The organism is Vreelandella gomseomensis, from assembly GCF_031451645.1.
In the GTDB taxonomy this organism is placed as follows: Bacteria; Pseudomonadota; Gammaproteobacteria; order Pseudomonadales; family Halomonadaceae; genus Vreelandella; species Vreelandella gomseomensis.
Genome location: NZ_JARWAI010000006.1, coordinates 223,049 through 276,853, shown reverse-complemented (window position 1 = coordinate 276,853; position 53,805 = coordinate 223,049). Strand labels below are relative to the sequence as shown.

General features: G+C 59.6%; 57 protein-coding genes and 1 rRNA gene (1 of these 58 running past the window's edge). 39 read left to right on the top strand and 19 right to left on the bottom strand.

The window, feature by feature from the left end; genetic code table 11:
* A 5S ribosomal RNA gene (gene rrf, locus QC815_RS17375) occupies window positions 1-82 on the top strand; the annotation flags it as partial.
* 215 nt (window positions 83-297) lie between these two features.
* Here the strand turns inward: rrf and QC815_RS10270 are convergent.
* From QC815_RS10270 to flgA, 4 genes are all read right to left on the bottom strand, one after another.
* Window positions 298-1,038: an SDR family NAD(P)-dependent oxidoreductase gene (locus tag QC815_RS10270; RefSeq protein WP_230447589.1), complete on the bottom strand. Its 741-nt coding sequence runs from the start codon at window positions 1,036-1,038 to the stop codon at window positions 298-300.
* Between the two features lie 78 nt (window positions 1,039-1,116).
* The gene (locus QC815_RS10265) at window positions 1,117-1,566 is read right to left on the bottom strand and encodes a flagella synthesis protein FlgN (protein WP_230447590.1); all 450 of its coding nucleotides are present in this window, start codon (window positions 1,564-1,566) and stop codon (window positions 1,117-1,119) included.
* Between the two features lie 3 nt (window positions 1,567-1,569).
* Window positions 1,570-1,845 carry a flagellar biosynthesis anti-sigma factor FlgM gene (flgM, locus tag QC815_RS10260; RefSeq protein WP_230447591.1) on the bottom strand — a complete coding sequence of 92 codons (276 nt, stop codon included), beginning with the start codon at window positions 1,843-1,845 and terminating at the stop codon, window positions 1,570-1,572.
* A gap of 87 nt (window positions 1,846-1,932) precedes the next feature.
* Complete coding sequence (gene flgA / locus QC815_RS10255; protein WP_309768336.1) at window positions 1,933-2,625, bottom strand: flagellar basal body P-ring formation chaperone FlgA; 693 nt, start codon at window positions 2,623-2,625, stop codon at window positions 1,933-1,935.
* Window positions 2,626-2,851: 226 nt separating this feature from the next.
* Here flgA and flgB point away from each other — a divergent pair, with 226 nt between their 5' ends.
* The 11 genes from flgB to flgL all read left to right on the top strand — a co-directional run bounded on the left by flgB (window position 2,852) and on the right by flgL (window position 13,542).
* Window positions 2,852-3,286, top strand: a complete 435-nt coding sequence (gene flgB / locus QC815_RS10250) for a flagellar basal body rod protein FlgB (protein ID WP_230447593.1) — start codon at window positions 2,852-2,854, stop codon at window positions 3,284-3,286.
* Between the two features lie 28 nt (window positions 3,287-3,314).
* Window positions 3,315-3,725, top strand: a complete 411-nt coding sequence (gene flgC / locus QC815_RS10245; protein ID WP_230447594.1) for a flagellar basal body rod protein FlgC — start codon at window positions 3,315-3,317, stop codon at window positions 3,723-3,725.
* Between the two features lie 3 nt (window positions 3,726-3,728).
* Window positions 3,729-4,418: a flagellar hook assembly protein FlgD gene (locus QC815_RS10240; protein WP_230447595.1), complete on the top strand. Its 690-nt coding sequence runs from the start codon at window positions 3,729-3,731 to the stop codon at window positions 4,416-4,418.
* Window positions 4,419-4,456: 38 nt separating this feature from the next.
* The gene (gene flgE / locus QC815_RS10235) at window positions 4,457-5,755 is read left to right on the top strand and encodes a flagellar hook protein FlgE (protein WP_230447596.1); all 1,299 of its coding nucleotides are present in this window, start codon (window positions 4,457-4,459) and stop codon (window positions 5,753-5,755) included.
* 30 nt (window positions 5,756-5,785) lie between these two features.
* Complete coding sequence (gene flgF, locus QC815_RS10230; protein ID WP_230447597.1) at window positions 5,786-6,547, top strand: flagellar basal-body rod protein FlgF; 762 nt, start codon at window positions 5,786-5,788, stop codon at window positions 6,545-6,547.
* Window positions 6,548-6,577: 30 nt separating this feature from the next.
* Window positions 6,578-7,360, top strand: a complete 783-nt coding sequence (gene flgG / locus QC815_RS10225) for a flagellar basal-body rod protein FlgG (RefSeq protein ID WP_230447598.1) — start codon at window positions 6,578-6,580, stop codon at window positions 7,358-7,360.
* 24 nt (window positions 7,361-7,384) lie between these two features.
* Entirely contained in the window at window positions 7,385-8,074 is a 690-nt protein-coding gene (locus QC815_RS10220) for a flagellar basal body L-ring protein FlgH (protein ID WP_230447599.1), read from the top strand.
* 35 nt (window positions 8,075-8,109) lie between these two features.
* Window positions 8,110-9,231 carry a flagellar basal body P-ring protein FlgI gene (locus tag QC815_RS10215; RefSeq protein ID WP_230447817.1) on the top strand — a complete coding sequence of 374 codons (1,122 nt, stop codon included), beginning with the start codon at window positions 8,110-8,112 and terminating at the stop codon, window positions 9,229-9,231.
* Window positions 9,231-10,262: a flagellar assembly peptidoglycan hydrolase FlgJ gene (gene flgJ / locus QC815_RS10210; protein ID WP_309768331.1), complete on the top strand. Its 1,032-nt coding sequence runs from the start codon at window positions 9,231-9,233 to the stop codon at window positions 10,260-10,262. The genes QC815_RS10215 and flgJ overlap by 1 nt, the downstream gene beginning before the upstream one ends.
* 63 nt (window positions 10,263-10,325) lie before the next feature.
* Complete coding sequence (gene flgK, locus QC815_RS10205; protein ID WP_309768329.1) at window positions 10,326-12,263, top strand: flagellar hook-associated protein FlgK; 1,938 nt, start codon at window positions 10,326-10,328, stop codon at window positions 12,261-12,263.
* A gap of 16 nt (window positions 12,264-12,279) precedes the next feature.
* Window positions 12,280-13,542 (top strand): flagellar hook-associated protein FlgL, encoded by a 1,263-nt coding sequence (gene flgL, locus QC815_RS10200; RefSeq protein WP_309768327.1) that lies wholly within the window; start codon window positions 12,280-12,282, stop codon window positions 13,540-13,542.
* Between the two features lie 63 nt (window positions 13,543-13,605).
* Here the strand turns inward: flgL and fliR are convergent, their stop codons facing one another.
* The 13 genes from fliR to fliF form a co-directional block, all read right to left on the bottom strand.
* Window positions 13,606-14,397 (bottom strand): flagellar biosynthetic protein FliR, encoded by a 792-nt coding sequence (fliR, locus tag QC815_RS10195; protein WP_230447603.1) that lies wholly within the window; start codon window positions 14,395-14,397, stop codon window positions 13,606-13,608.
* 4 nt (window positions 14,398-14,401) lie between these two features.
* Entirely contained in the window at window positions 14,402-14,671 is a 270-nt protein-coding gene (gene fliQ, locus QC815_RS10190) for a flagellar biosynthesis protein FliQ (RefSeq protein WP_230447604.1), read from the bottom strand.
* A 27-nt stretch (window positions 14,672-14,698) separates the two neighbouring features.
* Window positions 14,699-15,475, bottom strand: coding sequence for a flagellar type III secretion system pore protein FliP (gene fliP / locus QC815_RS10185; protein WP_230447605.1), 777 nt, complete (start codon window positions 15,473-15,475; stop codon window positions 14,699-14,701).
* Window positions 15,472-15,927 (bottom strand): flagellar biosynthetic protein FliO, encoded by a 456-nt coding sequence (gene fliO, locus QC815_RS10180; RefSeq protein ID WP_230447606.1) that lies wholly within the window; start codon window positions 15,925-15,927, stop codon window positions 15,472-15,474. The genes fliP and fliO overlap by 4 nt, the downstream gene beginning before the upstream one ends.
* Window positions 15,924-16,451 (bottom strand): flagellar motor switch protein FliN, encoded by a 528-nt coding sequence (gene fliN / locus QC815_RS10175; protein WP_230447607.1) that lies wholly within the window; start codon window positions 16,449-16,451, stop codon window positions 15,924-15,926. Before fliN ends, fliO begins: the two co-directional genes overlap by 4 nt.
* Window positions 16,448-17,503, bottom strand: coding sequence for a flagellar motor switch protein FliM (gene fliM / locus QC815_RS10170; protein WP_230447608.1), 1,056 nt, complete (start codon window positions 17,501-17,503; stop codon window positions 16,448-16,450). Before fliM ends, fliN begins: the two co-directional genes overlap by 4 nt.
* Before the next feature lie 21 nt (window positions 17,504-17,524).
* Complete coding sequence (gene fliL / locus QC815_RS10165; protein ID WP_230447609.1) at window positions 17,525-17,998, bottom strand: flagellar basal body-associated protein FliL; 474 nt, start codon at window positions 17,996-17,998, stop codon at window positions 17,525-17,527.
* 144 nt (window positions 17,999-18,142) lie between these two features.
* Entirely contained in the window at window positions 18,143-19,567 is a 1,425-nt protein-coding gene (locus QC815_RS10160) for a flagellar hook-length control protein FliK (protein ID WP_309768322.1), read from the bottom strand.
* Window positions 19,568-19,586: 19 nt separating this feature from the next.
* On the bottom strand, window positions 19,587-20,039 hold the full coding sequence (gene fliJ, locus QC815_RS10155; protein WP_230447611.1) for a flagellar export protein FliJ: 453 nt from the start codon (window positions 20,037-20,039) through the stop codon (window positions 19,587-19,589).
* Entirely contained in the window at window positions 20,036-21,427 is a 1,392-nt protein-coding gene (fliI, locus tag QC815_RS10150; RefSeq protein ID WP_309768320.1) for a flagellar protein export ATPase FliI, read from the bottom strand. Before fliI ends, fliJ begins: the two co-directional genes overlap by 4 nt.
* Window positions 21,428-21,435: 8 nt before the next feature.
* On the bottom strand, window positions 21,436-22,212 hold the full coding sequence (locus tag QC815_RS10145; RefSeq protein WP_230447613.1) for a flagellar assembly protein FliH: 777 nt from the start codon (window positions 22,210-22,212) through the stop codon (window positions 21,436-21,438).
* Window positions 22,205-23,212 (bottom strand): flagellar motor switch protein FliG, encoded by a 1,008-nt coding sequence (gene fliG / locus QC815_RS10140; protein WP_230447614.1) that lies wholly within the window; start codon window positions 23,210-23,212, stop codon window positions 22,205-22,207. The genes QC815_RS10145 and fliG overlap by 8 nt, the downstream gene beginning before the upstream one ends.
* The gene (gene fliF, locus QC815_RS10135) at window positions 23,205-24,956 is read right to left on the bottom strand and encodes a flagellar basal-body MS-ring/collar protein FliF (protein WP_309768317.1); all 1,752 of its coding nucleotides are present in this window, start codon (window positions 24,954-24,956) and stop codon (window positions 23,205-23,207) included. The genes fliG and fliF overlap by 8 nt, the downstream gene beginning before the upstream one ends.
* A 253-nt stretch (window positions 24,957-25,209) precedes the next feature.
* Between fliF and fliE the strand changes: the two genes are divergently transcribed.
* Window positions 25,210-25,539 carry a flagellar hook-basal body complex protein FliE gene (fliE, locus tag QC815_RS10130; RefSeq protein WP_230447616.1) on the top strand — a complete coding sequence of 110 codons (330 nt, stop codon included), beginning with the start codon at window positions 25,210-25,212 and terminating at the stop codon, window positions 25,537-25,539.
* Window positions 25,540-25,583: 44 nt separating this feature from the next.
* Here the strand turns inward: fliE and QC815_RS10125 are convergent, their stop codons facing one another.
* Complete coding sequence (locus QC815_RS10125) at window positions 25,584-25,946, bottom strand: flagellar protein FlaG (protein WP_230447617.1); 363 nt, start codon at window positions 25,944-25,946, stop codon at window positions 25,584-25,586.
* A 310-nt stretch (window positions 25,947-26,256) separates the two neighbouring features.
* On the opposite strand from QC815_RS10125, the gene QC815_RS10120 reads away from it, so the two are divergent.
* The 25 genes from QC815_RS10120 to QC815_RS10000 all read left to right on the top strand — a co-directional run bounded on the left by QC815_RS10120 (window position 26,257) and on the right by QC815_RS10000 (window position 51,561).
* Window positions 26,257-27,948 (top strand): HD domain-containing phosphohydrolase, encoded by a 1,692-nt coding sequence (locus QC815_RS10120; RefSeq protein ID WP_309768315.1) that lies wholly within the window; start codon window positions 26,257-26,259, stop codon window positions 27,946-27,948.
* 184 nt (window positions 27,949-28,132) lie between these two features.
* The gene (gene fliS, locus QC815_RS10115) at window positions 28,133-28,549 is read left to right on the top strand and encodes a flagellar export chaperone FliS (RefSeq protein WP_309768313.1); all 417 of its coding nucleotides are present in this window, start codon (window positions 28,133-28,135) and stop codon (window positions 28,547-28,549) included.
* 8 nt (window positions 28,550-28,557) lie between these two features.
* Window positions 28,558-28,965, top strand: coding sequence for a flagellar protein FliT (gene fliT, locus QC815_RS10110; protein ID WP_230447620.1), 408 nt, complete (start codon window positions 28,558-28,560; stop codon window positions 28,963-28,965).
* Window positions 28,962-30,302 carry a flagellar hook-length control protein FliK gene (gene fliK, locus QC815_RS10105; protein WP_309768310.1) on the top strand — a complete coding sequence of 447 codons (1,341 nt, stop codon included), beginning with the start codon at window positions 28,962-28,964 and terminating at the stop codon, window positions 30,300-30,302. The genes fliT and fliK overlap by 4 nt, the downstream gene beginning before the upstream one ends.
* A complete protein-coding gene (locus QC815_RS10100) occupies window positions 30,289-30,579 on the top strand; it encodes an EscU/YscU/HrcU family type III secretion system export apparatus switch protein (protein WP_230447622.1) in 291 nt (96 codons plus the stop codon). The genes fliK and QC815_RS10100 overlap by 14 nt, the downstream gene beginning before the upstream one ends.
* A gap of 105 nt (window positions 30,580-30,684) precedes the next feature.
* A complete protein-coding gene (gene flhD, locus QC815_RS10095; RefSeq protein ID WP_230447623.1) occupies window positions 30,685-31,017 on the top strand; it encodes a flagellar transcriptional regulator FlhD in 333 nt (110 codons plus the stop codon).
* The gene (gene flhC / locus QC815_RS10090) at window positions 31,014-31,556 is read left to right on the top strand and encodes a flagellar transcriptional regulator FlhC (protein ID WP_230447624.1); all 543 of its coding nucleotides are present in this window, start codon (window positions 31,014-31,016) and stop codon (window positions 31,554-31,556) included. The genes flhD and flhC overlap by 4 nt, the downstream gene beginning before the upstream one ends.
* A gap of 66 nt (window positions 31,557-31,622) precedes the next feature.
* Window positions 31,623-32,492: a flagellar motor stator protein MotA gene (gene motA / locus QC815_RS10085; RefSeq protein WP_230447625.1), complete on the top strand. Its 870-nt coding sequence runs from the start codon at window positions 31,623-31,625 to the stop codon at window positions 32,490-32,492.
* Window positions 32,489-33,451: a flagellar motor protein MotB gene (gene motB / locus QC815_RS10080; RefSeq protein ID WP_230447626.1), complete on the top strand. Its 963-nt coding sequence runs from the start codon at window positions 32,489-32,491 to the stop codon at window positions 33,449-33,451. The genes motA and motB overlap by 4 nt, the downstream gene beginning before the upstream one ends.
* A 46-nt stretch (window positions 33,452-33,497) precedes the next feature.
* On the top strand, window positions 33,498-35,615 hold the full coding sequence (gene cheA, locus QC815_RS10075) for a chemotaxis protein CheA (RefSeq protein ID WP_230447627.1): 2,118 nt from the start codon (window positions 33,498-33,500) through the stop codon (window positions 35,613-35,615).
* Complete coding sequence (gene cheW, locus QC815_RS10070) at window positions 35,612-36,109, top strand: chemotaxis protein CheW (RefSeq protein ID WP_230447628.1); 498 nt, start codon at window positions 35,612-35,614, stop codon at window positions 36,107-36,109. Before cheA ends, cheW begins: the two co-directional genes overlap by 4 nt.
* A 120-nt stretch (window positions 36,110-36,229) precedes the next feature.
* Window positions 36,230-37,510 (top strand): methyl-accepting chemotaxis protein, encoded by a 1,281-nt coding sequence (locus QC815_RS10065; protein ID WP_309768342.1) that lies wholly within the window; start codon window positions 36,230-36,232, stop codon window positions 37,508-37,510.
* A 210-nt stretch (window positions 37,511-37,720) separates the two neighbouring features.
* Window positions 37,721-38,590: a CheR family methyltransferase gene (locus tag QC815_RS10060; protein ID WP_230447629.1), complete on the top strand. Its 870-nt coding sequence runs from the start codon at window positions 37,721-37,723 to the stop codon at window positions 38,588-38,590.
* An 89-nt stretch (window positions 38,591-38,679) separates the two neighbouring features.
* Window positions 38,680-39,741 (top strand): protein-glutamate methylesterase/protein-glutamine glutaminase, encoded by a 1,062-nt coding sequence (locus QC815_RS10055; protein WP_230447630.1) that lies wholly within the window; start codon window positions 38,680-38,682, stop codon window positions 39,739-39,741.
* A gap of 63 nt (window positions 39,742-39,804) precedes the next feature.
* The gene (locus QC815_RS10050; RefSeq protein ID WP_230447631.1) at window positions 39,805-41,502 is read left to right on the top strand and encodes a methyl-accepting chemotaxis protein; all 1,698 of its coding nucleotides are present in this window, start codon (window positions 39,805-39,807) and stop codon (window positions 41,500-41,502) included.
* 29 nt (window positions 41,503-41,531) lie between these two features.
* On the top strand, window positions 41,532-41,921 hold the full coding sequence (gene cheY, locus QC815_RS10045; RefSeq protein WP_230447632.1) for a chemotaxis response regulator CheY: 390 nt from the start codon (window positions 41,532-41,534) through the stop codon (window positions 41,919-41,921).
* 42 nt (window positions 41,922-41,963) lie between these two features.
* Entirely contained in the window at window positions 41,964-42,659 is a 696-nt protein-coding gene (gene cheZ, locus QC815_RS10040; protein WP_230447633.1) for a protein phosphatase CheZ, read from the top strand.
* A 107-nt stretch (window positions 42,660-42,766) separates the two neighbouring features.
* Window positions 42,767-43,933 carry a flagellar biosynthesis protein FlhB gene (gene flhB, locus QC815_RS10035; protein WP_230447634.1) on the top strand — a complete coding sequence of 389 codons (1,167 nt, stop codon included), beginning with the start codon at window positions 42,767-42,769 and terminating at the stop codon, window positions 43,931-43,933.
* The gene (flhA, locus tag QC815_RS10030) at window positions 43,930-46,011 is read left to right on the top strand and encodes a flagellar biosynthesis protein FlhA (protein ID WP_230447635.1); all 2,082 of its coding nucleotides are present in this window, start codon (window positions 43,930-43,932) and stop codon (window positions 46,009-46,011) included. Before flhB ends, flhA begins: the two co-directional genes overlap by 4 nt.
* 39 nt (window positions 46,012-46,050) lie before the next feature.
* The gene (flhF, locus tag QC815_RS10025) at window positions 46,051-48,219 is read left to right on the top strand and encodes a flagellar biosynthesis GTPase FlhF (RefSeq protein WP_309768299.1); all 2,169 of its coding nucleotides are present in this window, start codon (window positions 46,051-46,053) and stop codon (window positions 48,217-48,219) included.
* Window positions 48,216-48,773: a hypothetical protein gene (locus tag QC815_RS10020; protein ID WP_230447637.1), complete on the top strand. Its 558-nt coding sequence runs from the start codon at window positions 48,216-48,218 to the stop codon at window positions 48,771-48,773. The genes flhF and QC815_RS10020 overlap by 4 nt, the downstream gene beginning before the upstream one ends.
* A gap of 89 nt (window positions 48,774-48,862) precedes the next feature.
* Entirely contained in the window at window positions 48,863-49,246 is a 384-nt protein-coding gene (locus QC815_RS10015; RefSeq protein ID WP_230447638.1) for a flagellar protein FlhE, read from the top strand.
* A gap of 31 nt (window positions 49,247-49,277) precedes the next feature.
* Window positions 49,278-49,979 (top strand): RNA polymerase sigma factor FliA, encoded by a 702-nt coding sequence (locus QC815_RS10010; protein WP_230447639.1) that lies wholly within the window; start codon window positions 49,278-49,280, stop codon window positions 49,977-49,979.
* 77 nt (window positions 49,980-50,056) lie between these two features.
* Window positions 50,057-50,875, top strand: a complete 819-nt coding sequence (locus QC815_RS10005) for a motility protein A (protein WP_230447640.1) — start codon at window positions 50,057-50,059, stop codon at window positions 50,873-50,875.
* A gap of 5 nt (window positions 50,876-50,880) precedes the next feature.
* Window positions 50,881-51,561, top strand: a complete 681-nt coding sequence (locus tag QC815_RS10000) for an OmpA/MotB family protein (protein ID WP_230447641.1) — start codon at window positions 50,881-50,883, stop codon at window positions 51,559-51,561.
* Window positions 51,562-51,589: 28 nt separating this feature from the next.
* On the opposite strand, the gene QC815_RS09995 is transcribed toward QC815_RS10000, so the two are convergent.
* Window positions 51,590-52,153, bottom strand: a complete 564-nt coding sequence (locus QC815_RS09995) for a hypothetical protein (protein WP_230447642.1) — start codon at window positions 52,151-52,153, stop codon at window positions 51,590-51,592.
* Between the two features lie 204 nt (window positions 52,154-52,357).
* Here QC815_RS09995 and QC815_RS09990 point away from each other — a divergent pair, with 204 nt between their 5' ends.
* On the top strand, window positions 52,358-53,805 hold the beginning of the coding sequence (locus tag QC815_RS09990; protein WP_309768295.1) for an LAGLIDADG family homing endonuclease. 1,795 nt of this gene lie beyond the right edge of the window; 1,448 of the gene's 3,243 nt are visible here — the first part of the coding sequence; its start codon is at window positions 52,358-52,360; its stop codon lies beyond the right edge, outside the window.

The window sequence follows — 53,805 nt, the reverse complement described above, 5'->3', positions numbered from 1 at the left end:
CCTTGCCGAACTCAGCAGTGAAACCGCTTCGCGCCGATGGTAGTGTGGGGTCTCCCCATGCGAGAGTAGGTCATCGTCAGGCACTTATACCGCAGAAACCCCCTAGCACATCGTGCTCGGGGGTTTTTGTTTAGGGGTCTCCCCATGAAGCGTAGCGGAAGGCCGCCCCCAGGATGGCCTGCCCGATCATCGTCAGGCACCTATACCGCAGAAAACCCAGCCAACCGGCTGGGTTTTTTTGTTTGGGCGGAAGGAAAGCCTCGGGCGTACTGCGCTCGGGGCTTTTTGCTGAGTGCCTTACCACTCGATAGGATCGCCTGCCCAATCCCAGAAGCTTCCCGTGTCGTCAGGCGTGCGTTTGGCCACGACATCCATTAGCTGTGAAGCGACGAATTCTGGTGTGAACAGCTTGCCGCTGGGAACTCGGGCCTGGAAAGGCTGGGAGAGCGGTGTATCCGTCGTGCCAGGGTGCAGGCATAGCACAATCGACTGTTTGTTGAGACGTGACAGCTCGATAGACGCGGTCTTCATGAGCATATTATGTGCCGCTTTGCTGGCACGGTAGCTGTACCAGCCGCCTAGGTGATTATCGCTGATCGAGCCAACGCGAGCCGACAGGCTGGCAATAATGCAAGGGTGTGAGCCTTGTAGGGAAGATTGTAGGGCAGAAATCAATAACGCCGGAGTAAACGCATTAGCCTGCATGACCTGGGTAAGACCCTCAAGGGTCAACCGATCCAGGCGCTTTTCTGGCTTGATGCCTTGTGTGCTGTCATGTAGCAGACCGATGGCGTTGAAGAAAAGATGAACGGGAACATCATCGAGATGCCTTGCAAGTTCAAGGCGATCCTCTTCCTGGGAAACATCAAGTGACAGGTGAGTAAGGCGGTCATCCTGCAGCAGAGGCGGCTGGCGGCTGGCGGCAATAATACGACCTGTTTGAGGTGAGGCAAGCAGATGTTTGACAAGCGCATTACCAATTCCACCTGATGCACCTGTCACGAGGGCGGTGAACTGGTTTGGTAAATGAGGCAGCATCGGTAATCCTGTGGCGTGAAGAAACAATTAGTTTCTAGATTTAAACACCACGTAAAATACTTGTATAGCTTTTAAGGATTACGCGGAAGCATTGATCTTGCCTGATTGGGCGGAATTACGCCCGGTGGGGGTGTAGAGCGTTTTTTCAGCAATCTGACGGATATAATCGAGCATTTGCTGATTATGCTGCATGCGTAAAGACAACATCTTGCCGGTAAGCGCGTTCATGCGCGCGGCGCGCTCGCTCTTTTCCAACAGCTGGTTCCATGCCTCTGTACAGCCTGCATCCTGAGCGGCCAACTTGGCGCCACGTGCGCCATTTTCATATCCAAGGCGTTTCTGCACGCTACGCCGCAGGGACTCGATGCGCTCGAGTTCCGCCAGCAATTGCTGCTTTTGGTGGGCCACTCCGGCCAGAGCGTCGCCGTCAATATCGCCTTGGGTCAGCAGGTTCTGCTCGCTGCCGAGCAGGTCGATCAACGTGTCGACACGTTGCTGCTGGTCAGTCAACAAGCTGGCGAGGCTCATAGCTTACTCCTGGGATTCGCGAAGGTTGGCAATCAGGCCATCCGCAATGCGGTCAGCACGAATTTCAAGCCGACCATCGCGAATGGCATCGCGAATTTCTTCGACTTTAGCGCTGTCGATATCATGAGTGGCGTCGGCACTCTGGGTGCTGAGCTGAGTCGAGCCCTTGGCTTCGGTGCCCGATGTGGCAGACGGCGAACTCCCCGCTTTTTGGGTATCGTCGCGCTGCTGGGCGGGACCCGAGCGGAGCAGAGGGTTATTGACGTTATCAATTTTCACGTTGTGTGCCTCATCGTCAACGTTGAGCGCCCGATGCGCGGATTACGTGAACTATCGGCGCCACCGAGTAAAACTTTAGCCATTCAATTAAAAATCGACCATCAGCGTGCCACGCTCAATGACGCGAGCGGTGAGCACTTCGCGTGAACCAAAGCGTACTCTGACGTCCTCACCCATAGCGCCATCTTCCAGCGCTTCACCTTCACGAGAAACTTGAAAGGCAGCACCTTGTGCTATGACCCTGACACGCTGTCCTCGTTCAACAAGATGAGGCGCTTCAACGAAATGGGACTGAAGCGTCGTGCCGCTGGCGATTGGGCGGCGTGCGATTTTTCCGACGATGTCGTCTGAATCCGTTATAGCCCGGGACGATAGATCGCCTAAATTACCGTCAGCTTCTTCCAGCATGTCGGGCGTTATTTGCGCGCCACGCTCAATATCCACGGCGGCCACCATGTAGCTACCGATAACATCAATGTCTGCCTGTAAATAACGCACTTGGCGGCTATCGGTGCCGCAGCGAACGCCCACGGATACGCGGCCAAGCGGGGCCTTGTTCTGATTGGTGAGAAACGGTTCCGGATTGGTGCAGGTGGGAAGGTGGGGCGAAGGCTCGCGAAGGTTGATCACCACCTCGTTGCCAAGCGCATGAGCTTCCTGGTAGAGAAATTGATGAACGCTCTCCATCAGTTCCGTATGCTTGGACGATGACGCGCCAGCCATTGGCATGAAGGCCCACGACAGCAAAATGGCCAGCGAAAAGTGACGCAAGAAGCGCAACGCTATTCCTGACCTCAAGACGAGCGGCGATGGACGCATGAAATAGAGTGCTCGATAAAGAAGAAGCGTAATAATACCTTCGCCAACTATAGCGAAAACGGATGAGGATTATCACAAGAAATAATGGCGGAAACGAGGGTTGTTCCATGCTTTAGGCTGACAGGCTCCGTCGTATTCTCCATCATCAATAAATTCTATTTTTGCCTCTCAGCGAGCGAGGGTTGGCATGCTTGACCAATTAGAATCTTCCTTGAATTACCACCAGCAAGCGCTGGGGTTACGACAGGCGCGGCATGAAGTGCTTTCCGCGAATATTGCCAATGCTGACACCCCGAACTACAAGGCACGGGATATCGATTTTGCCAGCGAACTGAAAAAAGCCGTGGATGCTGGCCAGCAAGGGCAGAGCGGTAACAGCGGCGGTTTAACCCTGTCCCGGACATCTGAACACCACCTGATGGGCCAGGGGCCAGCCACAAATACGGCCACCGATACCGATTTGCTGTACCGGATCCCAAGCCAGCCCAGCCTGGATGGCAACACCGTCGAAATGGATCGTGAGCGTGCACAGTTTGCCGATAACGCCGTGCGCTACCAGGCCGCGCTCACCATCATGAATAGCCGAATTCAAGGGCTCAAAACTGCCATGCAGCCGGAATAATCTGGCCTGCGTCGGTTAGGAGATATATATGTCGATGTTTTCTGCGTTTGATATTGCGGGGTCTGCCATGAGCGCCCAGTCGCAACGCATGAATGTAACCGCCAGCAACATGGCCAATGCCGATAGCGTGGCGGGCCCGGATGGTGAGACATACCGCGCCAAACAGGTCATGTTTGAAACACAGGCCAATAACTCACGCTATGGTGTGGGTGGGGTGAATGTCACCGAGGTGGTCGAGGACGACTCGCCACTCCGGCTCGAGTATATGCCCAACCATCCCGCTGCGGATGAAGACGGTTATGTCGCCAAGCCCAACGTCGAGCCCGTTCACGAGATGGTCAACATGATTTCGGCTTCTCGCTCCTATCAGGCCAACGTTGAAGTTTTCAACACCAGCAAACAGATGCTGATGCAGACACTCTCTCTGGGTGAAGGGTAAGCCATGAATATCGATACCAGCGTTCTAAGCAATGTCAACGGCGGTGGCGCAAGCGGCATGCCGGCCAGTCAGTCCGAAGAGCTGCGCGAAAGCTTCATGACCCTGCTGATCACCCAGCTGGAAAATCAAGACCCGATGAATCCGATGGAAAACGCGGAGATGACCTCCCAGCTGGCCCAGATCAATACGGTCAGCGGCATTGAGAGCTTGAACGATACGCTTAGCGGGATCACTCAGCAGATGAACGCGTCCCAGATGCTGCAGGCCTCCGGGTTGATCGGCAATGCGGTACTCGTGCCGGGTAACCAGGTCAAGGTGGGGACTAGCGAGGACGGCAGCAGCTATGCAACGCCTTTTGGTATCGAGCTGGACAAGCCGGCAGATAACGTCGAGATCAAAGTGACAAACCAGACTGGCGAAGTGGTTTATACCAATAACATTGAAGGAGTCGATGCCGGTGTCGAGTCGTTCAGTTGGAACGGCCAGAACAACGATGGCGCCGCCGTGCCGGAAGGTTCGTATAATGTTAGCTACAAAGCCACTGACGCTGAAGGCGAAGAGCTCGAAGCAGAGACATTGAACTATGCCCAAGTTCAGGGCGTGACGCCTTCTGAATCAGGTGACGACGTACGTCTCGATCTGGGGGCCGTTTATGGCCAGGTATCACTCGATCAAATCAAGCAGATTCTTTAAGCCGTAACGTATTGATCTATTTAGCAGGGGACTGAACGATGAGTTTTTCACAAGCATTAAGTGGTTTGAATGCCCAGCAAGATAAGCTGGGGGCGGTAGGTAACAATATTGCCAACTCGCAAACGGTCGGCTTCAAGAGTTCCAACGTCCAGTTTGCCGACGTATACGCTGAATCGCGCATCGGTCTAGGTACGCGCACGTCAGCGGTGCTCCAGAACTTCAGCCAGGGCAATATCGAGTCATCGAACCGCAACATGGATCTGGCGATTGCCGGCGAAGGCTTCTTCCGCTTTCAGCAGCCCAATGGCGAAGTCGGCTATTCGCGAAATGGCCAGCTAACCATGACCGCAGAGGGTGATCTGGTGAATGCCCAGGGTGCGCAGATTATGGGATACCCGGCTGACGACGACGGCAATATCCAGGGTGGCGGCGATGTGGAGGCACTAAGCGTCGATGCAGGTGACCTCGCCGCAAGCGCCACCACTGAGCTGGATGTTTCACTCAATCTGGATGCTGAAGAAGAGGTAATTGACCCGACTCCTGCAGGAGCCGACATTAATGCAGAGGCAATAGCCAATGGTCTGGATTCTAGCCAGTACTCCTACTCCACTAATGGCACTATTTACGATTCTCAGGGTAATGCGCGAAACCTGACAATGTATTTTACTAAGATTGGGGCCAATGATTGGCGGGTAGACGCGCGTATGTCGGGCGGCCCAGCGGGCGCACCTAATTATGCTTTTGAAGATGTTGCTGGAGCGGACTTCGGTTTTACAACTGATGGCCGTTTGAATGATGCCTTTACTGCTTTTGATCTTGATCTAGATAATCCAACCGATATTCGCGATGCTGATGGTAATGCTGTTGCAAATAGCGAGTTTGGACCTACATTAACTTCACAACAAATCCAGGTCGACTTTCCCGATACCACCCAATTTGCCAATAGTTCGACAGTCAACGACTTGTCTCAAGACGGCTATACCTCGGGCTCGCTAGTAGGCGTGACCATCGAAGACGATGGGTCAATCATGCGTAATTACTCCAACGAAGAGTCACGCGCAGCGGGCCAGATTGCCTTGGTGAGCTTCCGCAACCCAGAGGGCCTCAGTCCTGACGGTGACAACCTGTGGACCGCGACCGGCTCCTCAGGCCAGGAACTGGTGGGTGCACCGGGCACTGGCCAGCGTGGTTTGATCGAACCTGGTGCTGTTGAAACCTCCAACGTGGACATGGCCGGCGAACTGGTTGACATGATCGTGGCGCAGCGCGCCTATCAGGCCAACTCGCAGACCATCAGTACCCAGGATGAGCTGCTGCAGACCATCATCAACCTCTAACGGCTGACGGGATATTAAGGGAGTAAGGGCGTGGATAGAATGCTGTATACCGCCATGAGCGGCGCCAAGCACACGATGGATCAGCAGTCGGTCGTCAGCAACAACCTGGCGAACGTGACCACCTCAGGCTTTCGTGCTCAGCTTCAGGCTGCGCGTTCGGTGCCTGTGGAGGGTGATGCCTTACTCCCTACCCGCACCTCGGCGGTGACGACCACACCGGGAACCGACTATTCCCAGGGGCCAATCGAGCGCACCGGCCGCTCGCTTGACGTGGCAATGCAGGACGACGCCTGGATGGCGGTGCAGGATGTGGACGGCGGTGAAGCCTACACCCGTCGCGGCGACCTGCAGATTGACAGCGACGGCGTTCTGATGACCGGAAACGGTCGACCCGTGGTGGGCGATGGCGGCCCCGTTGTGGTGCCTCAGGGGGCGCAGGTTTCTATTGGCGCTGATGGTACGATCAGCGCCATCCCCCAGGGTGAAGGCCCTGAAGCGCTGGTCAATGTCGGACGTATCAAGCTGGTGACGCCCGAGGAGGGTGAGCTCACGCGTGGCGAGGATGGCCTGTTCCGTGCGCCGCCCAATGATGAGGGCGAGCCTGGAGCGCTCGCGGCCGACGAGGACGCCACGCTGGTCAGCGGCGCACTCGAAGGCAGCAATGTCAGTGCCGTCGACACCATGGTGACCATGATAGATGCGGCACGCCGCTACGATATGCAAATGAAGATGTTGAGCTCGGCGGACGAAAACGCACAGCGAGCGAACAGCATGTTATCGATCCAGGGCTGATAACGCCTTGTCAGCCAAGAGGGCACTTTTATGATCTCGTCTTTATGGACGGCCAAGACCGGCCTGGAATCCCAGCAAACCAAGCTGGATGTGATTTCCAACAACCTGGCCAACGTCAGCACCAACGGCTTCAAGCGTTCGCGCCCGGTGTTTGAAGACCTGCTGTACCAGAACATGCGTCAGCCAGGTGCGCAGAACAACGTTCAGGATCGACTTCCGTCCGGCATGCAGGTGGGCACCGGGGTGCGTGCGGTGGCGACAGAGCGGCTGCATACTCAGGGCGGCCTCGAGCAGACCGAGAACTCCCGCGATCTGGCGATCAACGGCGAAGGCTTCTTCGAGGTACTGATGCCCGACGGCACGACCGCCTACACCCGTGACGGTAGCTTCCAGCTGAATGAAAACGGCCAGATGGTCACGGCCAACGGCTATCCGCTGGAGCCAGCCATTTTCATCCCCGAAAATGCTCTGTCGGTCAGTGTTGGTGAAGACGGCACCGTGAGCGTTCGTCAGCCGGGCGACAATCAGTCCAACCAGGTTGGTCAGATCAATGTCAGCACCTTTATCAATCCCGCCGGTCTGCAGAGCATGGGGGGCAACCTTTATCAGGAAACCGGTTCTTCCGGGGTGCCCAACCAGAACATGCCGGGCATGAACGGCGCCGGTCGCTTGTTCCAGGGCTACGTTGAAACGTCGAACGTCAACGTGGTGGAAGAAATGGTCAACATGATTCAGACCCAGCGGGCGTATGAAATCAATAGTCAGGCCGTCTCGACCAGCGATGAAATGCTGGCACGCCTGGGCCAGCTGTAACACCGCTCACTGACAGGTTGGTTCATGCTGCAACGACATAGTATTGCGCGACGGCTAGCGCTGGCTGGGCTGATGTTTTTTCTGCTTGTAGTCGCCGGCTGCGCCCAGATCCCAAGGGCGTCGGTGGTCGGAGAGCAGGAGCAGATCAATATCGTCGATCGTCCGCCACCGGTGCCCAACGGTTCGATCTATCAGGCTCGCCGTGGCTATCAGCCGCTTTTCGAAGACCGTCGCCCCAGAGCGGTTGGCGATATTCTGACGATCGTGCTGGATGAAGAGGTGAGCGCCAGCAAGAACTCTGCCTCAAATGCTAATCGCGATGGCAGTGGGAGCCTCGAGTTTGGCGCCTTGCCGGATGCTCTGGAAACATTGGCCGAGTATGGGTTCGATATCGAGGGCCAGAGCGATTTTTCTGGCGGAGGCGGCTCACAGGCCACCAACTCCTTTACCGGCACCATTACCGTCTCGGTGCTGGAGGTCATGAACAACGGCAACCTACGGGTTCGCGGCGAGAAGCAGATTGCCATCAATCAGGGCACCGAGTTCATTCGCTTTTCCGGCGTGGTCAATCCACGCACGATTACCGCACAGAATAGCGTGCCTTCCACTCAGGTGGCGGATGCGCGAATCGAATATGTTGGGGATGGCTACATTAACGAAGCGCAGCACATGGGCTGGCTGCAGCGTTTCTTCCTTAACGTGTCGCCTTTCTAGCTGCACCGCCGACAAGGGTCAATGACATGCAACGTATGAAGACACCAGCGCTGGCGAAACGATGCTGGCAGCTTTGTATCTTGGGCCTTGCTTGCCTGCTGGCCCTGCCGGTTCAGGCTGAGCGAATACGCGAACTCGCCAGTTTCTCCGGTGTTCGCGACAACCAGCTGGTCGGCTACGGGCTGGTGGTGGGGCTGGACAACACCGGTGACCAGACCACGCAGGCCCCGTTTACCAGCCAAAGCTTAACCAACATGCTGTCACAGTTGGGTGTGACGGTGCCGGCCGGGACGAACCTGCAGCTGCGCAACGTTGCCGCGGTCATGGTGACGGCGGATCTGCCACCCTTTTCGCGCCCCGGTCAGCGGCTCGATGTCGTCGTTTCCTCCATCGCCAATGCGCGTAGCCTACGCGGTGGCACACTGTTGATGACCCCGATGAAAGGGGCCGATGGCGATACCTACGCCATTGCCCAGGGCAATATGCTGGTGGGTGGCGCCGGTGCTGAAGCGGGTGGCAGCAGCGTACAGATCAACCAGCAGGCGACGGGTCGTATTCCCAACGGTGGTCTGGTGGAAAAGGAAGTGGCGCTCAACCTAGGCGGCAACGGTGGCATGCTGGAGCTACAGCTGGATGATGCCGATTTCGGTACCGTGCAGCGAATGGTCACGGCGATCAACAACGAGTTTGGACGGTCAGTTGCGTACGGGCGCAACGGCCGTGTGATTGCTCTGGATGGCCCGGTAGATGACAACGACCGGGTCAACTTCATGGCCCGGGTCGAGAACGTGAACGTTACGCCGACGGAGGCGCCCGCCCGGGTGGTGCTCAATGCGCGTACCGGCTCCGTGGTCATGAACAGCGCCGTGACGTTGCGCGAGGCGGCGGTGGCTCACGGGAATCTGTCCATCATGATCGATACCCAGTTCGGTGTCAGCCAGCCCAATCCTTTTGGTGAAGGCGAAACCGCAGTGGTTCCAGATGCCGATATCGACATCGAGCAGCAGGAAGCCTACCTGCAGGTGGTGGAAGGTGCCGACTTGAATGAAGTCGTCAACGCGCTCAATGCGCTGGGCGCCACGCCGCAGGATCTAATGACGATTCTAGAAGCGTTGAGAGCCTCGGGCTCGCTGCGTGCCGAGCTGGAGATCATTTAATGAACGCCACCGATATGAGCAGTCAGTTCGCGCTGGATATGCAGGGCTTCCAGCGGATGCAGCACACGGCGAAGGTCGACCCGGAAGCAGGCGTACAATCCGCCGCGCAGCAGTTTGAAGCACTGTTCGTGCAGATGATGATGAAAAGCATGCGCGATGCGATTCCAGCATCGGGGCTCATGAACAGCAGCTCCACCGACACCTACCAGAAGATGCTGGATCAGCAGTGGTCACAGGTGATCGCGTCACGTGGTGTTGGCCTGGCGGATGCACTGGTTAAACAACTTGAAAGGCAAGGTTTGGTTCCCGGGGGTGGCGAGGGGGCATCCCACGATGATCAGCAGATGCAGGCGCTGATCGCCGGCATCCCGCGTGGTACCCCCCGCGTGCTGGATAGTCCCCTGAACCCTGGCGATGACCAGGTACCTGAGGCGCCGTCAGAACGTAACTTCCTGGCCGAGCTGGATGCAGTTCGGCAGAGTCAGGTAACGAGCGCTGAGCCTTTGCAGTCCGAGACAACCCGTCAAGGGACCGAGCAGCTGCCGCACGTTAATCAATTCATGGAAACGCTCGCCCCTTCTGCTCAGGCGGCCAGTCGTAACACCGGCGTCCCCGCTGAACTGATACTGGCCCAGGCAGCCCTGGAAACGGGTTGGGGCAAGCATGAAATTGCTAGTCAGAACGGCAGCAACAGCCACAATGTGTTTGGCATCAAGGCGGGCGAACATTGGGATGGCGATACCACCGAGGTAGTAACCCACGAGTACATCAACGGCCGTCGCGAAAAAATGGTGGATACGTTCCGTGTCTACGACTCCTATGAGCATGCGTTCACCGACTACGCCAACCTGATTGGCAACAATCCTCGCTATGCCGGTGTGACCCAGGCGCCTTCAGCGGAGTTGGCGGCGCATGAACTGCAACGTGGCGGCTATGCGACCGACCCCCGCTATGCCGAGAAGCTGGTGAGCGTGATGGATACCCTGGGCCCGATGCCGGATGCCGGCAACTTCCTGGCGGATTCCCGATAAGCAGGCATTCAAGTTTTGTACCGCACCGCCGATAAATAAAATATCGGCTAAAGGAATCGAACCATGAGCATGTTTTCTGTTGGGCTAAGCGGCTTGAACGCGGCGCAAAACGCGCTGAACACGACCAGCAACAATATCAGTAACGTGAATACCCCTGGCTATAACCGTGAAATCACCAAGCTGGGTGAGGGCAGCGCGGGAACCGGCGGTGTTCAGGTGAACGATATTGAGCGTCAATTCAATCAATACGTTGCCGATCAGCTCAATAGTGCCAAGACCCAGTCGAGTGCGCTGGAGACCTATTACAACCAGGTCAGTCAGATCGACAACCTGCTTGCCGACCGCGACGCGGGCCTGTCGCCGTTGATGCAGAATTTCTTCTCGTCGATGGAAGACCTGGCCAGCGCGCCGTCCGACCCGGCAGCACGCCAAAGTGTACTGGGCAATGTCGAAACGCTCAGCGCGCAGTTTCGCTCGTTCGATAGCTACCTGCAGGATATGCAGACCAATATCAATAGCCAGCTGAAGGACGAAGTCACTCAGATCAACAACACTACCGAGCAAATTGCTGGATTCAATAAAGAAATAGCCCTCGCCCGTGCGCGCACCGGCGAAGCGCCCAACAGCCTGCTCAACCAGCGCGATAAACTGGTGTCGGATCTGAATGAGCGTATGGATCTGCGCCTGAACATCCAGGACGGCAAGACCTACAATATCAGCCTGCCTAACGGCCAGCCGCTGGTGACCGGCACTGACTCTTTCAAGCTGGAAACCATGAAGGCTGACTACGATCCCCAGCGTACCGTGATTGGCTACCGCGACGGTGGCGGTAACCTTGCCCAGTTGGATGAAGCCACTGTGTCGGGTGGTTCTCTGGGCGGTTTGATGACTTTCCGTGAAGAGACGCTCGACAAGACTCAGAACCAGATCGGCCAACTGGCCGCTTCGCTGTCCATGGCCGTCAACGAGCAGCATCGGCAAGGGGTTGATCTTAACGGCGACCAGGGCGGTGATTTATTCAATATTCGCTCGCCTCAGGGTTACGGGTACGCAAACAACAGCGACCCTGATCTCTTGACGTCGGCCGCGTTTGATCCTGACACGGCCGACAATCTGCGTGCCACGGACTATACCGTCTCGTTTGACGCAAGCCTTGAGCCTGTCGTGACCCGAAATGATAACGGCCAAGTGCTGGATAGCACGAATCCTGATGACGCCACCTATGTGGATCAAACCAATTGGGATCCTGGCACCGGCTTGGGTGAAATTACCTTTGGCGGGCTGACGCTTTCGTTTAGCAGCGGATCGTCTGTCCTCGAAGGCGACCAGTTTGAAATTCAGCCGGTGCGTCGTGCCGGAGCGGGAATGGACGCCAATATTTCCGATCTCGACAAGATTGCAGCGGGCAGCTTTGCCGAGTTTGCAGGCGACCTGAATATTGGCGACGTCAGCATGGCCGACGGCGCTTTATCGGCTGAAGATGACTACGCCTTTGACGTTGACGATGCAGGTGACGTCAGCGGTATCGCGACGCTGACAGTCAATGGCGGCGTTTTCACCCCTGGGACTGATGCCTTGAGCGAAGGTGACCGTATCGAAATTGACGGGGTTGCCTTCACGCTCAACGAGCTACCCGAAACCGGCGAAACGGCAACCTTGGCCATCAGCCGAAGCGATGCCAATACCGGCGACAACCGCAACGCCCTGGCCATGCAAGACCTGCAAAGTCAGGACGTCGTCGGCGGCAGCGCCACGGTGAGCGGCGCCTACGGGGCGATGGTCAGCGACGTGGGCAACCGCACCAACATCACCGAGGTGAACCTGGATGCCAGGCAGGGGCTTACCGATCAGCTGCGTGCCGTTCAGCAGTCAGAGTCAGGCGTAAGCCTGGACGAGGAAGCCGCTAATTTAATTCGTTATCAGCAGTTCTATCAGGCCAACGCGCGGGTGATCGACACGGCGGGCACGATAATGGACACCATTCTGAATCTACGCGGTTAATCGAGGATAGTCTGCCATGCGCATTAGCAGCGTTACCATGTTCGAACAGAGCACGGCGTCAATGAATCGCCAGCAAAGCGATTTTCTACAGGTCAGCCAGCAGATTGCCAGCGGCCGCCGTGTGGTCAACCCCTCCGATGACCCCCAGGCCGCTTCCCGCGCCGTGGGCGTGGATCAAGCCAAGGCCGTCACCGAGCAGTATGGTGACTCTCGGGTATCGGCAAGAAATTCCCTGGCACAGACCGAAAGCGTCCTCAATAGCGTCAGCGATGCGATCACCAGCGCCAAGACGCTGCTGATACAGGCCTCGAGCGACACCTTGAGCGATGTTGATCGCGAGTCCGTCGCCAGTGAGCTGAAGGGTGTCTACGAAACGATGCTCGGCCAGGCCAATGCCACCGACGGCAACGGTCGCTATCTGTTCGGTGGTTATAACGACAGCAATCCTCCCTATGTCAAACAGGGAGACGCGGCCGTGTACCAGGGCGATGAAAACGTCCGTGAACAGCGGGTCGATGCGTCACGCTTGATGCCGGTTACCGAAAACGGCATCTCGATTTTCCAGAGTGTGCCCAGCAGCGCAGGCTATGTGGCGGAAGCCGACAATGCCAATACGGGTGACGTCACCTTCAGCGGGCCCCAGGTAACGGACGTCAATGACGATGGTTACGGCAGCGATTATCGTGTCAGCTTTGATGGTACGGCGGCGGATCCGACATATGCGGTTGAGCGCTTCGATGGCACCAATTGGGTCACAACGGATATGGCTGGCGACCCCCTGCCATCAGGCGACTGGGCCACTGATACCAATGCTGACGATGCCCTGTCACTGACATTCGGTGGCTTATCCGTTGACCTCAAGGGAACGCCCGAACCAGGCGATGAAATAGTGGTTGCTCAAGCCGGCGGCGAGACGCGGGAGGCCAACCTGTTCCGTACCATGGAAGAAGCCATTCGCGTTCTAGAGAATCCGGCTGAGACAGACGCTGAAAAAGCCGACCTGCGCAATACGCTTAACACGTCGATGCGCGATCTGGATAACAGTCTGGATAACGTCCTTACGGTGCGCGCGTCTGCCGGTGCGCGGCTGAACGAGCTCGATGTGATTGACGCGGTGGGCAGCAACCGGACTCTCAACTACGAGCAGACGCTATCGGATCTGGTGGATCTGGATTATAACGAGGCCATTTCGGAATACAGTTTGCGCCAGGTCGGCTTGCAGGCGTCGCAGAAAGCCTTTGTCGACATCCAGAGTACGTCGCTTTTCGACTACCTATAACCTCTCTTGCTTAGACACATGTTGAATAAGCCCTTTGCTACCGGCAAGGGCTTTTTGCTGTGCTCAAGATAACGGCGCCATGGTTTCGATCAGGCTCTGCATGAAGTTGATGCCTTGACTGAACAGGCGCTCGAGGAAGCGACCAAGGTCGGTCATCAATACCATCAATAAGATCAGGCCCACGGTCAAGGACGTTGGAAAGCCGATGTTGAACACGGTCAACTGGGGAGCGGAGCGATTCAAGATACCCAGCGCGAGATTGATGGTCAGCAGTGACCCTACCAGCGGCAATGCCAGCAGCATGCCCGACGCAAAGATGGTGCCTGCGTACCGGGCTAGCAACTCGAAGGCGTTGGGATTGAGCATTCCGATACCGATTGGCAGGCTCTGAAAGCTCATCACCAGCGTTTCCAGCACCATCAGATGACCATTCATTGCCAGAAACATCAGTAGTGTGACCATGTAGAGGATACGTGATAGCACCATGATGTTGGTGCCACTGGCCGCATCAAAAAAGCTGGCGAAGGCGAGACCCATCTGCAGGCCGATGTACTCCCCCGTTGCCTGAACGACGGCAAACACGATGTGCATGACCAGGCCGATCGCGATGCCAATCAGTATCTGTTCGACCATGATGCCCGCGCCAGCCCAGGACATGAGTGGAATCTCGGGCATGGGGGGCAGAACCGGGGCGATCACGACCGCTACCACCGCAGCGAGGGCGACCTTGGCCTGGTTGGGTACGCTGGAATGTCCCCACAGAGGCGAAGCCGCCATGAAGGCGGTAATGCGGGCGAAGGGCCAGATAAACGCCACCAGCCATGCTTGCAGCTGGGCAAAGGTGACCTCGACCATGAGCTTACATCACCATACTGGGGATATTAGTGAATAAGCGTTGGGTGAAGTCGGTGATCAGGCCGATGAGCCATGGGCCTGCGAGAACGAGTACGGCAAAGACCGCCAGTATCTTGGGAATGAAGGTCAGCGTCATCTCGTTGATCTGCGTGGCGGCCTGAAACAGGCTGATGATCAAGCCGGTAAACAGGGCGGCAAGCAGCAGGGGCCCGGCGAGAAACAACGTGACGCGCATGCCTTGATACGCGATCGTCATGACCATTTCAGGGGTCATTAGTAGCCTCCAGCGTCGCAGTGACGGCTATATCATGTAAAAGCTTTCAGCTAACGAACCGACAATCAGTTGCCAACCGTCGACCAGAACAAACAGCATCAGCTTAAAGGGGAGCGAAATGGTGATCGGTGGAACCATCATCATACCCAGAGCCATCAGCGTGCTGGCAACCACCAGGTCAATGATCAAGAAAGGAATAAAAATCGTAAAGCCGATCTGAAACGCGGTTTTCAATTCGCTGGTCACAAAAGACGGCAGCAGGACGCGCATGGGCAGATCATCCGGCCCCTGCATGGGCCCCACATCGGCAAGGCGAACAAACAGGGCGAGGTCTGGCTCGCGGGTTTGGGCAAGCATGAACTCGCGAAACGGCACCTGGGCCAGGCGCAAAAATTCCTCGAAGTTGATCGTTTCTTCGCTCAACGGCACCCAGGCGGTGTCGTATACCTGTGCCAGCACCGGTGACATGATGAAAAACGTCAAAAACAGCGCGATACCCAGCAGTACCTGATTGGGTGGCGTTGCCTGTGTGCCCATGGCGGTTCGCAACAGACTCAATACAATGATGATGCGCGTGAAGCTGGTCATCATCAGCAGCATGGAGGGGAGAAACGCCAGCGAGCTTAAAAACAGCAGCGTTTGCAGAGAAACCGACCACTGCTGTCCTCCATCGTCAAGCGGCTGAGTGGTGATGCCGGGAAGCTCTTGGGCGTTACCCACCAATGGGAAAAGACAGGCAATGGCTATGACAAAAAGCAACTGCCACTTCAGGCAGCGCGGCCAATGTAACGCGACAATCCTCATGATGTTCGGTCTGTTTCAGAAGGTGGTGGTGACGTGGAATCCGCGTGCTTTTTGCCGACATTATGCGCGAGCGCCTGGGAAAAGCGTTGGGCAAAGCCAGACGGCGCCAGCGGCGGTTCGCCTTCGCTCGCTGTGGCCGGCGCTGGTCGCTCATGCAGCTTGGTGACGCGCCCGTTGCCAACGCCCAGCACTAGCCAGGTATCCTCGACTTGCACGATCACCACGCGCTCACGATTACCGACGGCGGTGCTGCTGATCATCTGCAGGTGACCGCCAGCCCGCTTGGCACTGCCAAGCCGTTTGAGTAGCGCGGTACACAGCAGGATGATCGCGATAACCAGCGCCAACGCCGCTGCCGTCTTGCCGATCATGGCCATGCCGATCAGCGAGTCGCCCCCGCTGCTGAGCGCATCGAGCGAGCTGCTTGACGTTGAGGCGGCTTCGCTGCTCATCGGTTCAGTTTATGAATACGCTCAGAGGGCGTGATGATCTCGGTGATACGAATGCCGTACTTGTCGTCAATGACAACGACTTCGCCCTGGGCAACCAGGTAGCCGTTGATCAGGATATCCATCGGTTCACCGGCAAGTCCTTCAAGCTCGATGACCGACCCCTGCGCAAGCTCGAGAAGCTGTTTGATGGTCAGCTTGGTCCTGCCCAGCTCAACGGTGAGCTTGACCGGAATATCCATGATCATTTCAAGGTCACGTGAAGCCGCCGCGCCGTCTTCCTGAGTCAGCGGACGAAACACATCGTCGCTGGCCGCTTTGGCTTCGCTGGCAGGCGTTTCTTCAGCCGCTTCGACGGCCTCTTCAGCCGCCGCCTCTTCCTCGGCGGTTTGCTGTTCGGCCATGGCAGCGGCCCAGGGATCTTCTTCCTCGCCGTCGGCTGTGTTCTCTTCCTGCTCTTGTTCCGACATGGCAGACGCCCAGTCGTCCTCAGAGATGTTCTGATCGGGTTTGTTAGGATCTGTCATGCTTTAGATTCCTTGGCTTTCTGTCGCGTCGCCCCTTTGAAGAGGTCGTTGGACGGTACATTATTCATCGCGGCGTGATCGATCATGCGCTTGACACGCAAGGCGCGCTGCTGTCGTTGACTGCCGTATTCGCATTCCATTACTGGGACGCCGTCAACGTTGGCCATGACCGTGGAGGGAATGTCTAACGGCAGTACGTCCCCTTTTTTCAACCCCATCACATGGCTGATGCGGCTGGGTATATGAGCAAACTCTGCTACCAGCTCGACCTCCGACTGGCGTAACTCGCTGGCCATGCGCCGCGACCAGGTGCCGTCCTGGTCATGGTTACTGTCATTGATCGGGTTCGCCAGGAGGTCGCGCAGCGGCTCGATCATGGCGTATGGCATGCACACCTGAAAACTGCTCGTCAGGTTGCCAACTTCGATGTTGAACTTGGTATTCACCACGATTTCATTGGGTGAATTAGTGATATTGGCGAACTTGGATTGCACCTCAGAACGCAGAAAGCTTATCTCCAATGGATAAACCACTTTCCAGGCTTCCTGATAGGCATCGATGGCCAGACCCAGCAAGCGGTGAATAATTCGCTGTTCCGTATTGGTAAACTCACGCCCGTCGGACTTGGTCACGAAGCGCCCGTCGCCGCCGAACAGGTTGTCGACCACCATGAAGACCAGGTTCGGTGGAAACACGATCAACCCCGAACCGCGCAGCGGCCGCATGGACACAATGTTCAGGTTGGTCGGTACGGGGACATTACGCGAAAAGTCGCTGAAGCTTTGATAACGCACCGACTCGACTGTTATATCGGCGCTGCGGCGAAGCAGGTTGAACAACCCCGTACGGAAGTAGCGCGCAAAGCGCTCGTTAATAAAGTCCAGGGCGTGCAGGCGCTCGCGGATAACGCGGTGCTGCGTGGAGGGGTCATAAGGACGTACCCGGGATTCATCCTGCGACTCAGCCGATGATGCCGACGATTCGTCATCACCACTGACCCCCTTCAAAAGGGCATCGATTTCTTCCTGGGACAGTAGATCGTCCTGCGACATGAACGGCTCCAGTTCCCGAGATTATTGCACAATGAATTCAGTAAACAGCACTTCACGCAATTCGAGTGGAGGCTGATTTTCGTCGAAGGGCTGGCTGAGCCTTTCGTTGATGGTGCGTGCCAGTTGCTGTTTGCCTTCTGAAGAGGTCAGGTCGCCTGCTTTTTGGCCGGATAGGACGGTGAGCAGTCGGCTACGAACCTGTGGCATATGCTCCTCGAGAAGCTCACGGGTCGCTTCGTCTTCAACCCGAAGCGTGATGCCGGCGTAAAGCAAGCGCGAGCCGTATTGATCATCGGCCAGATTGACGGTAAACGGCTCGATGGTCAGAAACACCGGTGGCTGCGGCTCGGCAACCTGCTCCTCGGCGTCTTCAGGGGCATCGTCACGGTCATCCAGCACCATATAAATGGCCGCTGCCGCCCCGGCAGAGGAGAGCAGCACTAGAATGATCATTATCCAGAGCAGTTTTTTTGATCCGCCGCTTGATTCAGCCATTGGTCGTTCCCGTAATCTCCATGCGTGGCGTCAATGTAGCATTATGCCTAAAGCGCATGCTGGTGATGAAATGAACAGGCTCGCTTGGCGAGCCTATCTTTTGGTTTAGCTTTTCATGCCCGGCCCTCTTAGGGCTTATATGGGTCATGCGTAGAGGTCAACGCGACCATCAAGGGCTATCGGCGCGTTCAGCGTTGGGGCCGAGCCGTTGCCTTCCTCGCCGCTGTCAAGGCCTGGCTGTCCGCCGGTGCCGGAAGACGATTGCGCCATGCCCTGTTCGTCGCTGGACTGGCGTTGCTCGCCCACGGAGGTGTCACCCAGCGCGATGCCCTGTTCGGCAAGGGCCTCACGCAGCTGCGGGATAGCCTGTTCGATGACCTGGCGAACCTGGGCGTGGTTGGACAAGAAGTGCGCCTGGGCCCCCTGCTCACCGAATTTTAGTGAAATCGAAAGCGGGCCAAGCTCGGCAGGATGCAGCTGCATTTGCACGAGCTGGTCGCCCCCGCGCTGGGCAAACTGAACGAGTTGCTGACCCAACTGCTGCGGCCATGCTGGGCTTGTGACCGGCGTGCTCACCGCAGCGGGCGTCGGCATGGCGGCGCTACCCGTGGTGGCGGCCGGTGCTGGCTGACCGATGCCGGCGGCTGCGAGGGCCTGCCCGCTGGATTGTCCAGCGTTGTTTGACGACAGGGCGCTCAACAGCGTGTCCGAGGAGGTGCTGGGCACCACCAGGTTGGCTTTGGCTGAGGTATCCGTCGCTCGCCCTGAGGTGTCCAGCGCACTGACCCAGGTCTCCGCACTGCTGCGTGAGCTGACGCGAGCGTCGATTTGGCTAGCCAGGCTTTCTGTCCGGGAACCCTTGGCAGCGTCGCCGTTTTGCGCGGTGGCGCCCAGCGCCTGTGCGATATCACCCAGCGCGCGTGATGATTCGGAGCCTTGGCTTGTCGCGGAACCATCAAGATTCTGTGTTGCCACAAAGGCGCTGAGCAGGCTTACCAACTGCTCAGCTTCGCCTTCTTCAATGCCTAGCTGTTGGGCCAGTTCGCTGGCGGTGGGCGCTGCCTCGTTGCCGCTGGGTGAAAATGTCGATGAGTTAGCCACATCACTACCGTAGCTGCCCATCAGGGCAAGCCGCTGGGCGATCTCATCTAGGTCAGCGTTCTCGAGGTTGCCGGATGCCTCAAGCGTAGCCAGCGCTTCGGGCGTCGCGCCATCATGATCAGCAGAAAATTGCGCCATCAGCGCCTCGGGCGCTGAACCATCTTCGGAAGCGGCAAAACGTGCCACCAGCGCCTCCAGTGCCTCAGGGCTGATATCCAGCCCCAGCGACTCCAGCAATGCCGACAGCGAGGTGGCAGCGCTCGCTTGACCGTTAGACGTCGAGCCATTGCCAGTTTGCGTCAACGCCGAAGTGATCTGTCCATCGCCGAGGCGCTGATGGGGAGACGCCGAGGCCTGGGACAACGCCTGCTGAAAGAAGCCGCGCACGCCATCGGCCGTTGCCGTGCTGCCCGGCTGATGGCTGGTGGCTTGACCCTGTGTCATTGAAAGCAACTGGTGAATATTCATGCTCAGTTCCCTGGCACCGCTACTGCGGCGTCTCATTACGTTGGCGAGCCAGGCGGCTGGTCACCAAATCGTCGTTGGTTTTCTGTTCACGACGCTCAAGGCGTCGATGCTCTTCCACTAGCCGTCGAGAGGCCAGTGTATCGTACGAAGACAGCTTACGCTGCTCCTGTTGCCAATGTTGCTGGCGTTTCTCGACGCGTTTCTGCTGTGCCGCCAATGTCTGACGGGCACGTTCGAGTGCAGCATCCAGCGAGGCAAGAAACTGCTGATAATTGTACATCGTAGCGGGATCAATGCCCTCGCGCATGGCCAGCTGTAAACGTTCGGCGTACTCCGCGCGGTAGCGGTTGAGCGAGTGTAGCTGGGCAGTCGTCTGCTGCTCGCCCTGGCGCTCCTGGGCAAGGGCAATACCCGCCTGATCCCGGGCATCACGGGCTAAATCGGCAAGCATCTCTAGCTGCGTTCGGCTCATGCTGACTCTCCAACCAAGGCGTGAAGGGCTTGTCGCGAAGCGTCGACGGTGGCGCTTTCGTGGATGTTCTGCTGGAGAAAGTGTTCGAGTTCAGGGAAGCGGCGCACGGCTTCATCGAGCTGCGGGTCGTGTCCCGGCGTGTAGGCACCGACGCTGATCAAGTCGCGGTTCCGCTGATAGCGGGAGAAATACTGCTTGAAGATGCGTGACTCGCGCTGTTGGGCATCGTCGGTGATGGCGGTCATGGCCCGGCTGATCGACGCTTCGATGTCGATGGCGGGGTAGTGCCCAGCTTCGGCTAGCGTTCGTGACAGGACGATGTGACCATCAAGAATCGCCCGGGCTGAATCTGCAATCGGATCCTGCTGGTCGTCGCCCTCGGTCAACACGGTATAAAACGCGGTAATCGAACCGCCGCCGCGCTCGGCGTTGCCTGCCCGCTCCACCAGACCTGGCAGCTTGGCAAAGACCGACGGCGGATACCCTTTGGTCGCTGGCGGCTCGCCAATCGCCAAGGCAATTTCACGCTGCGCCATGGCAAAACGGGTCAATGAATCCATGATCAGCAGCACGTTGCGGCCTTCATCGCGGAAACCCTCGGCCAGCCGCGTCGCGTACGCGGCGCCTTGAAGGCGCTGAAGCGGCGAGGTATCGGCAGGCGCCGCGACCACGACGGCGCGACGCCGCCCCTCGGGGCCGAGGATGTTATCAATGAAATCCTGGACTTCGCGTCCACGCTCGCCGATCAGGCCGACCACGATAACGTCTGCCTTGGTATAGCGTGCCATCATGCCCAGCAGCACCGACTTGCCCACCCCGGATCCCGCAAACAGCCCCATGCGCTGCCCTCGACCAACGCTCAGCAGCGCGTTGATCGACCGGATACCCACATCGATCTGGGTATCAATCGGGGCGCGGGACAGCGGGTTGAGCGGTGGCGTGTCGAGGGTAGCGCGGGGGCTGTCTTCAGGGTATTCGCGGTCGTCAAGCGGATTGCCGTTGCCATCGAGTACGCGACCCAATAACTCCTCGCCAACGGGAAAGCGCCGAGCGCTGTGGCCGCTGCCGTCGCTTAGCGGGGACACCCGGGCGCCGGGCATCAACCCCGAAATCTGCTCGAGCGGCATCAGGAACAGCTTGTCACCGGAGAAGCCGACCACTTCGGCTTCGGCATAGGGCGTGTTCTGAGCGCTCTGTGCCTCGTTCTTCGGCAGCTCAATCTTGCAAGCGCTGCCCACAGCAACCCGTAACCCGACGACTTCGACCACCATGCCGGTCGCCCGCACGACGCGGCCGCTGGTGCCCACGCGTGGCAAGGCGCTGACCCGCTGCGTGGTGCGGCGGATCGCTTTTTGCCAGCGGTACTGATGGGGGCTGGTGGTGGTCATCGTCGCTCCTAGGAAGCCGACGGCTTGGTTTTGCTGGAGGGCCGCTTACGCGCCTGGGTCTGTACGGCCTGCCAGCGACTTTCAAACGTCGCATCCAGCTCGCCCTGGGCGCTGGTGACCCGGCACCCGCCGCGAGCCAGTTGGTCATCGGGTTGCAGTGTCCAGTTGGCGGCTTCCAGTTCAGTGCCAAGGTGTTCGGTGACAAGTGCGTGGTCGTCGGGGTTTAGCCATAGTCGCTGCTGGCCGACCAGCGGCGGTTCAGTATGCAGCAGCTCGCGCACCAGCGTCAGGATGCGTTCCGGCGTGTCGTCCAGGGCTTCCGCTGCCAGCTGACGGCCGGTAGCCGTTGCCAGCTCGACCAGATCCTGGGCAATGGTGTCATCCAGTTGGGTGAGCGCGTCGGAAAACTGTTTGGCGAGCGTTTCCAGCGGTGCCAGTGTTGCCTTGGTTTGTTGCTCGAGCTCTTGCTGAGCCTGCTGGCGTCCTTCTTCGAGCCCCTTTGCCAGGCCTTCTTCATGGCCTTGCGCCAGGCCCGCCTGGTAGCCGTCCTCCTCGGCCTGCTTTCGCAGTTTGTCGTATTCCTCCTGGCGCGCCTGGGCTTCTCGCTGCTGCGCCTCCCGGGCGGCTTTCTGAGCGGCGTCAATCTTGCGCTGGTGGGCCGAAGGCGTGGTAGGCGTCGCAGGCGTCGCGTTCTCGTCGCTGCTGGCCGGGCGCATAAGTTCGGCCATTTGCCAGCGACGCCATTGGTGATGGCGGTCAAACTGCGGGGATTGGGTATCAGACATACTCGTCATCTCCACCCGCCAGCACAATTTCGCCGGAATCGGCTAAGCGGCGAACCACCTGAAGGATGGTCTTCTGTTCGGTTTCAACCTGCGATACACGAATCGGGCCTCGGGCTTCCATATCTTCGCGAACCAGGTCGGCGGCCCGCTGGGACATGTTGCGCAGGAACTTGTCCACCAGCGCATCCTGGGCGCCCTTGAGGGCGACCACCAGCGAATTGGTCTCGACTTCCTGCAATACCATCTGGATGGCGCGGTTGTCCAGGTCGAGCAGGTTCTCGAACAGGAACATCTCGTCGATAATCTTCTGCGCCAGGTCTTCGCTGTGCGAGCGCACGGTTTCGATGGCGGTTTCTTCCTGCGACGAATTCATCAGGTTGAGGATTTCCGCCGCAGTTCTTACGCCGCCCATCTTGCTGCGCTTGAGGTTCTGGCCGTCGAGCATGCCGGACAGCACCTCGGTCAATTCCTGCAGAGCGGCAGGCTGAACGCCGCTGAAGGTCGCGATACGCAGCACGACATCATTACGCTGCTTTTCTTCAAAGAGCTCAAGCACATCGGACGCCTGGTGGCGATCCAGGTGCACCAGGATGGTAGCGATGATCTGCGGGTGCTCGTCGCGAATAAGCTCGGCCACCATGGAGGCTTCCATCAGGTTGAGCGAATCAATGCCCGAGGTTTCTGCACTGCTTTCCAGGATGTCTTCAATCAGGCTGGACGCGCGGTCACTCCCCAGTGCCTTGGTAAGCACCGAACGAATGTGGTCGCTGGAGTTGAGGTTCAGCGCGACGAACTCTTCTGTCTCCTTGTGAAAGGCTTCGAGTACCGCCTTCATGTCTTCGTGGGAAACCTGCTGAAGGCGCGTCATTTCCATGCTGATTTCCTGGACTTCCGAGGCGTTCATATACTTGAACACTTCCGCGGCACTGTCTTCATCCAGGGCGAGCAACAGGATGGCGCTCTTGCGAGCGCCCCCCATATTGGCAATTGCACTACTCATTGGCATTCATCCAGCTGCGCACGATCATCGCCACCATGCGGGGGTCTTCTTGGGCCATTTCACGCAGGTCGTTGAGGTTGTGCTCATACAGCGATGTCTTGCGACGGCGTTTCGGCTTCTGATACGTCTCTTCGCTATCGTTGCTGTCGGCGTCTTCATCCGGTTCGTCTTCATCATCGCCCACCTGCGTCTGGAGCGCGCCGCCTGGTGTGGCGGTTGCCATGACGGGTGACTCGGTATAGCGCTTGATGAGCGGCCGGAGAATCAGCAGGTAAAGCAGCAGCGCGGCGAGGGCGACGAGCAGGTAGCGGCCGAGTTGGGCTGCCAGCTCAAGTGTATCCTGACGTTGCCACCACTCTGGCGCGTCGGGGGTGTCGTCCTCGATGTCGGCAAACGGCGTGTTGACCACGTCGATAGCGTCGCCGCGTGCCTCCGAGAAGCCCATCGACTGGCGAACTAGCCCCTCGATCTGCTGGACTTCTTCTGCGGAGAGGGGCACCTGTTCCTGTTCGCCTTCCTCGTTGACGGTCTGGCGATAATTGACGACGACCGCCGCCGTCAGGCGCTCGATACGGCCGAGGCGATGCTGGATATGCTCGATGCTGCGATCGACTTCGTAGTTGACGACATCGTCCTGGCGCAGGTTGCGCAACGCCTCGTCACCTTCTCCGTCAGCGCCATCCTCGCCTTCCTCGTCAGGTTGGTTGATGGGGGAGGGTGCCGTGCCTGGCGGGGTATTGCTGAGTGCGCCTGGAATGCCGGTGCCCAACGGATTTTCGCCATCAAGCGACACGCTCAACTGGCGGCTGCGCACGGCGGCTTCATTGGGTGGTTGATTGGGGCCGTAGCGTTCGGAGGTTTCCTCGCGTTGGGAAAAGTCCACTTGAGCGGCTACCTGGGCGCGCACATTGTCCTCGCCAAGAATCGGCGTGAGGATGTTTTCAATGCGCTGTTGATAGGAGCGCTCGACTTCCGCGAGGTATTCGAGCTGGCTGCCGTCCAGGTCATCGCTGCCCCCGGTGTCGGCGGACAGTAGCCGCCCGTTCTGGTCGACCACCGAAACGTCTTCGGGCGCCAGTTCCGGCACGCTGCTGGATACCATGTGCACGATGGCGCTGACCTGACCGTCGCCAAGCAGCCGTCCCGGCAGCAAGGTCAGTACCACCGAGGCCTTGGCGGGCTCGCGATCTCGGATGAAAACCGATGGCTTGGCCATCGACAGGTGAACGCGCGCGCCTTCCACAGGCCCCAGTGACTCGATGGAGCTGCTGAGCTCGCCTTCAAGGCCACGCTGATAGTTGACCTGCTCGGCAAACTGGCTGATCCCGAAGGCCTGGTCATCCATTAGCTCGAGCCCAACATTGCCGCCGCGGGGCAGCCCCTGTTCGGCGAGATAGAGACGTAACGGATGAACCCGGTCGCTGGGCACCATCAGTGCCTGGCCGTTATTGCTAAAACGATAGGGCACGCCTCGACTGTCGAGCTCCGTGATGATGCGTCCGCCGTCAGCTTCATCGAGGTTGTTGTAAAGCACCCGATAATCAGGGCTGCTGGCCCACATCATCAGGGCGGCAATCACGGCAATGGAAGCCGCACCGGCAACCAGCAGGATCACGATGGGATTGCCGCGCAGCTGTGAGCGCACGCGTTCGGAAAACGTCGTTGTCGTATTATCACCACCTGCGCTGCCACTAGCCGAGGCGGTGTTCGTCTGACGGCCTGCCGTTGCACCTGCTTCGCTCATGAGTCCCTCCCTGGGGACAGACAAAACAGGTCACAGTCCAGGCGCATCACCAAAAAAGGCATAGGCTGTATCCGTCAATCGCGGTTATCCGCCGAAATGATGAGGCGAAATTGTGATGGACGCCATTATCCTGTGGCTGGGCAAGCCTAAAGGAACGAAAAGCTTGGCTTTTCGTGCGTAATTGTCCGTATGAGCTTTATCATACCGGTGCTAGGATTCGTGCATTCAGCCATCTTACTGATCGAGGCGTAAAATGAGCACACCGGGAATACAGTCGGCGCTGCAACAAATGCAGAGCCTAGCCACCCAGGCATCAGGCCAGTCGATGCAAGGTGGTGCGCCTTCACAAGCAGTAGGTCATGGCAGTTTTGGTGGCGAGCTGCAGGCATCCATTCAGCGTATCAATCAGTTAAAGCTGGCGGCCAATGATAAAGCGATGGCCTTTCAGGCGGGTGATCCCGATATAGAGTTGGGTGACGTCATGATCGATATGCAGAAAGCGAGTGTGGCTTCGCAAATGGGGCTGCAGGTTCGCAATCGCCTGGTGTCCGCCTATCGTGACGTCATGAACATGCAGGTGTAACCCGAAACTCAAGCCCCTTTCGCGCTAGTGTCCTGGCTCCTCAATCAAGCCTCAAGCGAGACGAACTGGCCGCGCCATTCCTCAAGCCGTTCGGCGATACGCAGCACTTCCTCGGCAGGAATCTGGCGAATGACGTCGCCTGAATCGCGGTCAACTACCCGTGTGATGACGCGTGATTCGTTCTCGCTGATATCAAACTCCAGGCCGCGTTCACGCATGACGTCATTGATGCGCTGAATCGGTTCGACGAGTTCTCCGGCGGTGGGTTCGGTTTGTTGTTGCTCGCTGAGCTGGCTCCCGGCGGTCGGAAACTTGTCCAAGAGTTCGTCGAGGCGTTGACGCGGCGACTGGCCGGTGAGTTGGGCGGTCTGTACGTGATTAATGGCGTCGATATTGGATGAGTTCATCTGTGTATTCCCCTGTTTCTTAGCGCCTACCCCGGGTTGGTCAGCGATAACGGAACCTTTCAGGGCGGGTTTTGTTGGAACGACTGTTTAGCAGTTTTTTTAATTTTTACGCAAAAGCTATCGGCCCCGCTGGCGCTAACTTTAGCGACGCAAGGGTTTGCGAATGAAATAAGTCAACTTTGCCTTCTGCTTAGCATAGACGCTCTGTAAAACCTTGCGCGAAAGATGCGTGGCGCATCAATGTTGTCGTCAGCTTCTGGTATTCTGCAACGCGCATATTTCGCTTAGGCAATGGGGAGGTAAGGAGAGCATGGTGGCCCACGAGGAAGAGTACGAACGCGTCCCGAACCAGGTGGCGGTAGCGGCGTTGTTAACGACGCTGGTGGAAAGCGGCGGTGCATCGCTGTGTCTGGAAGAGGACGGTGCACGTCCCGAGCCCGTCGTGTTGATGGAGCAGCATCCGGGCGAGACCCTGGTGCTGGACCTTTCATCGGTGAGCCATCTGCTCGGTCGACTTCAGGACGGTACTTCTTTCTATCTGACCGGTGAGGCGCAGGGCAAGATGCTGCGCACGCCGCTGCTGTCGTTAACCGAAACCCGTCGCGCCGGCGGGCGTTTTTTATGCTGCAGCGATTATCCTGCCTATCTGGACGTGCTTCAGCGGCGTGAGGCGTTTCGCGCCGAGCTGCGCATCGGTATGCCGGTGGCCGCCACTGTCAGCGTGCCCAGCCAGGATGCCATACGGGGTGAGCTGCGCGATCTGTCCCAGACTGGCTGTCAACTGGAGTTGCCGATGACCGCCAGTGGGGTGTTGGCCACGACGGAAGCGCCTCTCATGCTTGCGTTCGAGTTTCCCGACGGCACGTACTTTGAAATCCCGGCCTCGGCCCGCCATCGCCGTCCCGATGCCGAGCGAAACCTGCTGCGGGTGGGCTTTCATTTTGGCGCCCCTAGCCCCGAGCAAGAGCGCCAGGTCTGGTACTTCGTGTGCGAAATCGAGCGCGAGTCGTCACGCTATACCAAAGACCACCAGGATGAACGTCAGCCCTCGCCGCTGTTTACCTCGCCCGCCGGGCGAAGTGGCGCCGGTGAACATGTGGGGCGCCGCGACGTCAAGCGCTACGCCACGCCGACGGCGCGACGACTGGTCAAGATCGCCGCGTTTCTGGATGGTCAGATGCTGGCGCTGCAGCAAGGCAGCGATATTGATTCACGCCAGCTGTCGCTGCATGCCGACCGGCTGATGGATCTTCATGAGGAAGATCGCGAGGCGCTGCTTTTTGCTTGCCGGTGCCTGTCGCCGGAGCCGCTGCTGGTGCGCCATGGGATGTCCGTGGCCGTCCACCTCATGGATCTGGTAGGGAGCGGGATGCCGCGTGATGTGCGCAAGGCGGTGGTGGCCAGCGGCTTGGTGCACGACCTGGGCAAGGCGCTGGTGCCGCAGGTGTTGTTCAAGGCCACACACTTTGAGGCAACCCATCGCCAGGCCTTGAGCGAGCACGTACCGCTTGTGCTGGAGCGACTGGGGAACTGCCAGTGGCTCTCTTCCAGCATTGCCTCGGCGGTGATCGGCGGTATCAATGAGCGGATGGACGGCAGCGGCTACCCGAAAGGCGTGACCGGCGAGTCGTTGAACGAGCTTGCCAAGGCCAGTGCCGTTGTAGATGCGGTCGAGGCCCTGCGGCGTGATCGCAGCGACCGTCCTGGGAAAACCGCCCAGCAGGTTTATCGCCATCTTCTTAGTCATCCCCATCAGTTCGACCCTCACTGGATCAAGCGCTATATAGAGCATTTCAAGGCCTTGCCGGTTGGCGCGCTGGTGCGTTTCTCCAGCGAGCAGCTGGCCTGGGTGTTGCGTGTCGACGAGCGTGGCAACCCGACGGAGGTGCAGATGGCGCTATCGGCGAGTGCGCCGATGCGCGATAACCTGGGCAATGCATTGAGTGGGAATATCGTCGAGAAGCTGGGGCGCCCGGTGAGCGAAGTGGCCGTGTCTACGTAGTCCGCGCCACGAACGAAAGGCTGCAAGAACACTGGGTTGACGAATAAAAAACGCCCGGCAGGGGTAAAGTCGCCATGCCGGTCGCCGATAACCCTAATAGACAGGCAATCCTGGCGATTGGTCTGTGAGTCATTTGCTTGGTGGCTGGCCGCATCCGGTCGCCACATGATCAGGAGTATCACGTATGACGTATTCGCGCGGTGCCGCCACTTACGGCCGGGGAGCCAATGCCTACGCAAGGGTTGGCGTTGAAAGCGGAGTGATGTCGGCGGATCCCCATCAGCTTATCGTCATGCTGTTCGACGGCGCGCAAGCGGCGATTCGAGCAGGCCGCATTCATATGCAGGCAGGCAATGCCGCCGAGAAAGGTCGGTCGATCTCGAAGGCGCTGGATATCGTCAACAATGGCTTGGCAGCGGCCCTCGACCGCGAGCAGGGCGGCGAGATTGCCGAGCAGCTGGCCTCGCTCTACAACTACATCGCCCGCCTGCTGTTGAACGCTAATCTGCGCAATGACGAGGCCAGCCTCGACGAGGCCGAACGGTTACTCGACGATATTGCGTCGGCGTGGCGTGAAATTGGCCAGCAGCAATCTGCATGAGGCAATGAATGTCGGCTACTACCATGGCGCATGATGACGCTCAAAAAACCCTGCTTGATACATATGCAGCGCTTCTCGACAGCGTCACGCAAATGCATCAGCTGGCCGATAACGACCAGTGGGCGGATCTAATCGAACAGCGTACCCACTATGTGCTACTGGTGGATAAGCTGCGCGAGCTGGACGCGGCGGTGACGCTCGAGCCCTCTGCTCAGCAGCAGAAAGCCGAGCTGTTGGAGGCCATTCTGGAGCAGGACGTGGAGATTCGCCGTCAGCTGATTGCCCGTCGCGACGAGTTGGGCCGCCTGATCAATGTATCCCAGCGTCAGCGTAGCCTGCACCGTGCCTACGCGCCGCAGCAGGGGAGAGGTGCGGCTTTCTCCGACGATGACGATCAGGCGCCGAGGTCGTCGTGAGTACGATCAATCCGCTGATCGACACCTTGCTCCACCAGGTGCTGGGGAAGCGAGGGGATGCGTCGAGTCAGCGGTTAATGGATCAGCCGATCAGGCCCATCGTGCCCGGAGAAGGGCCGCGCGCCTTGATGGGTGATGCGCGCCTTGACGGGCGTGATGCGGCCTCCACGGCGCTGCGTGATACCGCACTGCGCGACATGAGAGGGCTACCGTCCCAGTTGGATGGTGGCCGTTTGCCCCAGCGGGGCGATGCTCAGGGATTGCCGCCGGGCTCAACCCAGACCCATTTCAGCCCGGCCGCACGCACCATTGCCGATGTGCTGCTGCGTTTTCCTGCGCCCCCCGCCGTCATGCGGCCTGAAGCGCCATTGATGAATGCCGCCGAGCCGGCGTCGCCGGCACAGCTGGCAAGCCGGCTTGAAGCCAGCGTGCGGGATAGCGGACTGTTTTACGAGGCGCATCTCAAGCGCTGGTTTCAAGGGGACACCAGTCGGCAGCAGCTGCTGAGGGAGCCGCAGATGCAGCCCGGCCCGCGGGCTGCGGTGCCTACCCCCCTGGCCTCCACGGCGCTGGGCATGGGCGTGACGCCTCAGGGACCAAGCAGCGGGGTGGGGACGCAAGGCCTGATGCCTGGCGGCGCGGTGCCAATGATGCCGACAGTGCCGACGAGCAGTGCCCTCATCTTGCCGAACACGTCGCTGATCCCCGTGGCCAGTGAGGCGGCGGCGCGGGCCAATGTGAACATGACCGGTGACGCAGCCGCACGTGCCAGCATGGTCACGGCGCCTGGATCAGCCTCGTCGACGTCGCCAGGCCCGGGGGTGCTCAATACCCCTGAGCTTGCTGCAACGGCCAGAGAGGCAACGCAAGCGGGTACAGAGGCCCGGTTGGCTCGCGAGGCGCTGGAGATCATGCCCGGTCGACAGTCACGCGAAGTGGTTCACGAAAGTTTGCAAAGTCTGGTACGCCAGCAGCTGGAAATGCTGGTGTCACCGACGATACGCTGGGAAGGCGACGTATGGGCAGGCATCTTCATGGCGCTGGTGGTCAATCTGCCGAACCGCGAGTCGTCCCGGGAGAGCGGGGGCGAGCAGGAAAAGGGGGAGGATAACTGGCAGTCCGACATGCAGCTTGATGTGCCGGGATTCGGGGCGTTTAGCGTATCGCTGCGACTTTACCGCGGCGCCTTGAATATTGACCTGACGACCACCGATGCGGACGTCCACCAGCGACTGGAGACGGGGGTGCCGGCGCTCGAATCGCGCCTTGAGGCTCTGGATCTGCGCAAGGTGCAGGTGCGCGCCCGCTATGAGGAGGCGACGGATGCCATCGGATGAGTCGCGGCGCCAGGCCGTCGCGTTGGCCTATCAGGATCACGACCGTGCGCCAAAGGTGGTGGCCAAGGGCTACGGCGAGCTGGCCGAGCGGATCATGGCCGAAGCGCAGCGGCAGGGAATTTATGTCCATGATGCGCCGGAGCTGGTCGCGCTGTTGATGCAGCTGGATCTGGACGCGGAAATTCCGGCCAATCTCTATCAGGTCATTGCGGAACTGCTGGTATGGGTATTTGAGTTATCGGAGGCTGGGTTAAATAAGCGCGGAAGTGCTGAGTAGCCAATACATACGTTGTATGTAACCATGAGTTTGGGTCAGTTACAAAGTCATTCATGGCGCGAGTACAACGGTAATAAAAGCGCCTGTGTCGTTCGATAGGCCAATATGAGTCAAACCAGCTTTTTAGATGAAATACAGGAAATCAATTTAGCGTACTTGCTGCTCGCCCAGCGCCTGTTGAGCGAAGACCGTGAAGCCGCCATGTTCCGTCTCAAAATCGACGGCGAGCTGGCGGATATGCTCGTATCGCTCAACGCACGACAGCTCACGAAGCTGGCGCGAACCAACCAGCTGATCTGCCGGTTTGGGCAGACAGGCGCCGAGCGACTGCAGCAGGTTATCAACAATCCGCGCGACCAGGGGCTTGCCAGCCTGCATGCGTCCTTGCTGCTGGCGGGGGAGGGGTACGAATCGATGCCGCCGGAGGATAGCTCGTGAGCCAGAAAAGCTTGGTAGACGAAATGCATCAGGTGCAGCTCGCTATTGAGCTGATCGAACTCGGGGCCAGGCTTCAGGTGCTGGAAACCGAGACGGAGTTGAGCCGTACGCGCCTCATCAAGCTTTATAAAGAAGTAAGAGGAATGTCACCGCCAAAAGGCATGCTGCCGTTTTCAACCGACTGGTTCATTACCTGGCTGCCCAACATTCACTCTTCATTGTTTTACAACATCTACATTAGCCTGGTGAATGAAGCCGGCTGTGAACGCATTGATGCGTTTGTGAAGGCCTATCGGCTTTACGGCGAGCAGATTGATGTCGAAGAGGTTGAACCGGTGCTGGGGCTGACGCGGGCATGGACACTGGTGCGATTCTTTGAGAGCGATCTGCTTCAGCTGACACCGTGTACGCGCTGCGGCGGGCGCTTTGTTGCCCACGCGCATAGTCCGCAGCAGGACTATGTCTGCGGGATCTGCCAGCCGCCATCCCGGGCAGGCAAGACGCGGCAAATGTGTAAACCAGCGTCGAACACGACATGACGCTTTGATGTAACGGTATCCCGCTGGTTCCGTTACCGACCATTGAAATAGTGAAGGACACTACTTGTGCTGATCCTCTTAGGCTACATCGTCGTATTGCTTTCGGTATTTGGTGGCTATGTGCTGGCAGGCGGCAGCATGGGGCCGCTGTTCCAGCCTCTTGAGCTGTTGATGATTGGGGGTGCCGGGGTGGGGGCTTTTCTTGCCTCCAACAACGGCAAGGCGATCAAGGCCACCTTCAAGATCATGCCCAAGCTGAAGCGCACCAAGAAGTACAACAAGAGCATGTACATGGAGCTGATGGCGCTGCAGTACAAGCTGCTGTCCAAGGTGCGTCGCGAAGGCATGCTGGGCATCGAGCGGGATATCGACAATCCCCAAGAAAGCCCGCTTTTTCAAGAGCATCCGACGGTGTTGGCTGACCCGCACATCATGAACTTCCTCACCGACTATCTGCGTCTGATGGTCAGCGGCGGCATGGAGCCCATGGAAATCGACGAGCTGATGCTCCACGAAATCGAGGCGTTCGAGCAGGAAGCGCACATTCCGATTGATGCCATTGCCAAGGTCGGTGATGCCATGCCTGCCTTCGGTATCGTGGCGGCGGTGATGGGAGTGGTCAAGGCGCTTACCTACGCCGATGCGGGTCCCGAGCAGATGGGCGAAATGATTGCCCATGCCCTGGTCGGGACATTTCTGGGTATTCTGCTGGGTTATGGCTTCATCAGCCCGATCTCAAGCACTATCGATCGGCAGGCCAAGGAAGCGGAAAAAATGCTCCAGTGCATTCGCGTCACGCTACTGGCAAGCCTGCACGGCTATGCCCCGCAGCTGGCCGTGGAGTTCGGCCGCAAGGCTCTGCACAGCGCAGAGCGCCCCACCTTCAACGAACTGGAAGACTACGTACGCGACGCGAAAAAGGCTGGTAGTGCATGAGTACGGCGGGGGATAAGCGCCCGATCATCATTCGGCGCAAAAAGGTCGTACATGCGCATCACGGTGGCGCATGGAAAATTGCTCTGGCTGACTTCATGACCGCCCTGATGGCGCTGTTTCTAGTGCTCTGGATCCTCAGCGTTTCCAGCGAAGAAGAGCGTCAAGGGGTTGCCGAGTATTTCAGCACGCCGCTGACGACAGCCATCACCGGCGGTGATCGCTCCGGAAGCACCAGCGCCATTCCTGGCGGTGGCCCGGATCCCACTCACAGCGATGGCGAGCGGGCACGGATTGACCTGAAACAGGCGACGCGCCCAAGTCAGCAGGAACGGCGCTTTTTCATGGACGTGCAGGAGCGCATCGAGCGGGCCATCGAGCTCGATCCCGAGCTGCGCGAACTACGCTCCCAACTGCGCTTTGATCTGACCCGCGAGGGGTTGCGCATTCAGGTGCTGGATACCGAGCAGCGACCCATGTTCGAACTGGGTAGCGATCAGGTGGCCCCTTACATGCGCAATCTGTTGCGCACCATTGCGCCGTTGCTCAATGAGCTGCCCAACGACCTGAGTATTGGTGGCCATACCGATAATGTTCCCTATGCGGGAGGCTACCGAGGCTACAGCAACTGGGAGCTGTCGAACGACCGTGCCAATGCCTCCCGCCGGGAGCTGGTTGCCGGTGGGCTTGACCCGGATCAACTGCTGCGCGTTTCCGGCTATGCAGACAGGGTGCTGCTGCCCGACACTGACCCTGACGACCCGATTAACCGGCGTATCGAAATGGTTATCCTGCTCCCTGAAATCGCCGAGGCAATCCGCAACCCGGTGGTGATGGAGACGGACATCTCCACGGTGTTATCCGAAACGGCGGAAGAGGTCACCGAGGCACCCGACGAAGACGTGCCAGCGAGTAATCAGGAACAACCAGACTTGGAACAAGAAGCGACCAACGCCGAATGACCCGGCGTTGGCGATCATACTTTTACGTGAAGGCAGGGGATGGTGCATGGATATAGCTGATTTTTTTGACACCTTTTTTGAAGAAGCCGAAGAGCTGTTGGCGGACATGGAGCAGCATCTACTGGAACTGGATGTAGATGATCCTGACAGCGAGCAGCTTAACGCCATTTTTCGCGCCGCCCATTCGATCAAGGGGGGCGCCGGCACCTTCGGGCTCAGCGTGCTGCAAAAGACAACACACATCCTCGAGAACCTTCTGGATTATGCGCGCAAAGGGGAGCTAACGTTGCGGGCTGACCTCGTTGATACATTTTTAGAGGCCAAAGATATCATGCACGAGCAACTCAACGCCTACCGCAACGAGGAAGAGCCCGATCGTGAAACCTACGAGCGGATCTGTCAGACGCTGCAGCAAATCGCCTTGGAAGAGATCGGCACGTCGCTGGAAGTGGCCGCTGACACCGCGCCCATGACGAGCGCCCCTGCGCCGACCGAGGAGGCGCCCGCGGAAGCGGCGCCCGTGAAGGAAGAGGCCGCCGCCACGACCGCCGCCGGGCACTTAAAAGTCGCTTTGATCAACGTCGACGAGAAAGACCGGATTCTGCTCGTCGAAGAGCTCGAGCAGCTGGGTGATATTCAGTCCCAGTCGGGGGATGACAAGCGTTACGAGGTGACACTCAGCGGCAGCGTGAGCGCCGAAGATATTGAAGCCGTCATGTGCTTTATTATCGAGCCCGACCAGATCGATATTCAGCAGGTTGCTGGCGACGACGCCAGTGCGTCCGCGCCTTCGCCAGCCGCGGCGCCGGCTGAGGAAAAAGCCCCGGCGGAGCCGCAAAAAGCCCCGGCTGACACCAAGGCGTCGGCGCCTGACAAGGCAGCTGCCGGTGATGAGCCGGCCAAGGGCAAGGCCAAGAAAGCCTCAGCCGAGTCGTCGTCCATTCGCGTGTCGGTGGATAAGGTCGACCAGATTATCAACCTGGTCGGCGAGCTGATCATTACCCAGTCGATGCTCGACCAGACCGTGAGCGACCTGGACGACCAGTCGATAGGCAACAGTTCCCTGCAGAATGGCATGAGCTTGCTGCAGCGCAACGCCCGAGACCTGCAAGAGTCGGTCATGTCGATCCGCATGATCCCCATGGAGTTCGTGTTCAGCCGCTTTCCGCGCGTCGTGCGGGATACCGCGGGCAAGTTGGGCAAGGAGATCGAACTGGTTACCGAGGGTAAGTCCACCGAGCTTGATAAAAGCCTGGTGGAGCGGATTACCGACCCGCTCACCCACCTGGTGCGCAACAGCCTGGATCATGGCATCGAAATGCCCGACGTGCGCGAGTCGATCGGCAAGCCGCGCACCGGTAAATTGACGCTTTCCGCCCGTCATCAGGGCGGCAATATCCTGATCGAGGTACGTGACGATGGTGCTGGCCTTGACCGTGATCGACTACTTGCCAAGGCCAGGGATAACGGGCTGAACGTCTCCGATACGATGACCGATGAAGACGTCTTCCAGCTGATCTTCGCACCGGGGTTCTCCACGGCGAACGAAGTCACCGATGTGTCGGGACGTGGCGTGGGTATGGACGTGGTCAAGCGTAACATCCAGGGCATGGGTGGCCGGGTCGAGATTCAGTCCAAGAAGGGCGAAGGCACCATCACCAGCATCGTATTGCCGCTGACGCTGGCCATTCTGGACGGTATGTCGATCAAGGTGGGTAGCGAAACCTTCATCCTGCCGCTGTCCACCGTGCTGGAATCGTTGCAGCCCGACAAGGACGACATGTACGCCATGGCGGGAGACGATGTCGTGCTCAAGGTGCGCGATGAATACCTGCCGGTGATCGCCATTCACGAAGTGCTGGACGTTGAAGACGCGATTACCGACCCGACCAAGAGCATCGCGGTCATCGTGCAGGGCGAAGGACGCCGTTACGCCATGCTGGTGGACGAACTGATTGGTCAGCAGCAGGTAGTGGTCAAGAACCTGGAAGACAACTATCGCAAGGTGCCCGGCATATCGGCGGCAACAATTCTCGGCGATGGCAGCGTGGCGCTCATTCTGGATATTTCCGGCCTGCATCGGTTAAACCGGGCAAAAAAAGAGGCCGGCAAACCGGCCAACACACAAACAATGTCTTTCTACAAGGAGTCTGAACCGTCATGAGCCAAGCAAACAATGGCGCGATCCTCGCGACTGAAGCAGATAATCGTGAATTTCTGGTGTTCTCGCTGGGCGATGAAGAATATGCCATCGACATTTTGAAGGTGCAGGAAATCCGCGGTTATGAAAACGTCACGCGTATTGCCAACGCGCCTGACTTTATCAAAGGGGTGACCAACCTGCGCGGTGTGATCGTGCCGATCGTTGACCTGCGCATCAAGTTCCACCTGGAAAACGTCGAGTACGGCGGGCAGACCGTCGTCATCGTGGTCAACGTGGCGGATCGAGTTGTGGGCATCGTGGTGGATGGCGTTTCCGACGTGATGACGCTGAAACCCGACCAGATCAAACCAGCGCCCGAGTTCGGCGTCACGCTGTCGTCCGACTTCCTGAGCGGATTGGGCAGTCTGGAAGATCGCATGCTGGTCATCGTGGATATCGACAAGTTGCTGACCAGTGAAGAGATGGCACTGGTAGATAGCGCAAGCCACCACTAAGACGGACGGTTGGCGGCACAGGGAACGGTGCATGATGATTTGGTCGCCCATCCGTCAGTGAATGGGGTGGGTAGCAGATAGCGAGGAGATCGGTGAGTGGCCCAGATAATACGTCAGGTAATGAACAACATGACTGTCCGGCTGAGTTGGGGATTGGTGCTGGCAACGTTTTCGGCCATGGTGCTGCTGGCCTGTGGCATTGGCCTTTACGCTTTGCACCATGGTGCCGAGATTGTCCAGAACAGCGACGCCGCTTCCCAGCAGCAGGCGTTCAGCGCCTTTGCCGCACAGATCCGCTGGGTGTTGGTGGGCGTGGTTGTGGTCACCATTGCCACGGTGATCATCGTGGTCTGGGGGGTGGCGGCCAATGTCCTGCGCCCGCTGGACAGCCTGGTGGGCTATTTCGAACGCATGGCCAAGGGCGATCTCAATCAGCGTATTGTCGCGCCGGGAAACAACGAGATCGGCCGTCTGTATATCGCCATGGCGCATATGCAGGAGTCGCTATCGCACACCGTAGGCGTGGTACGCACCAGCGGAACGTCGATTTATGAGCGCTCGCAGCTGATCGCCAGCGGCAACAACGACCTGTCGTCGCGTACGGAGCAGCAGTCCTCCTCACTGGAGGAGACGGCCTCCAGCATGGAGGAACTCGCCTCGACGGTCAGCCACAACGCCGACAATGCCCGCCAGGCCAGCCAACTGGCCGGGGACGCCACCCTGACCGCGCGCCGCAGCGGCGAGGAAGTCGGCGAAATCGTCGAGACCATGCAAGATATCAGCGCCAGTTCGCATCAGGTCGCCGATATCATCACCCTGATCGACAATATTGCCTTTCAAACCAATATTCTGGCGCTTAATGCCTCGGTGGAAGCGGCGCGAGCCGGTGAACATGGCCGGGGGTTTGCCGTGGTCGCCGAGGAAGTACGCAGCCTGGCCAGTCGCAGCGCCAATGCGGCCAAGGAAATTCGTACCTTGATCGATGCGTCGCTGAGCAAGGTCGATGCTGGCACGCAGCGCGTCAATCAGGCGGGCCAGACCATGCAGGATCTCGTCGCTGCCGTGCAGCGGGTGAGCGATATCATGGATGAAATTGCGTCGGCCTCTGAAGAGCAGAGCAACGGTATTGGTCAGGTCAACCAGGCCGTGGCCCAAATGGAGCAGGTCGTTCAGCAGAATGCAGGCCTGGTTCAGGAAGCATCGCGCAGCGCCAACGAGCTGGAAAGCGAAGCGGGGCGGCTGCGCGAGGCCGTTGAGCGCTTCCAGGTCGCCGAAGCGCCAGCGGCGCCGACAAGGCGTGCCGCGCCGCCCTCGGACTCATTGCCGGCGCCGGCGCCTCGCCGTGCTGCCAATTCAGCGCCAGCGGTCGCAGCAACCGCAGACGACTGGGAAGAATTTTAAGGCAGCAAGAAACCCGTGGAAATGCTCAAGTGGCCTGGGTTCAGGCCGATAAGACAGTGAAGCGCAACAATAAGATCGCTACGGGGCACGTCGTGCCACCCCCACGACGTGTTTTCAGTCCAGACGTCGGTTGTTTTCGGCGGTTTGTCGTGCATTTATCCCGTGGGCTGACGCCGCGGGCCAAGGTTTTGTGAAGGAGTGGCATATATTTTGACCGAGCAACCTGCACGTGCCGACATCGGCCAATGGGCCTCCGGCAGCCAAATCGAGCGTGATCTGGAGCTGACCGATGCCGACTTTACTCGTGTCCGCGAGCTGATCTACCAGCGCGCTGGCATTGTGCTGGCCGAACACAAGCGCGAAATGGTCTATAGCCGGTTGGCCAAACGGCTACGCCATCACGGAATGACGCGGTTTGGCGATTACCTGGCTCGCCTTGAGCGCCATCCGGACGCCAAGGAATGGGAGGCCTTTACCAACGCGCTGACGACCAATCTGACGGCGTTTTTCCGCGAGGCGCACCACTTCCCGCTACTGGCAGAACATATCAAGCACAAGCAAGAGCCCGTATCGGTGTGGTGCTCGGCGGCGTCCACTGGCGAAGAGCCCTACTCGATTGCCATGACGCTGCTTGAAACACTCGGCGGGCGAGCCGCCCAGTCCAGCGTCGTTGCCACCGATATCGATACCGAAGCCCTGGACAAGGCGCGCCGTGGTGTTTACCCCCAGGAGCAGGTGCGCAAGCTGGACGAAGCGCGGGTCAAGCGCTTCTTCCAGAAGGGCACGGGCAATCATCTGGGCCTTGCCCGGGTGCGCCCTGAAGTGTCGTCGCTGGTCGAGTTCATGCCCATGAACCTGCTGGCGCCCCAGTGGCCCGTTAAAGGCCCTTTTGACGTAATTTTTTGCCGTAACATCATGATTTATTTTGATAAAGAAACGCAGGCTAGAATACTGAAACGCTTCGCTCCCCTGCTCAAGCCCGACGGGCTGCTGTTTGCAGGTCATTCGGAGAATTTTTCCTACATCAGTGATGCGTTCAAGCTGCGTGGTCAGACGGTGTATACCCTTGCCAACCGATAAATTATCGACGTGTCCAACGACGACGGGCGGATGGCCAACTCAACGGGCTCGCGCAGCAGAGAGCTTGACGGACGTAAAGGAGGCGTGCCTTGAGTGCAGCCAAAATAAAAGTACTATGCGTTGACGACTCGGCGCTGATTCGTGATCTGTTGACGGAAATCATCAACTCCCAGCCCGATATGGAAGTGGTGGCGGTGGCGCCGGATCCGATCGCCGCCCGCGACCTTATCAAACAGCATAACCCGGATGTGTTAACGCTGGATGTGGAAATGCCGCGCATGGACGGGCTGGATTTCCTCGAGCGTTTGATGCGGCTGCGGCCGATGCCGGTACTGATGGTCTCGTCGTTGACCCAGAGCGGTTCAGAAATCACCCTGCGCGCCCTCGAGCTGGGGGCGTTGGATTTCGTGGCCAAGCCCAGCCTGGGTATCCGCAGCGGCATGATGGACTACGCCAACGAGATCGCCGAAAAGCTGCGCGCTGCGGCGCGTTCGCGCCCGCGTCAGGCCCGGCACAAGAACACCCCGCCGCCCGCCCAGTTGAAAGCTCCCATGGTGTCGAGTGAAAAGCTGATCATCATCGGCGCCTCCACCGGCGGAACCGAAGCCATCCGCGCCGTGCTCGAACCACTGCCAGCCAATGCCCCGGCGATCCTGATCACCCAGCACATGCCCGGTGGCTTTACCCGGTCGTTTGCCGAGCGGCTCGATCGCCTGTGCCGTATTACCGTCAAGGAAGCCAGCGACGGCGAGCGCGTATTGCCCGGGCACGCCTATATTGCTCCGGGGGATCAACACCTTACCCTGGCGCGTAGCGGGGCCAACTATGTCGCGCGTCTCAACGACGGGCCGCCGGTCAACCGCCACCGCCCGTCGGTGGACGTGCTGTTCCACTCGGCGGCCGACCAGGCCGGTAAAAATGCCATCGGGGTGATTCTCACCGGCATGGGTAAAGACGGGGCTGCCGGGCTGCTGGAAATGCGTCAGGCCGGCTCGGCGACCATTGCCCAGGACGAGCAGAGCTGCGTGGTCTTCGGGATGCCCCGCGAGGCGATCGCCATGGGGGGCGCCGCCGACGTCACATCGCTGGATGAAATCCCCGAGCGTCTGATGTCACTGATTGCGTCGTCCGGACGGGCACAGCGGGTGTAACCACAGGCGATAACGCACGCACACAACGAAAACAAAGAACAGTCTTGGCTGTAAGGGAATGGCATGAACCAGATGTTACGCAACTTGAGTGTCAATGCGGCCGTCGTCGTCGCGCTTCTCCTGTTTGTATCGGCGATGATCATCAATGTGGTGATGAGTGCGTTTGCCGAACAGGCAACGGAGGAGACGCTCACAACGCTCGAGCGCATCAACGTGGATCAGCTTAACGAAATCAACCGGGCGGATGCCCTCTGGAGCGGCGCGCTGGTCGACCTGGAAGTGGCGTCGAATGACTTCATGCTGGGCCGGGCCCAGCAGGCCGACGAGCGTCTGTCGGCGGCCGTCGACCAGATCGATCGCGCCGAAGAGCGGCTGCATAACTTCTCCTCCGTGCCGCGTACGGAAAGCGGCGCCGCCCTGGGCGAAGAAATTGATACGGTGTTTGCCAGGGTAATCGATCTGTCCCGCCAGCAGGCCGAGGCGCTGGATCAAATGAATACCTCGAGTTTCACCAACCTGCGTCGCGAGATGGCCCCCGTCGCCGAGGCGCAGGAAGCGGCACTGAACGAGTTCATGACCTACGCCTCTGCCCGTGGTGATGCGCTGCAACAAGAACTCGACGAGATCAACCGCTTCTACCGCCTCATCGAGTGGGCGATTCTGGCGTTTACTCTGGTGCTGGTACTGCTGATCTATCTGGGGCTGCGCAGCGTGGTGGTGCGGCCCTTGAACCAGGCCGTGAAGACGCTCAACACCATTGCCGATGCGGATCTTACTACCTCGATCCCGAGCGGCGGCAAAAACGAGGTTGGTCAGCTATATACCGCCATGCAGCGTATGCAGCAAAGCCTCAACGATATCGTGGGACGGGTGCGTGACGGCAGTCGCGAGATTCACCACGGCACCCGGGAGATTGCCAGCGGCAACGCCGACCTCTCGTCGCGTACCGAACAGCAGGCGGCGTCCATTGAAGAAACCGCCTCCAGCATGGAAGAGATGACCGCGACGGTGAAGCAGAACGCCGACAATGCGCGCCAGGCCAGCACCCTGGCGGCGGAAGCGTCTTCCACTGCTGAGCGTGGCGGCGATGTGGTGCAGCAGGTGGTCGAGACGATGCATGGCATTTCCTCAAGCTCGCAGCAAGTGGCGGACATCACCAGCGTTATCGATTCCATCGCCTTCCAGACCAATATTCTGGCGCTGAACGCCTCGGTCGAGGCCGCCCGTGCGGGCGAGCAGGGGCGCGGGTTCGCGGTAGTGGCTGGCGAGGTACGCAACCTGGCCAGCCGCAGTGCCGATGCTGCCAAGGAAATCAAGGGTCTGATTGATAATTCGGTTACCCAGATTCAGCAGGGCTCGACGCTGGTCGAGCAGGCCGGCACCACCATGTCCGATGTGGTCAACGCGGTGCGCCGCGTCACTGATATCATGGACGAAATTTCCGCAGCATCGCAGGAACAAAGCGACGGTATCGAGCAGGTGGGCCAGGCCATCGGCCAGATGGATCAGGTCACCCAGCAGAATGCCTCGCTGGTGCAGCAGGCCACGGCGGCCGCCTCTTCGCTTGAAGAACAGGCCAACCGCCTCGAGGAAGCTGTGGCCGTGTTCAAGCTGGTGGGCATGCAGATGGCTCAGTCGCCATCCAGTGCGCAAAGCGCAGCCTCTAAAGCGGTGGCTGCTCCAGCCCCGACACCATCATCCAAGACACCCAGCCGCCGTGCGTCATCGCCCGCCGAGCAGGACGACTGGGAAGAATTTTAACCCGCTTCAATTGATAAGAGGATAGCCCCATGGCAGACAAGAACATGAGCTTTTTGGTGGTGGATGACTTCCCCACGATGCGCCGGATAGTGCGCAGCTTGCTGAAAGAACTAGGTTTTACCAACGTCGAAGAAGCTGAAGACGGACAGGACGCGCTTAACAAGCTGCGCGCCGGTAGCTTTGAGTTTGTCGTGTCCGACTGGAACATGCCCAATCTGGATGGCCTGGAGATGCTCAAGGAAATCCGCCAGGATGACGCCTTGAAAGAGTTGCCGGTGTTGATGGTGACGGCGGAAGCCAAGAAAGAAAACATCATCGCGGCGGCCCAGGCGGGTGCGAATGGCTATGTGGTGAAACCGTTTACCGCCGCCACCCTTGAAGAAAAGCTCAATAAGATCTTTGAAAAATTGGGTAAGTAACGCGGCGAGGCCTGCGGGCCTGGATTACGAGGAGAGAGCATCATGAGCCAGAATGAGCAGTCCGGTTCTACCCAACTGTCCGAAGAGGCCGCCGAAGATCTGATTCATCGCGTCGGCAAGCTGACACGCATGTTGCGGGACAACATGCGCGAGCTGGGTCTGGATAAGGAAATCGAGCGAGCGGCGGAAGCGATACCCGATGCGCGTGACCGGTTGCACTACGTGGCCACCATGACTGAGCAGGCGGCGGATCGGTCGTTGAATGCGATTGACCGGGCCCAGCCCCTGCAGGATCAGCTCAGTGATCAGGCCGAGTCGCTGGACAAGCGCTGGGCTGAGTGGTTTGAAGCGCCCCAGGAACTGGACGCGGCCAAGGCGCTCGTCAAGGATACCCGTAGCTATCTGGGGAGCGTGCCGGATATGGCAGCGGCGACCAACAAGGAGCTGATGGAAATCATGATGGCGCAGGATTTCCAGGATCTTACCGGCCAGGTCATCAAGAAGATGATGGACGTCATCCGTGAGATCGAGCATCAGCTGGTTCAGGTGCTCATCGACAACGTGCCTGGTGCACAGGCACGAGAAACGATGCAACGCAAGGCCGAGGATCAGTGGAAAAACGAGAATGCACGGCGTAACGAAGAGCTTTTGAATGGGCCGCAAGTGAAGGACAATGCACCTGATATCGTGACCGGGCAGGATCAGGTCGACGATCTACTGGACGAATTGGGCTTCTAACACACGCGGTGAGCGCTCACTTGCGCTGCACGATGTTCCGCTCAGCCGTCCTTTGGGGCGGCTGTTCACGTGTAGCACCGCGATAAATTACCTGGCCGGATGACCGTATGGCAGATGACGACAGCGACCAGGAAAAGACAGAAGAGGCCACGCCCCGACGAAAGGAAAAGGCGCGCGAGGAAGGCCAAGTCGCGCGCTCACGGGAGCTGACCACCTTTCTGGTGCTGCTGGGCGGCGTCATCGGCCTCTGGACGATGGGGCAGATGCTCTACAATCAGCTCGGCATGGTCATGGAGCGGGCGTTTCTGTTCGAGCGTCGTCAGGCCATGGAAGATATGCCCATGCTGACCACTGCGCTGGATCTCGGGCAGCGCACGCTGTTTGCCATGATGCCGCTGTTTTTGCTGCTGGCGCTGATCGCGCTGATCGCGCCAACCTTGCTTGGCGGCTTTCTGATTTCAGGAAAATCGCTGCAGCCCAAGTTTTCCAAGCTGAATCCGGTATCGGGGTTGAAGCGCCTCTTTGGGTCCCAGGCGTTGATCGAGCTGGCCAAGGCGGTAGCCAAGTCCATTCTGGTGGGTGGAGTCGGCGCAGCGTTTTTATACCTCAATATCGGCAAGTTCATGTCGCTGATGGATCAGCCCGTCCAGCAGGCGTTGGCCAATGCCTTGACCATGGCCGCCCAGGCAGCGGGGCTGATGGTGTTGGCGCTGATCGTGGTGATTCTCATCGACGTGCCGTTCCAGCTGTGGAGCAATGCCAAGAAGCTGCGTATGAGCCAGGAAGAGGTCAAGCGCGAGCATAAAGAATCAGAAGGCGACCCGCAGGTGAAAGGGCGCATCCGTCAGCAACAGCAGGCCATGGCAAGGGGACGGATGATGAACAAGGTGCCCGAGGCCGATGTCATCATCACCAACCCGACCCACTACGCGGTGGCACTGTCGTATCAAGAAGGCCAGATGGGCGCGCCGCGTCTGGTGGCCAAGGGGGCCGACGCGGTCGCGGCGCGCATCCGCGAAATTGCCGATGATGCGCAGGTGCCACGATTAGAAGCAGCGCCGCTGGCGCGTGCGCTGTATCATCACGTCGACCTGGATGCCGAAATTCCGGCGAACCTGTATACGGCCGTGGCCGAGGTCATGGCCTGGGCCTATCGTTTGAAACACGTAGCGCAACAAGGAGGCGAGGTGCCCCCTACACCCGATAACCTGCCGGTTCCACCTGAAATGGAAACCCCCGGGCGCGGTACCGGTGGCGATGAGACTCGCACATGAAAAGCTTTAGCCAAATGATGAGCAAGCAGAACTGGGTGAGCGACGTCAAGGTGCAGTTGCTCGCCGGGCCGCTGCTCATCCTGATGATCCTGGGCATGATGATCGTGCCCATGCCGCCGTTTGCGCTGGATCTGCTGTTCACTTTCAATATCGCCATGGCCATCATGGTGTTGATGGTCAGCATGTTCGCCCAGAAGCCGCTGGATTTTGCCGCCTTCCCGGCGGTGCTGCTGTTTACCACGCTGTTGCGTCTTTCGCTGAACGTGGCCTCGACCCGCGTGGTGCTGATGGAAGGGCATCAGGGCGGCGCCGCCGCCGGCAAGGTCATCGAGGCGTTCGGCGCCTTCCTGGTCGGCGGTAATTTTGCCGTGGGCCTGGTGGTCTTCTTGATTCTGGTGATCATCAACTTCATGGTCATCACCAAGGGTGCCGGGCGGATCGCCGAAGTCGGCGCCCGCTTCACCCTGGATGCCATGCCCGGCAAGCAGATGGCGATCGACGCTGACCTCAACGCCGGGCTAATCGCCGAGGAAGATGCCAAAGCTCGGCGTGCCGAAATCGCCCAGGAAGCCGACTTTTACGGGTCGATGGACGGTGCCAGCAAGTTCGTGCGCGGCGACGCGGTGGCTGGCCTGGTGATCATGGTGGTCAATATCATCGGTGGTCTGATGATTGGCATGCTGCAGCACGACATGAGCTTCGGCGATGCCGGCCGCAGCTACATGCTGCTGGCGATCGGCGATGGCCTGGTCGCGCAGATCCCCGCGCTGGTGATCTCCACGGCTGCCGGCGTGACGGTGTCGCGGGTGAATACCGATCAGGATGTGGGCCAGCAGATGATCAGCCAGCTGTTCGTCAACCCTCAGGTGATGATCCTGGCGGCGATGGTCATGGGGCTGCTGGGTATCGTGCCGGGCATGCCCAACATGGTCTTCATCCTGTTTACCCTGCTGCTGGCCGGGCTTGCCTGGTTCATCATGCGCCGCCAGGAGCAGACCCTGGTGAAGGAGGAAATTGCCGCCACGCCGCCGCCTACCCAGGAAACCCCAGAGGCCAGCTGGGAGGATGTGCAACTGGTCGACACGCTCGGCCTGGAAGTCGGCCATCGTCTGATTCCGCTGGTCGACTCGCGCCAGAAGGGCGAACTGCTCGGTCGTATCAAAAGCGTGCGCAAGAAGTTTGCCCAGGAAGTCGGCTTTCTGCCGCCGGTGGTGCATATCCGCGATAATCTGGAGCTGTCGCCCAACGCCTACGTGCTGTCGATGAAAGGCGCTGAAATTGGCCGGGCCGAAGCCTATCCGGGCAAGTGGCTGGCCATCAACCCGGGGCAGGTGTCGGGAGAGTTGCAGGGTACCGCCACGCAGGACCCCGCCTTTGGCCTGCCGGCGGTGTGGATCGAGGCCAGCCAGCGCGAGCACGCCCAGGTCTACGGTTACACGGTCGTCGATGCCAGCACGGTGATCGCCACCCACCTCAACCACTTGTTGCACCGCCACTCGCCCGAAATGCTGGGCCGCCAGGAAGTTCAGAAACTGCTCGACAAGCTGGAGGGCGATCAGAAATCGCTGGTAGAAGAAGTCGTGCCGAAGGCTATTTCGCTGACCGTGCTGCAGCGCATCCTGCAGAACCTGCTGGATGAAGACGTCTCGATTCGCGACATGCGCACCATCCTCGACACGCTGGCGGAATACGCCGGCCAGCAGCAGGATGCCAATGAGCTGACGGCGCTGGTGCGCGTGGCGCTTGGGCGTTCGATCACCCAGCAGTGGTTTGCCGGTCAGGATACCTTGAACGTGATGGGCCTGGATGCTCAGCTCGAGCAGGTGCTGGTGCAGGCCATGAACGGCAACGGGGCAATGGAACCGGGGCTTGCCGACACGCTGATGACCCAGGCTCAGCAGGCGCTTGAGCGTCATGAAAGCAGCGGCGAGCCTCCCGTGTTGGTGGTTCAGCACTCCCTGCGCGCGGTACTATCGCGTTTCCTGCGCCGTCGCTTGCGTCATATGGCGGTTCTTTCACAGGCGGAAATTCCGGATGACCGCACCTTGCGGGTGACGACCGTGGTCGGGGGACGCTAATGCAAACGGCGCTGTTTTTTCAGGGTTCGGGGGTAGACCATGAGTGTTAGACGTTTCGTAGGCGCCAACAGTCGCGATGTGATGCGCCAGGTGCGTGAAGCGCTGGGCGAAGACGCCCTGATCGTGGCCAACCGTCGCACCGAAGGTGGCGTCGAGATTCTGGCCATGGCCGATGAGGCCGTCGACCATTTCGAGCCCTCACCGCCGCCGCCCAGTGAGCCGGCCTCAGCGCCGAAGGATCCGCTTGAATCCATGAGCGAGCGGTTACTACGCGAAATGCAGGATATGCGTTCGCTGCTGGCCACCCAGCAGACCGATCGCCATTCGGTAGCGGAATCTACGGCCACCGGCAGCGATCGCTGGCGCCAACTGCTCTGTGGCGTGGGCTTCAGCGCCGAGCTGGCCGACGATATTCTGATCGACCTGCCGAGCGGACTCGCCTCGCCCAACGCCGACAGCGAGCAGGCGCTGGCCTGGCTGCGCGAGCGGCTGATGGCCAGGCTGTCGGTGCTCAAGGACGAGCCCGAGTTTTTCGATGAAACCGGCATCGTCGCCCTGGTGGGCCCCACCGGCGTCGGCAAGACGACCACTACCGCCAAGCTGGCGGCCCGCTTTGTCATGCGCCATGGCACGCGCCCCGTGGCGCTGGTAACCACCGACAGCTTTCGTATCGGTGCCCATGAGCAGCTGCGCATCTACGCGCGCCTGCTCGACATTCCCATGTACGCGCTGGACGCCGAACAACCCATCGATGACCTGCTGAGTCGCTTGCAGGGCAAGCAGTGGGTGATCATCGATACCGTGGGGATGAGCCAGCGCGACCAGCGGGTGATCGAGCAGATCGCTCATCTGCAGGGCGGTCGCTCCAAGGTCAGGCTGGTGCTGCTGCTCAACGCCGCCAGCCAGCCTGAAACCCTGGAGGAAGTGGTGCTGCGTTATCGACAGGCCGCTCGGGCCGCCGGCGCTGAGCTTGATGACTGCATCATCACCAAGCAGGATGAGGCCGGCCGGCTGGCGCCGATACTCGATATCGTCATGCGCCATGGCATGCGCGTGCTGTTTGGCGCCTACGGCCAGCAGGTTCCCGAGGATATGGCCCTGGCCGACCCCGCCGCCCTGGTGGATCAGGCACTCGATAGCGCCGTGACCAGCACCACGAACGCCCCGGCCGCAACGGCACCGATCAGCATGCCGCGCTGGTCGCGGGATGTATTGGGGCAGGGGCGCCGCCTGTCGTCGCTGTTTGCCCGGCTGCGCGAACGCATGGTGGGCTTCGAGCGTCTCGAGGGCGTCTGGGACATCGCCAATCTGCCTGGCGTACTGCAGGATCAGCGCCTCGATGCGCTGCTCCAGGGCTACCCGCCGCCCCAGCGCATGCTGGGTATGGCCTGGTCGCCGCGGCGCAACGAACGCGGCTGTGACTGGGCGATGCCCGATATCGGCCTGGATGCCGATGGCGCCTGGATGGCGCTGCCCTGGCTCCAGCACCGTCAGCCCGCTGGCTGGCAGCCGCGCATGGCCACCTTCAGCGAGCGCGACGGCGTCGCTGTTCACCTGCTGCCGGCATTACCCGACGGCGACACCCTGAGTTGGTTAGAGCACCAATACCTGACCTGGGTCAGTCTGGCCCCCCCGGCATTGCGGGTACACTTGCACGGTGAACGCCATGCGCTGCGCCAGCTGTTTGCCGAAAGCACCCTCAATCATCACGTCAAGGTGCGTTTTCGAGGCCAGCCAATGACGCTGTGGACTGCCTATGTCGAAGTCAGCGATGCAGCCGGGCGGGCGCTGCTCGCTTGGTACGGCGAAGTGCGCGACCCGGAAAGCGCCAAGGTGGTGACCCGCCGCTACTGGCTGACCCCCGCGCGTCTGGGCAATGACGTCTTGAGCCTGCTGGTGACCCAGCTGCAGAGCGAAGGGCTGGCAGCGCTGACGCGACGCGCCTGGCAGCAGTTGAAAGACGCCGACAGCGGCGAGGTCAGCCCCGAAGTGCGCTTGCTGATGGCCAGCGGCATCGCCGCAGTGGCGGGACATCTGGACTGTGCCGACGATGAAGCCGCCGTGACACTGCACAGCGATGTATTGAACCTGCTGTCAAGTCGGCGGCGTCGCCGTGACACGGCGCTGCTCGATGCGCTGGTCTATGCCTTCATGGCCCGGGACGCGATTCGCCAGCTGGGCAGCGTCAACCGTGAGGGCTTGACATGAGCGCTCAGGATCAAGCCGCCGGGCTGCGCAAATGGGCGGATCTGCAGCGTCAGCAGCGCGGCGATGAAGCGCCTCCCGAGGCGGTAGATGCCCCTGGGCCCATGGCCTATCAGGAGCCCATCGTGCCCGGCGCGGCCGCGATGACCCCGCCGGTGACCCCGCCGGCGCCCAAGACGCCTCTGATGGTGGTCGGCCTGCCCGCTGATGAACCGGCTCAGGTACGCAAGGTCAGCGCGCGTCTGGGTCAGTGGGCCGCCCTGGGGCGCGCCTGGGCCAAGGATCCCGCCGACTGGGATATCCGGATCGTGATGCCGGACGCCCCAGCGCTTGCCGAGCTGAGTCAGACACATCGGCGCTGGGCGCTGTGGGTGAGCAGCGATGCCGAGGCATTCGGGCGCATGTATCATGTCGTCAAGCAGCTTCATCAGCACAATGGCCCGCAGCGCTTGCTGGCGCTCCACGAACCGCACCTGCCCAGGCAGGGGCTGTTGGAAAACCTGCGCCAGGCGGCGGATCGCTATTTCGGGATCGAGCTGCTGCTGTTGGCCCGCTGACCCCGGCGAAGGCCGGTAAAGCGACTAATAAACGAGGCTTATTCGCTCATGAAAAGGAATGAAGCATGCTAGGCTGGTGGCGTCATGCAATGGGTCTTATGGTATTCGTCCTGGCTTTCGGCTCCATGGCGCAGGCGGCGCCCGGCAGCTGGGTCGCTCAGGTGCCGGGCCTACTGGTGACCATGAGCGACCGTGCCAGCCGCAGCGATGAGGTTCGCCCTCCCGCAGGCATGGTCGCGCAGTCGGCGGTTATCGGGCGTATCCAGTGGCAGTACCAGCATGCCCCGGGCGCCGCACTGCGGGCCTGGCTTTGCCATCCCGAGCGCTGCGTGGCCCTGTCCGGGATGCGCGGGGAAACCCGCGCCTTGTCCGGACTGAAGGCGACAACGCCGCTGCATTTTCAATTTGTGCTGCGGCCAGGACAGCGGCCCGTCAGCGTCAAAGGGCTGCAGATGATTATAAATTACCAGTGAGTCAAAGGTGGTTTAGCCGCGAGGCAATAGGATGTACACAGCACAAGGCAGGATCAAACAAAGTGAGCTGATGACGGAGTACATGCCACTGGTAAGACGTCAGGCCTTGACGCTGCAGGTCAGGCTACCCGCCAGCATCGAGCTGGACGACCTGATCCAGGCGGGCATGATGGGGCTGCTGGAGGCGCTGGGCCGTTTCGATGCCACCCAGGGGGCTACCTTTGCGACGTTTGCCAGCCAGCGTATCCGCGGCGCCATGGTGGACGAGCTGCGCACCCGTGACTGGCTGCCGCGCAGTGTCCGACGCTCGGCCAGGGCCGTGGATGAAACCGTCCGGCGACTCGAGCAATCGCTGGGCCGCGCCCCTGAAGAGGGGGAGATCGCCGAGGCGCTGGCGATGTCGCTGGGGGACTATCAGCAGCTGCTCCACGATACCAACAGCGGTCAGCTACTGCCCTTTGAAGAACTGGTGGCCGACGGCGCCGAACCCTATAATCGCGAGATCGGGAGTTCGCCGTTCGACCACCTACTTGATGCCCAGCAGCGGGAAACCCTGGAGGCCGCCATCGAGGCGCTCCCCGAGCGTGAAAAGCTACTGATGGCGCTTTACTATCAGGAAGAGCTGAACCTCAAGGAAGTCGGCGCCGTGCTTGGCGTCACGGAGTCACGCGTCTCCCAGTTGCACAGCCAGGCGGTCAGCCGCCTGCGCGCAAAGTTGAACGACTCGGCGTAGGTGTCTACCGCCGGCGGCGCAGCTTCCGGCCATGATGCTACTTTAACGCCTGGATTAATGCTTTAAGGAGCACCCCCATGAACCCATCGACGCTGATTGGTATTCTCGCCAGCATACTGCTGCTGGTAAGCGTCCTGTTTTTTACCGCCGAGTCACCGGGGAGCTTCCTCAATGTGCCGGGGCTGGCGATCGTGGTGACCGGCACCCTTGCGGCCACCTTCATCAGCTACCCGCTCAAGGAAGTGCTGCGTGTCGTACGTCTCGTCGGGCTCGTATTCCGCCGTGAAAATACCTACGTGCGTGACGATATCAATGAGCTCGTGTCCATGTCGCGGCTGTGGTTCAAGGGCGATGTGCGCGCCGTCGAGCAGGAGCTTGAAAACACCCGCAATCCCTTCCTGCGAACCGGTATTCAACTGGTCATTGCCAACACCAAGGAAGACGAGATCTTCGACATGCTGCGCTGGCGCATTGCGCGCCTCAAGGCGCGAGAGCACGCCGAAGCGCAGATCTTTCGTACCATGGCGACCTATGCCCCGGCGTTCGGCATGATCGGCACGCTGGTGGGTTTGGTGAACATGCTCGAGGTCATGGACTCCGGCAACCTGGACGTGATCGGGCCGCGCATGTCCGTGGCGCTGCTGACCACCTTCTATGGCATCCTGCTGGCCAACCTGGTGTTCAAGCCGATTGCGGTGAAGCTTGAACGGCGTACCGAAGAGCGTCTGATTACCATGAACATGGTGCTGGAAGGCATTTCGCTGATCACCAAGCGCCGCCTGCCGTCGTTCATCGAAGAAACGCTCAATTCGTTTGTCGCCAACTATCACGACGAAATCCGCGAGCCTGACGTCAAGAAGCCGCGTACCTCAACCAGCGCCGCCGCCAAAGGGTAGTCACTATGCTAGATGGGCATACGCGGCAAATGCTTGAGCCGCCGGTCACCGGCGGCGGGGACGAGGAAAGCTGGCTAACCAGCTATCTCGATGTGCTGACGCTGCTGATTACCCTGTTCGTGCTGCTCCTCTCGTTGGCCCCGCCTGGCGGCAACGACGAGGGTGCCGCCGGCAGTGTTGCCGAGGTGTCCCCTGGCGCCATTGAAGACCTTCCGCTGGCCACCCTGGCGGCCGGTATCCAGCCGCGACACAGCGGCGTGCAGCCGCGCTTTGATGGCATCAGCATTCCCGGTGTGGATGTTTCCCAGGGCCAGGAAGGCGTGACGCTGCGTATCAATGAGAGTCTGCTGTTCGACAGCGGGCGGGCACGGCTCACTGAGCAGGGTCGCGATCTGGTTGCCAGCCTGGTGGACGTGCTGAACGCCTTCGAAGGGCAGGTGTCGGTTGAGGGCCACACGGATAACGTGCCCATCTCTACCTCACGCTTTCCTTCCAACTGGGAGCTGTCATCGGCGCGGGCCATTGCGGTGGTGCGCCACCTGGAAAGCCTTGGGCTCGATGATTCCCGTATGCGGGCCGTCGGCTATGCTGATACCCAACCCATGGAGAGTAACGCAACGTCGCAGGGGCGAGCCGCCAACCGCCGCGTTGAACTGCTGCTGCGCCAGCGGTCAACGCAAGAATAAGCCAGCCCCTCGCCAGTATCAGCCGGTTTCATGACGCGTGCTTGCATTGTCGCTGCATGCGGGTCAGCGCCTGGCCGGCGCCCTCAAGGCTGAATGTCATGTACCAGGGATCCCGCTCGCCCTGGTCGAAGCCCAGAAAGATCTGTTCCCCGTCGCCCATGTCGGCGATCAGCTGATGGATATCGTCCAGGTAAAAATGCACGTAGAAACCGTCATCGGCGCGCTCGGTAATGAATTCGGCCACGCTGTAGACACGCTCGCGTTCGTCGACGCGCAACCGGGCGGGCACCAGGTTGACCGTGCGACTTTCACCCTGGATTTCGCCCAGCGTCACGCGCATCTCCAGCCAGGGCAGGTCGCAAACCCCCGGGGTGGCGTTGACGCTCAGGGTGGCATCGGCGTAGCTGTGGGTTTCCACCGCGCGAAAATGCCGCTCGTCGCCAAGGGTTAATACCATCGATTGCCAATGGTCGTGGCGCTGGTCGTCTGTCACGTTATACGAGACGGCGTGTGCTGACGGCAGCGACAGAAGCAGAGTCGTGCCGAGCGTTGCCCAGGCCAGTGCGGTGTAGAAGCGAGACGTTAACTGCATAAAAAGACCCATGGTGAGGAAAACCTTAGCCTATCGTCTGAGCGTTGGAGTCAAAAGACTAAGGCGCTGATTTTTCTATATATGGTAGAAAAAAAATAAAAAGGCAGCCGATGTAGTGCTGCGCCCAGGCTATACTTGATGCAGTTGACCCGTATAATCGCCCCGTCAAGCGCCATTTTGACCGCCGTTAAGGAGTTGCGCGACATGAGTACTGCCACCCAGGCCATGAACACGTCTAACGACGTACCGCTGCAGGCACCCTCTAAGGAAATCTGGGACGCCAAATACCGTCTCAAGGATCGCCATAGCCAACCGGTGGATCAGGACGTGGGCGCCACCTTCGAACGGGTGGCCAAGGCGCTGGCGGATGTGGAAGGCGACAACGCCGCCGAGTGGCTGCCCAGGTTTCGCTGGGCCCTGGAGCACGGGGCCATTCCCGCCGGGCGGATCCTCTCCAACGCGGGAGCGGAAGCCTACAAACCCGCGGTTAGCCTGATCAACTGCACGGTGTCGCGCACCATTCGCGATTCGATGCGCGATATTCTCGACTCCGTGGTAGACGCGGGGATGACGCTCAAGTCCGGTGCTGGCATCGGCTACGACTTTTCCACGCTGCGTCACAAGGGCGCCTTTGTGTTTGGCGCCGGTGCCGGTACCAACGGCCCCCTGGCGTTCATGGATATCTACGACAAGATGTGTTTTACCGTCGCCTCGGCGGGCGGTCGCCGCGGTGCGCAGATGGGCACCTTCGACGTTGGCCATCCGGACGTGCGCGAATTTATCCAGGCCAAGCGCGAAGCCGGGCGGCTGCGCCAGTTCAACTTGAGCCTGCTGATTACCGACGAGTTCATGGAGGCCGTGAAGTACAACGCCGACTGGCCGCTGGCCTTCCCGCTGCACCCCGGCGAGAAGGACGACGTCAGCGCCGAGGACATCATCTATCGCGACTGGCCGGTGGTCGAGGACGGCTACACGGTCGACGATGAGGGCCGCGTGGCCTGCCGCGTGGTCGAGGTCATCAAGGCGCGGGAGCTGTGGGACACCATCATGGCCTCGACCTACGACTACGCGGAGCCCGGCTTTATCCTGATCGACCAGGTCAACCGCATGAACAACAACTGGTTCTGCGAAGATATCCGCGCCACCAATCCCTGTGTGACAGCGGATACTTGGATTCATACGTCGAAGGGGCCGCGTCAGGTTTCGCAGCTTATTGGCCAGCCTTTTACGGCAATCATTGATGGTCAAGCTTATCAAAGTGGCTCTGATGGCTTCTTTTTAACCGCTAAAAAGCCTGTGATTCGACTGCAAACGGCGGAAGGTTATGCGCTCAAGCTGACCAGTGACCATCGGGTGCGCCGTGTATCAGCTTTTACCAGGTATCGCACAGAAACCGAGTGGTGTGCCGCAGGCGATCTGCAGGCTGGTGATCGCGTGCTACTCAATGATCATCGCGATGCTCCCGAGTGGGGGGGCAGGCTTAATGAAGCACAGGGGTACCTGTTGGGGCTACTCGTCGGCGACGGCACGCTCAAAGCTGATAAAGCGGTTTTATCTGTGTGGCCGCAAGCAGCGGTTGCTAACGGTAGCGACAGCTTTTTCGGTAAGGGCGTCAGTTCCATAATGGCATTAGCAGAAGAGGCTGTAAGGAG

Bases quoted from the DNA above. Each gene is read 5' to 3' on its own strand.
- flgL (WP_309768327.1), top strand. From the start codon at position 12,280: ATGCGCATTAGCAGCGTTACCATGTTCGAACAGAGCACGGCGTCAATG.
- fliQ (WP_230447604.1), bottom strand. From the start codon at position 14,671: ATGACCCCTGAAATGGTCATGACGATCGCGTATCAAGGCATGCGCGTC.
- flgJ (WP_309768331.1), top strand. From the start codon at position 9,231: ATGAACGCCACCGATATGAGCAGTCAGTTCGCGCTGGATATGCAGGGC.
- cheA (WP_230447627.1), top strand. From the start codon at position 33,498: ATGGATATAGCTGATTTTTTTGACACCTTTTTTGAAGAAGCCGAAGAG.
- fliM (WP_230447608.1), bottom strand. From the start codon at position 17,503: ATGTCGCAGGACGATCTACTGTCCCAGGAAGAAATCGATGCCCTTTTG.
- flgB (WP_230447593.1), top strand. From the start codon at position 2,852: ATGCTTGACCAATTAGAATCTTCCTTGAATTACCACCAGCAAGCGCTG.
- flgC (WP_230447594.1), top strand. From the start codon at position 3,315: ATGTCGATGTTTTCTGCGTTTGATATTGCGGGGTCTGCCATGAGCGCC.
- fliT (WP_230447620.1), top strand. From the start codon at position 28,558: ATGTCGGCTACTACCATGGCGCATGATGACGCTCAAAAAACCCTGCTT.
- QC815_RS10050 (WP_230447631.1), top strand. From the start codon at position 39,805: ATGAACCAGATGTTACGCAACTTGAGTGTCAATGCGGCCGTCGTCGTC.
- flgE (WP_230447596.1), top strand. From the start codon at position 4,457: ATGAGTTTTTCACAAGCATTAAGTGGTTTGAATGCCCAGCAAGATAAG.
- flhF (WP_309768299.1), top strand. From the start codon at position 46,051: ATGAGTGTTAGACGTTTCGTAGGCGCCAACAGTCGCGATGTGATGCGC.
- flhD (WP_230447623.1), top strand. From the start codon at position 30,685: ATGAGTCAAACCAGCTTTTTAGATGAAATACAGGAAATCAATTTAGCG.
- QC815_RS10005 (WP_230447640.1), top strand. From the start codon at position 50,057: ATGAACCCATCGACGCTGATTGGTATTCTCGCCAGCATACTGCTGCTG.
- fliE (WP_230447616.1), top strand. From the start codon at position 25,210: ATGAGCACACCGGGAATACAGTCGGCGCTGCAACAAATGCAGAGCCTA.
- QC815_RS10120 (WP_309768315.1), top strand. From the start codon at position 26,257: ATGGTGGCCCACGAGGAAGAGTACGAACGCGTCCCGAACCAGGTGGCG.
- fliJ (WP_230447611.1), bottom strand. From the start codon at position 20,039: ATGAGCCGAACGCAGCTAGAGATGCTTGCCGATTTAGCCCGTGATGCC.
- cheY (WP_230447632.1), top strand. From the start codon at position 41,532: ATGGCAGACAAGAACATGAGCTTTTTGGTGGTGGATGACTTCCCCACG.
- cheZ (WP_230447633.1), top strand. From the start codon at position 41,964: ATGAGCCAGAATGAGCAGTCCGGTTCTACCCAACTGTCCGAAGAGGCC.
- QC815_RS10010 (WP_230447639.1), top strand. From the start codon at position 49,278: ATGTACACAGCACAAGGCAGGATCAAACAAAGTGAGCTGATGACGGAG.
- QC815_RS10160 (WP_309768322.1), bottom strand. From the start codon at position 19,567: ATGAATATTCACCAGTTGCTTTCAATGACACAGGGTCAAGCCACCAGC.
- QC815_RS10020 (WP_230447637.1), top strand. From the start codon at position 48,216: ATGAGCGCTCAGGATCAAGCCGCCGGGCTGCGCAAATGGGCGGATCTG.
- QC815_RS10220 (WP_230447599.1), top strand. From the start codon at position 7,385: ATGCTGCAACGACATAGTATTGCGCGACGGCTAGCGCTGGCTGGGCTG.
- QC815_RS10270 (WP_230447589.1), bottom strand. From the start codon at position 1,038: ATGCTGCCTCATTTACCAAACCAGTTCACCGCCCTCGTGACAGGTGCA.
- QC815_RS10240 (WP_230447595.1), top strand. From the start codon at position 3,729: ATGAATATCGATACCAGCGTTCTAAGCAATGTCAACGGCGGTGGCGCA.
- QC815_RS10145 (WP_230447613.1), bottom strand. From the start codon at position 22,212: ATGTCTGATACCCAATCCCCGCAGTTTGACCGCCATCACCAATGGCGT.
- fliS (WP_309768313.1), top strand. From the start codon at position 28,133: ATGACGTATTCGCGCGGTGCCGCCACTTACGGCCGGGGAGCCAATGCC.
- flgK (WP_309768329.1), top strand. From the start codon at position 10,326: ATGAGCATGTTTTCTGTTGGGCTAAGCGGCTTGAACGCGGCGCAAAAC.
- fliF (WP_309768317.1), bottom strand. From the start codon at position 24,956: ATGAGCGAAGCAGGTGCAACGGCAGGCCGTCAGACGAACACCGCCTCG.
- QC815_RS10125 (WP_230447617.1), bottom strand. From the start codon at position 25,946: ATGAACTCATCCAATATCGACGCCATTAATCACGTACAGACCGCCCAA.
- QC815_RS10065 (WP_309768342.1), top strand. From the start codon at position 36,230: ATGAACAACATGACTGTCCGGCTGAGTTGGGGATTGGTGCTGGCAACG.
- QC815_RS10000 (WP_230447641.1), top strand. From the start codon at position 50,881: ATGCTAGATGGGCATACGCGGCAAATGCTTGAGCCGCCGGTCACCGGC.
- QC815_RS10015 (WP_230447638.1), top strand. From the start codon at position 48,863: ATGGGTCTTATGGTATTCGTCCTGGCTTTCGGCTCCATGGCGCAGGCG.
- fliR (WP_230447603.1), bottom strand. From the start codon at position 14,397: ATGGTCGAGGTCACCTTTGCCCAGCTGCAAGCATGGCTGGTGGCGTTT.
- fliO (WP_230447606.1), bottom strand. From the start codon at position 15,927: ATGAGCAGCGAAGCCGCCTCAACGTCAAGCAGCTCGCTCGATGCGCTC.
- flgG (WP_230447598.1), top strand. From the start codon at position 6,578: ATGATCTCGTCTTTATGGACGGCCAAGACCGGCCTGGAATCCCAGCAA.
- fliI (WP_309768320.1), bottom strand. From the start codon at position 21,427: ATGACCACCACCAGCCCCCATCAGTACCGCTGGCAAAAAGCGATCCGC.
- motB (WP_230447626.1), top strand. From the start codon at position 32,489: ATGAGTACGGCGGGGGATAAGCGCCCGATCATCATTCGGCGCAAAAAG.
- fliP (WP_230447605.1), bottom strand. From the start codon at position 15,475: ATGAGGATTGTCGCGTTACATTGGCCGCGCTGCCTGAAGTGGCAGTTG.
- QC815_RS10100 (WP_230447622.1), top strand. From the start codon at position 30,289: ATGCCATCGGATGAGTCGCGGCGCCAGGCCGTCGCGTTGGCCTATCAG.
- QC815_RS10215 (WP_230447817.1), top strand. From the start codon at position 8,110: ATGAAGACACCAGCGCTGGCGAAACGATGCTGGCAGCTTTGTATCTTG.
- cheW (WP_230447628.1), top strand. From the start codon at position 35,612: ATGAGCCAAGCAAACAATGGCGCGATCCTCGCGACTGAAGCAGATAAT.
- fliN (WP_230447607.1), bottom strand. From the start codon at position 16,451: ATGACAGATCCTAACAAACCCGATCAGAACATCTCTGAGGACGACTGG.
- QC815_RS10265 (WP_230447590.1), bottom strand. From the start codon at position 1,566: ATGAGCCTCGCCAGCTTGTTGACTGACCAGCAGCAACGTGTCGACACG.
- QC815_RS09995 (WP_230447642.1), bottom strand. From the start codon at position 52,153: ATGCAGTTAACGTCTCGCTTCTACACCGCACTGGCCTGGGCAACGCTC.
- flhA (WP_230447635.1), top strand. From the start codon at position 43,930: ATGAAAAGCTTTAGCCAAATGATGAGCAAGCAGAACTGGGTGAGCGAC.
- fliG (WP_230447614.1), bottom strand. From the start codon at position 23,212: ATGAGTAGTGCAATTGCCAATATGGGGGGCGCTCGCAAGAGCGCCATC.
- fliL (WP_230447609.1), bottom strand. From the start codon at position 17,998: ATGGCTGAATCAAGCGGCGGATCAAAAAAACTGCTCTGGATAATGATC.
- flhB (WP_230447634.1), top strand. From the start codon at position 42,767: ATGGCAGATGACGACAGCGACCAGGAAAAGACAGAAGAGGCCACGCCC.